This window comes from Kitasatospora sp. NPDC057692, from assembly GCF_042799475.1.
Lineage (GTDB): Bacteria > Actinomycetota > Actinomycetes > Streptomycetales > Streptomycetaceae > Kitasatospora.
This window is the reverse complement of record NZ_JBHVIV010000053.1, coordinates 1-56,378: the sequence shown is the minus strand read 5'-3', so window position 1 is coordinate 56,378 and position 56,378 is coordinate 1. Positions and strand designations below refer to the sequence as shown.

46 protein-coding genes and 2 pseudogenes (1 of these 48 running past the window's edge) are annotated in these 56,378 nt (G+C 75.0%); 25 read left to right on the top strand and 23 right to left on the bottom strand.

Going from position 1 to position 56,378, the window contains the following annotated elements; genetic code table 11:
• Positions 1 to 128, top strand: partial view of a hypothetical protein gene (locus tag ACFVFS_RS26650; RefSeq protein ID WP_380627235.1) — the end only. The gene continues 448 nt to the left of window position 1, outside the view; only the last 128 of its 576 coding nucleotides appear in the window; its start codon lies off the left edge, out of view; it ends in the stop codon at positions 126 to 128.
• Between the two features lie 90 nt (positions 129 to 218).
• Here the strand turns inward: ACFVFS_RS26650 and ACFVFS_RS26645 are convergent, their stop codons facing one another.
• From ACFVFS_RS26645 to ACFVFS_RS26630, 4 genes are all read right to left on the bottom strand, one after another.
• On the bottom strand, positions 219 to 794 hold the full coding sequence (locus tag ACFVFS_RS26645; protein WP_380627234.1) for a helix-turn-helix domain-containing protein: 576 nt from the start codon (positions 792 to 794) through the stop codon (positions 219 to 221).
• 106 nt (positions 795 to 900) lie between these two features.
• Positions 901 to 1,896: an ABC transporter ATP-binding protein gene (locus tag ACFVFS_RS26640; protein WP_380627233.1), complete on the bottom strand. Its 996-nt coding sequence runs from the start codon at positions 1,894 to 1,896 to the stop codon at positions 901 to 903.
• A 61-nt stretch (positions 1,897 to 1,957) separates the two neighbouring features.
• Positions 1,958 to 4,786, bottom strand: coding sequence for an FtsX-like permease family protein (locus tag ACFVFS_RS26635; RefSeq protein WP_380627232.1), 2,829 nt, complete (start codon positions 4,784 to 4,786; stop codon positions 1,958 to 1,960).
• Positions 4,783 to 8,187 (bottom strand): FtsX-like permease family protein, encoded by a 3,405-nt coding sequence (locus ACFVFS_RS26630; protein ID WP_380627231.1) that lies wholly within the window; start codon positions 8,185 to 8,187, stop codon positions 4,783 to 4,785. The genes ACFVFS_RS26635 and ACFVFS_RS26630 overlap by 4 nt, the downstream gene beginning before the upstream one ends.
• A gap of 335 nt (positions 8,188 to 8,522) precedes the next feature.
• Between ACFVFS_RS26630 and ACFVFS_RS26625 the strand changes: the two genes are divergently transcribed.
• From ACFVFS_RS26625 to ACFVFS_RS26615, 3 genes are all read left to right on the top strand, one after another.
• Positions 8,523 to 9,245 carry an ABC transporter ATP-binding protein gene (locus ACFVFS_RS26625; RefSeq protein ID WP_380627230.1) on the top strand — a complete coding sequence of 241 codons (723 nt, stop codon included), beginning with the start codon at positions 8,523 to 8,525 and terminating at the stop codon, positions 9,243 to 9,245.
• A 235-nt stretch (positions 9,246 to 9,480) separates the two neighbouring features.
• A complete protein-coding gene (locus tag ACFVFS_RS26620) occupies positions 9,481 to 10,248 on the top strand; it encodes a hypothetical protein (RefSeq protein WP_380627229.1) in 768 nt (255 codons plus the stop codon).
• 199 nt (positions 10,249 to 10,447) lie between these two features.
• Positions 10,448 to 10,735, top strand: coding sequence for a hypothetical protein (locus ACFVFS_RS26615; protein ID WP_380627228.1), 288 nt, complete (start codon positions 10,448 to 10,450; stop codon positions 10,733 to 10,735).
• 49 nt (positions 10,736 to 10,784) lie between these two features.
• On the opposite strand, the gene ACFVFS_RS26610 is transcribed toward ACFVFS_RS26615, so the two are convergent.
• The 3 genes and pseudogenes from ACFVFS_RS26610 to ACFVFS_RS26600 form a co-directional block, all read right to left on the bottom strand.
• Positions 10,785 to 11,729, bottom strand: a complete 945-nt coding sequence (locus ACFVFS_RS26610; RefSeq protein ID WP_380627227.1) for a DUF5996 family protein — start codon at positions 11,727 to 11,729, stop codon at positions 10,785 to 10,787.
• Positions 11,730 to 12,062: 333 nt separating this feature from the next.
• Positions 12,063 to 12,674, bottom strand: coding sequence for a hypothetical protein (locus ACFVFS_RS26605; protein ID WP_380627226.1), 612 nt, complete (start codon positions 12,672 to 12,674; stop codon positions 12,063 to 12,065).
• A gap of 135 nt (positions 12,675 to 12,809) precedes the next feature.
• A pseudogene (locus ACFVFS_RS26600) lies at positions 12,810 to 13,526 on the bottom strand (FAD-dependent monooxygenase); the annotation flags it as partial.
• A gap of 66 nt (positions 13,527 to 13,592) precedes the next feature.
• On the opposite strand from ACFVFS_RS26600, the gene ACFVFS_RS26595 reads away from it, so the two are divergent.
• Entirely contained in the window at positions 13,593 to 14,345 is a 753-nt protein-coding gene (locus ACFVFS_RS26595) for a hypothetical protein (protein ID WP_380627245.1), read from the top strand.
• A 268-nt stretch (positions 14,346 to 14,613) separates the two neighbouring features.
• On the opposite strand, the gene ACFVFS_RS26590 is transcribed toward ACFVFS_RS26595, so the two are convergent.
• A complete protein-coding gene (locus tag ACFVFS_RS26590) occupies positions 14,614 to 16,497 on the bottom strand; it encodes a pentapeptide repeat-containing protein (protein ID WP_380627225.1) in 1,884 nt (627 codons plus the stop codon).
• 176 nt (positions 16,498 to 16,673) lie between these two features.
• On the opposite strand from ACFVFS_RS26590, the gene ACFVFS_RS26585 reads away from it, so the two are divergent.
• Positions 16,674 to 16,910, top strand: coding sequence for a hypothetical protein (locus ACFVFS_RS26585; RefSeq protein ID WP_380627224.1), 237 nt, complete (start codon positions 16,674 to 16,676; stop codon positions 16,908 to 16,910).
• A 57-nt stretch (positions 16,911 to 16,967) separates the two neighbouring features.
• Here ACFVFS_RS26585 and ACFVFS_RS26580 read toward each other — a convergent pair whose 3' ends face one another.
• The 3 genes from ACFVFS_RS26580 to ACFVFS_RS26570 form a co-directional block, all read right to left on the bottom strand.
• On the bottom strand, positions 16,968 to 17,186 hold the full coding sequence (locus ACFVFS_RS26580; protein WP_380627223.1) for a hypothetical protein: 219 nt from the start codon (positions 17,184 to 17,186) through the stop codon (positions 16,968 to 16,970).
• Positions 17,187 to 17,552: 366 nt separating this feature from the next.
• Positions 17,553 to 18,383, bottom strand: a complete 831-nt coding sequence (locus ACFVFS_RS26575; RefSeq protein ID WP_380627222.1) for an NAD(P)H-binding protein — start codon at positions 18,381 to 18,383, stop codon at positions 17,553 to 17,555.
• A 316-nt stretch (positions 18,384 to 18,699) separates the two neighbouring features.
• Positions 18,700 to 20,355: an FAD-dependent oxidoreductase gene (locus ACFVFS_RS26570; RefSeq protein WP_380627221.1), complete on the bottom strand. Its 1,656-nt coding sequence runs from the start codon at positions 20,353 to 20,355 to the stop codon at positions 18,700 to 18,702.
• A gap of 410 nt (positions 20,356 to 20,765) precedes the next feature.
• Between ACFVFS_RS26570 and ACFVFS_RS26565 the strand changes: the two genes are divergently transcribed.
• The 5 genes from ACFVFS_RS26565 (at position 20,766) to ACFVFS_RS26545 (ending at position 28,701) form a co-directional block, all read left to right on the top strand.
• Complete coding sequence (locus ACFVFS_RS26565) at positions 20,766 to 21,287, top strand: MarR family winged helix-turn-helix transcriptional regulator (protein WP_380627220.1); 522 nt, start codon at positions 20,766 to 20,768, stop codon at positions 21,285 to 21,287.
• A 134-nt stretch (positions 21,288 to 21,421) separates the two neighbouring features.
• Positions 21,422 to 21,904 carry a hypothetical protein gene (locus tag ACFVFS_RS26560; RefSeq protein ID WP_380627219.1) on the top strand — a complete coding sequence of 161 codons (483 nt, stop codon included), beginning with the start codon at positions 21,422 to 21,424 and terminating at the stop codon, positions 21,902 to 21,904.
• Between the two features lie 88 nt (positions 21,905 to 21,992).
• Positions 21,993 to 22,871: an NmrA family NAD(P)-binding protein gene (locus ACFVFS_RS26555; RefSeq protein WP_380627218.1), complete on the top strand. Its 879-nt coding sequence runs from the start codon at positions 21,993 to 21,995 to the stop codon at positions 22,869 to 22,871.
• A gap of 369 nt (positions 22,872 to 23,240) precedes the next feature.
• On the top strand, positions 23,241 to 27,242 hold the full coding sequence (locus tag ACFVFS_RS26550) for a Pls/PosA family non-ribosomal peptide synthetase (protein WP_380627217.1): 4,002 nt from the start codon (positions 23,241 to 23,243) through the stop codon (positions 27,240 to 27,242).
• A gap of 115 nt (positions 27,243 to 27,357) precedes the next feature.
• Positions 27,358 to 28,701, top strand: coding sequence for a M1 family metallopeptidase (locus ACFVFS_RS26545; protein ID WP_380627216.1), 1,344 nt, complete (start codon positions 27,358 to 27,360; stop codon positions 28,699 to 28,701).
• Between the two features lie 91 nt (positions 28,702 to 28,792).
• On the opposite strand, the gene ACFVFS_RS26540 is transcribed toward ACFVFS_RS26545, so the two are convergent.
• Positions 28,793 to 30,106 (bottom strand): YhgE/Pip domain-containing protein, encoded by a 1,314-nt coding sequence (locus ACFVFS_RS26540; RefSeq protein WP_380627215.1) that lies wholly within the window; start codon positions 30,104 to 30,106, stop codon positions 28,793 to 28,795.
• Positions 30,107 to 30,255: 149 nt separating this feature from the next.
• On the bottom strand, positions 30,256 to 31,932 hold the full coding sequence (locus ACFVFS_RS26535; protein WP_380627214.1) for a carbohydrate binding domain-containing protein: 1,677 nt from the start codon (positions 31,930 to 31,932) through the stop codon (positions 30,256 to 30,258).
• A gap of 232 nt (positions 31,933 to 32,164) precedes the next feature.
• On the opposite strand from ACFVFS_RS26535, the gene ACFVFS_RS26530 reads away from it, so the two are divergent.
• Entirely contained in the window at positions 32,165 to 33,544 is a 1,380-nt protein-coding gene (locus ACFVFS_RS26530) for a serine hydrolase domain-containing protein (protein WP_380627212.1), read from the top strand.
• 92 nt (positions 33,545 to 33,636) lie between these two features.
• On the opposite strand, the gene ACFVFS_RS26525 is transcribed toward ACFVFS_RS26530, so the two are convergent.
• Positions 33,637 to 34,047 (bottom strand): hypothetical protein, encoded by a 411-nt coding sequence (locus ACFVFS_RS26525; RefSeq protein WP_380627211.1) that lies wholly within the window; start codon positions 34,045 to 34,047, stop codon positions 33,637 to 33,639.
• A gap of 282 nt (positions 34,048 to 34,329) precedes the next feature.
• Here ACFVFS_RS26525 and ACFVFS_RS26520 point away from each other — a divergent pair, with 282 nt between their 5' ends.
• From ACFVFS_RS26520 to ACFVFS_RS26505, 4 genes and pseudogenes are all read left to right on the top strand, one after another.
• Entirely contained in the window at positions 34,330 to 35,196 is an 867-nt protein-coding gene (locus ACFVFS_RS26520) for a GNAT family N-acetyltransferase (protein ID WP_380627210.1), read from the top strand.
• A complete protein-coding gene (locus ACFVFS_RS26515) occupies positions 35,193 to 36,008 on the top strand; it encodes a lysophospholipid acyltransferase family protein (RefSeq protein ID WP_380627209.1) in 816 nt (271 codons plus the stop codon). Before ACFVFS_RS26520 ends, ACFVFS_RS26515 begins: the two co-directional genes overlap by 4 nt.
• Before the next feature lie 118 nt (positions 36,009 to 36,126).
• On the top strand, positions 36,127 to 36,606 hold the full coding sequence (locus ACFVFS_RS26510; protein ID WP_380627208.1) for a hypothetical protein: 480 nt from the start codon (positions 36,127 to 36,129) through the stop codon (positions 36,604 to 36,606).
• 159 nt (positions 36,607 to 36,765) lie between these two features.
• A pseudogene (locus ACFVFS_RS26505) lies at positions 36,766 to 37,125 on the top strand (tetratricopeptide repeat protein); the annotation flags it as partial.
• Between the two features lie 14 nt (positions 37,126 to 37,139).
• On the opposite strand, the gene ACFVFS_RS26500 reads toward ACFVFS_RS26505, so the two are convergent.
• Positions 37,140 to 38,702, bottom strand: coding sequence for an MFS transporter (locus ACFVFS_RS26500; RefSeq protein ID WP_380627207.1), 1,563 nt, complete (start codon positions 38,700 to 38,702; stop codon positions 37,140 to 37,142).
• Positions 38,703 to 38,875: 173 nt separating this feature from the next.
• On the opposite strand from ACFVFS_RS26500, the gene ACFVFS_RS26495 reads away from it, so the two are divergent.
• The 3 genes from ACFVFS_RS26495 (at position 38,876) to ACFVFS_RS26485 (ending at position 42,358) form a co-directional block, all read left to right on the top strand.
• Entirely contained in the window at positions 38,876 to 39,559 is a 684-nt protein-coding gene (locus tag ACFVFS_RS26495; protein ID WP_380627206.1) for a TetR/AcrR family transcriptional regulator C-terminal domain-containing protein, read from the top strand.
• A 131-nt stretch (positions 39,560 to 39,690) separates the two neighbouring features.
• Entirely contained in the window at positions 39,691 to 40,653 is a 963-nt protein-coding gene (gene pip / locus ACFVFS_RS26490) for a prolyl aminopeptidase (protein WP_380627205.1), read from the top strand.
• A 154-nt stretch (positions 40,654 to 40,807) separates the two neighbouring features.
• A complete protein-coding gene (locus tag ACFVFS_RS26485; RefSeq protein ID WP_380627204.1) occupies positions 40,808 to 42,358 on the top strand; it encodes an esterase/lipase family protein in 1,551 nt (516 codons plus the stop codon).
• Positions 42,359 to 42,390: 32 nt separating this feature from the next.
• Here ACFVFS_RS26485 and ACFVFS_RS26480 read toward each other — a convergent pair whose 3' ends face one another.
• Positions 42,391 to 42,957: a MarR family winged helix-turn-helix transcriptional regulator gene (locus tag ACFVFS_RS26480; protein WP_380627203.1), complete on the bottom strand. Its 567-nt coding sequence runs from the start codon at positions 42,955 to 42,957 to the stop codon at positions 42,391 to 42,393.
• Between the two features lie 86 nt (positions 42,958 to 43,043).
• Between ACFVFS_RS26480 and ACFVFS_RS26475 the strand changes: the two genes are divergently transcribed.
• From ACFVFS_RS26475 to ACFVFS_RS26460, 4 genes are all read left to right on the top strand, one after another.
• Complete coding sequence (locus tag ACFVFS_RS26475) at positions 43,044 to 44,360, top strand: MFS transporter (protein WP_380627202.1); 1,317 nt, start codon at positions 43,044 to 43,046, stop codon at positions 44,358 to 44,360.
• A complete protein-coding gene (locus ACFVFS_RS26470) occupies positions 44,357 to 45,367 on the top strand; it encodes a YdcF family protein (RefSeq protein ID WP_380627201.1) in 1,011 nt (336 codons plus the stop codon). Before ACFVFS_RS26475 ends, ACFVFS_RS26470 begins: the two co-directional genes overlap by 4 nt.
• Before the next feature lie 214 nt (positions 45,368 to 45,581).
• Positions 45,582 to 46,265: a DUF6445 family protein gene (locus ACFVFS_RS26465; protein ID WP_380627200.1), complete on the top strand. Its 684-nt coding sequence runs from the start codon at positions 45,582 to 45,584 to the stop codon at positions 46,263 to 46,265.
• An 83-nt stretch (positions 46,266 to 46,348) separates the two neighbouring features.
• Positions 46,349 to 47,911, top strand: a complete 1,563-nt coding sequence (locus ACFVFS_RS26460) for a hypothetical protein (RefSeq protein WP_380627199.1) — start codon at positions 46,349 to 46,351, stop codon at positions 47,909 to 47,911.
• A gap of 324 nt (positions 47,912 to 48,235) precedes the next feature.
• Here ACFVFS_RS26460 and ACFVFS_RS26455 read toward each other — a convergent pair whose 3' ends face one another.
• Complete coding sequence (locus ACFVFS_RS26455; protein WP_380627198.1) at positions 48,236 to 48,886, bottom strand: endonuclease; 651 nt, start codon at positions 48,884 to 48,886, stop codon at positions 48,236 to 48,238.
• 74 nt (positions 48,887 to 48,960) lie between these two features.
• On the opposite strand from ACFVFS_RS26455, the gene murQ reads away from it, so the two are divergent.
• Positions 48,961 to 49,872: an N-acetylmuramic acid 6-phosphate etherase gene (gene murQ, locus ACFVFS_RS26450; RefSeq protein WP_380627196.1), complete on the top strand. Its 912-nt coding sequence runs from the start codon at positions 48,961 to 48,963 to the stop codon at positions 49,870 to 49,872.
• 8 nt (positions 49,873 to 49,880) lie between these two features.
• On the opposite strand, the gene ACFVFS_RS26445 is transcribed toward murQ, so the two are convergent.
• Both ACFVFS_RS26445 and ACFVFS_RS26440 read right to left on the bottom strand, forming a co-directional pair.
• Positions 49,881 to 50,393: an isochorismatase family protein gene (locus tag ACFVFS_RS26445; protein WP_380627195.1), complete on the bottom strand. Its 513-nt coding sequence runs from the start codon at positions 50,391 to 50,393 to the stop codon at positions 49,881 to 49,883.
• A 6-nt stretch (positions 50,394 to 50,399) separates the two neighbouring features.
• Positions 50,400 to 51,068, bottom strand: coding sequence for a TetR/AcrR family transcriptional regulator C-terminal domain-containing protein (locus ACFVFS_RS26440; protein ID WP_380627194.1), 669 nt, complete (start codon positions 51,066 to 51,068; stop codon positions 50,400 to 50,402).
• A gap of 151 nt (positions 51,069 to 51,219) precedes the next feature.
• Here ACFVFS_RS26440 and ACFVFS_RS26435 point away from each other — a divergent pair, with 151 nt between their 5' ends.
• Entirely contained in the window at positions 51,220 to 52,524 is a 1,305-nt protein-coding gene (locus ACFVFS_RS26435; RefSeq protein ID WP_380627193.1) for an MFS transporter, read from the top strand.
• Between the two features lie 49 nt (positions 52,525 to 52,573).
• Here ACFVFS_RS26435 and ACFVFS_RS26430 read toward each other — a convergent pair whose 3' ends face one another.
• The 4 genes from ACFVFS_RS26430 to ACFVFS_RS26415 all read right to left on the bottom strand — a co-directional run bounded on the left by ACFVFS_RS26430 (position 52,574) and on the right by ACFVFS_RS26415 (position 56,327).
• A complete protein-coding gene (locus ACFVFS_RS26430; protein ID WP_380627192.1) occupies positions 52,574 to 53,629 on the bottom strand; it encodes a hypothetical protein in 1,056 nt (351 codons plus the stop codon).
• Between the two features lie 150 nt (positions 53,630 to 53,779).
• Positions 53,780 to 54,016, bottom strand: a complete 237-nt coding sequence (locus ACFVFS_RS26425) for a hypothetical protein (protein WP_380627191.1) — start codon at positions 54,014 to 54,016, stop codon at positions 53,780 to 53,782.
• 269 nt (positions 54,017 to 54,285) lie between these two features.
• On the bottom strand, positions 54,286 to 55,551 hold the full coding sequence (locus tag ACFVFS_RS26420) for a sugar ABC transporter permease (protein WP_380627190.1): 1,266 nt from the start codon (positions 55,549 to 55,551) through the stop codon (positions 54,286 to 54,288).
• Entirely contained in the window at positions 55,548 to 56,327 is a 780-nt protein-coding gene (locus tag ACFVFS_RS26415) for an ATP-binding cassette domain-containing protein (RefSeq protein WP_380627189.1), read from the bottom strand. The genes ACFVFS_RS26420 and ACFVFS_RS26415 overlap by 4 nt, the downstream gene beginning before the upstream one ends.
• Positions 56,328 to 56,378 lie beyond the last annotated feature (51 nt).

The window sequence follows — 56,378 nt, the reverse complement described above, 5'->3', positions numbered from 1 at the left end:
CCGAGGAGCTGATGGGCCGGCTGTGCGAGCTGGTCGGCGCGCCCGCCGTGGTGATCGGCCAGTCCCTCGGCCTGCAGGCCGGTCCGGCCGGGCGCGACTTCGTCCGCTTCGAGGGCAAGGGACGCTGAGGCCACGGGGCGCCGAGATCAAGGGGCGCCGAGATCAAGGGGCGCTCAGGCCCCCGCCCATCGGACGCCGCACCGTCGGCCGCCGGGCCGTCAGGGCAGCGTCGGGACGCGGTCGCCGGGGCCGGCCGGGTCGTCGTGGATGACCACGAGGATCGCGGCCGGCGCCTCCCCGGTGGAGCGGCAGCGGTGCGGCACGGCCGCGTTGAAGTAGACGCTGTCGCCCGGGGCGAGCGCGACGGTCCGCTCCGGGAACTCCAGCTCGGCGGTGCCCGCGTGCACGAAGAGGAACTCCTCGCCCGCGTGGGACTTGAACGGCGCGTCACCGGGCTCCAGCGGCGGGTGCATCATGAACGGCACCATCTGCTTGCCGGCCAGCCCCGTGGCGATGCCCTCGTAGCGCGCGGTGCCCGCGGCGGCCCCCGCCGCCATCGGGGTCCGCTCGCCGGCCCGCACCACGGTCACCAGCTCGGGCTCGACCTCGTCCGAGAAGAGCCGCCCGACGTCCACGTTCAGCGCGTGCGCGAGCTTGAGCGCGGTGGAGATCGACGGGTCGCTGAGGCCGCGCTCCACCTTGGAGAGATAGCTCTTGGTGACGCCGACCTGCGCCGCCAACGCCTCCAGGCTGAGCCGGTTCTGCTTCCTCAGCACCCTCACCCGGCTGCTCATGGGCCGCCCCTCACCACCTGTCGCCACCGCGGAACCTTCCGGTCCAGTATCCCAGCACCGCGGCGCCGGCCGGTCGGCGGCCGTCCGGCACCGCCCGCCTGCCCGGTCAGTGCCCTTCGAGGTCGTCGGGGCGCACCGCGATGTGGTCGGGGGCGAGTTCGACGGCGACGCGGTGCTCCATGCCGAGCGCCTCCAGGAACTTGGCCGGGAGCTGGACGCGGCCGGTGCGGTCCAGCATCACGTACTCGGTCTCGTTCACCGACTCCTCACCGTGCTCGTCGGTGAGGGTGCGGCGCAGCACCTCGCTGCTGGTGCGGCCGTCGCGGATGGCGACGGTGCGGCGGACCTCGCCGGCCACCATCGGGTCGTGGGTGACGATGACGACGGTGGCGCCGAGGTCGCGGTTGACGGTGCGGAAGGCCTCGAAGATGCTCGCGCCGGTCTCCGAGTCCAGCTCGCCGGTGGGCTCGTCGGCGAGCAGCACCGGCGGGTTGTTGGCCATGGCGACGGCGATGGCGACCCGCTGCTGCTGGCCGCCGGACATCTCGCTCGGCCGCCGGCGGGCGAGTTCGCCGATCTCCAGGGCCTCCAGCAGCTCGGCGACCCGGGCGGCCTGCCGGCGCGCGCCGCCGTGGGTCTTGCGGCCGCCGCGCAGCTGCATCGGCAGGGCGATGTTCTCGGCGGCGGTGAGGAAGGGCAGCAGGTTGCGGGCGGTCTGCTGCCAGATGAAGCCGACCACCTCGCGGCGGTAGCGCAGCCGCTCGCGGGGGGACATCTCCAGCAGGTCTCGGCCGGCGACGGTGGCGGTGCCGGCGGTCGGCACGTCCAGTCCGGCGAGGATGGTCAGCAGGGTGGACTTTCCGCTGCCGGAGGCGCCGACCAGGGCGACCAGGTCGCCCTGCCGGATGGTCAGTTCGAGACCCTGCAGGGCCTGTACCTCGATGCCCTGGGCGCTGAAGATGCGCACCAGCCGGTCGCAGACGATGGCGGCGTCCGCGCCGTGGGCGGTCCTGGGGCCGGCCGCGGCGGCGCGCGCCCGCTCCTGGAGTTCCTGGAAGGTGGGGGCCTGGGCGGTCTGCTGGTCCTGGGCGCTGCCGTTCACCGCGGCTCTCCTCTCGTCGGCGCTGGGGTGGTGGTGTCGGGGTCGGTCGGGCGCGGGGGTGTCATCGCTGGTCCCCCGCCCGCAGTTCGGTGGCGATCTGGCGCCGGCCGGCGATGAGCGCCTCGGCGACGATGCCGGCCGCGACGAGCCCGGCGAGGCCGAGCGTCGGCAGCAGGACCGCCGGAACGTCGACCGGCAGGCCGGGCGGGATCTCCGCGCCGACCAGGATCGACAGGTCGAAGGACGGGCCGAGCAGGGCGACCGCGGCGAGTGCCACGAGTCCGCCGCCGACGGCCGCGACGAGGGTCTGCGGGAGCGTCTCGACCAGGATCAGGGTCAGGCCCTGCCGGGGCCGCAGGCCCATGGTGCGCAGCCGGGCGAGCAGCGCGGTGCGCTCGGGTGCGGCGCGGACCAGGGTGAGCAGGACGGCGACCAGGGCGAGCGAGCCCGCGCCGAGGACGGCGGTCCAGAACAGCCGGGCGGCGGAGTGCTGGAGCGGGTCGTCGCCGAGTTCGGCGGTGACGGAGGCGCTGGTGCGCACGGTGTAGCCGTCCGGCAGGGCGTCCGGCCCGGCCGCGCCGGTGACGGCCGCGGCGCGCTCGGTGCCGGTGGCGATCTTCTCGCGCACCAGGCGCCGCAGCTCGCCCTCGTCGACGGAGCCGGTGCCCAGCCAGAGGTTGGTGCGGTCGAGTTCGGGGGCGACGGCGACCGCCGGGCCGGCGGGCAGCACCACGAACAGCCGGTCGTCGCCCTGGAGGGCGGGCGTGCCGTCGACGGTGCCGGCGGTGGCGGTGAGCAGTTCGCCGCCGTTCGGGAGGCGCAGGCGGTGGGTGGCCTCCGGGCCGAGCTGCTTGGCGAGCGCGGTGGAGACCAGGGTGGGCACGGGTGCGTCCGGCGCGCCGGTGCCGCCCGACAGCGCGGCCGGGTCGAAGGCGCCGCGTCCGAGCGAGCGGGAGATCTCCGCGTAGGCGGTCGGATCGGCGACCACCGCGAAGACCCGGGTGCTGCCGTTCCCGCCGAGCACGAACACCTCGGTGTCGGCCCAGATCCGGGCCGAGGCCCGTACGCCGGGCAGGGCGCCCGCCGCGTCGGCGAAGCCGGCGGGCACGGTGACGCCGATCGGGACGAGCACGGAGGCGTCACCGCCGACGCTGAGCCGGGCGGCGGAGGTGCGCGCCGTGTCGACGGCGCCGAGCACGGTCGCGCCGAAGCCGGCGGTGGTGACGGCGAGCAGCAGCGCGAGCAGCGGCAGGACGGAGGGCCGCTGTCCGCCTCCGGAGCCGCGGGCGGCGCGGGCCAGGCCGAGGAAGCCGACGGCGCCGGGCCGCCGGGCGGTCGCCCGGGCGAGGGCGCCGAGCAGCGGTGGCTGGAGGCGGGCGAGCACCAGTCCCCCGGTGAGCGCGAGCAGCAGCGGGGCCGCGACCAGCAGCGGGTCCGCCCCCTCGCCGACGGGGGCGACGCCGCGGCGCCGGACCTCGGCCACGGCGGCGACCGTCAGGCCCAGGACGGCGAGTTCGCCGACCACGCGCCGCCGGGCGCTGTCGGTCCGGGGCTTGGACCAGAGCCGGGCGGCGCGCAGCGGGAGCGCGAGCAGGGAGAACAGGGCGACGGCCGCGGCCGCGAGCAGCGTGCCGCCCCAGCGCGGGGTGGGCAGCAGCAGGAACGCCAGGCCGGTGGCGAGGACGGCGGTGGGCAGGACGGTGACGGCGCCCTCGGCGAGCAGCCGCCGGACGACTCCGGTCCGGGAGCCGCCGCGGGCCTGGAGCAGCCGGAGTTCGGCGATCCGCCGGTCGCCGGCGAGTGCGGCGGCCAGGCAGAGCACGACCGCGCCGACGCCGGCCAGTCCGGCCGGGCCGATCGAGGCGAGCGGCGCGGTGGCCTCCTGCCGGGCAACGGCCTGGCGGAGCAGGGTGGGCATCGACGAGCTGATCCGCAGGCCGGGGCGCACGGTTTCGTTGGCCAGTGTGTTGGCGGTGTGCCCGGTGAGGTAGGAGGCGAGTTCCCGTTCGGTCGCGCCGAGCCGGTCGGCGCGCAGGGCGTCGAGGTCGACGGGCAGCCGCCAGAAGTCCTGGGCGCCGGTCTGCCAGGCCCGTATCCGGTCGAGGGCGGAGCCGTCGACGAGTCCGCCGGTGCGCCAGTAGGCGGCGGGCAGCTTGCCGCTGGTGTAGGCGAGGCAGGCCCGGTTGGGGCAGGGCAGGTCGCTCCAGTAGGGGTCGTCCTGGTCGTTGACGTCGACGATGCCGACCACCTTGGCCCGGGGCGGGGAGTCGTCGGGCGTGGTCGGGCCGGTCTCCAGGACGTCGCCGAGGCGGATGCCGACGGTCTCGGCGACGCCGCGGCTGATGGCGATCGGGACCGGCGCGTTCGGGGCGGGGGCGCCCGGCCAGTCGCCCTCGGCGAGCGTGACGTGGTCGCGCAGGCCCTGCACGTAGAGCAGGTCCATGGTCGGGTTGACCGCTTCGGGGCGGGCCAGGCCGTCGTTGGTGAGGGAGCGCGGTTTGCCGCTGCGGGCGCCGTAGACCGGTCCGCCGGGGGCCACGCCTAGCATGCCGGTACGCGCGGTGAGCCGGGCGGCGTCCTCGTCGAGGCGCTTGGCGTCGTCGGCCAGGCCTCCGGCGCCGGCGCCGCCCAGGTCGGCGGTGGCGAGGATGCTGGTCGCCGCCGGCCCGCGGTCGCGGAGGAAGTCGCGCAGGCCCTGGTCGGCGGTGCGGTCCAGCAGGCGTGGGAAGGCGGCCGCGAGGAAGACGGTGCCGAACGCGAGGACGGCGGTCAGCAGGGCGGCGAGCGGGGCCGCGCGCAGCCGGGTGCGCACCCAGGACGCGGGGCGGTGGGCGGCGTCCGGCCCGGCGTCCGCCGGCCGGGGGGCCGCGGTGTCGGCCGGGCTGGTCACATCTCCTCCAGGTGCCGCAGTCGCTGGGCCACGTCGCGCCGACGGCGGCCGCCGAGCAGGGTCGATAGCAGGGGGACGGCGGCGATCGCGGCGGCCAGCAGCAGGGCGGTGCCGAGCGGCAGGTCGACGACGGCCTCCGGGACGGGCCGGCGGGCCTCCGGGGTGAGCACCACGAGCGGCACGATCAGGTGGACGATCAGGGCGCCGAGGCCGAGGCCGACCAGGCTGCCGAGGCCGACCAGGACGGCCTGCTCGGCGGCGGCGGTGCGCACCAGGCGGCGCCGGGGGGTGCCGAGGGCCACCAGCAGCGCGGACTCGCGGGCGCGTTCGCCGGCCGCGGCGGCCGCGGCGGCCGCGAAGCCGATCGCGGCGAGCGCGGTGGTGACGACGGCGATCGCGGCGAGCGCGTTCTGCGGCGCAGCGCTGAGCGGGTCGCCGAGGAGGCCGGCGGCGACCTCGTCGCGCAGTTGGAGCCCCGGGGTGCCGGGCGCCGCCCGCAGGGCGGCGGCGGCCTGGGCGGGGACGGGGTCGTCCGGGCCGGTGGCGGGCAGCCACCACTCGGTGGGGACGGGGGTCTCGCGCCCGGCGGCGGCGAGCGCCCGGCCGACCGTGCCGAGGTCGACCAGCAGGGCGGTGTCGCCCGCGACGGGCAGCGATTCGACCTCTCCGGTGATCCGCACCTGGACGCTGGTGAGGCCGAACGGCACCCGCACGGTCGAGCCCACCGCGGAGCCGGTGGCGGCCAGGTAGCCGCGGGTGGCGACGCCGTCGACGGCGGCCGGCGGCTCGGCGCCGGCCGGGGTGACGACGGCGCGCTGGGTGCCGAGGCTGCCGGTGGTGGGCGTGTAGCGCACACTCAGCAGCCGGCGGTCGTCGGACGGTTCGCGCGGGACGATCACCTTGGCGTTGCGCGCGGTGCCGTCGCCGGTGTTGGCCCAGGCCAGGCCGGCCGGGAGGGCGGCCGGAGCGGCCGGGGCGGTGGCGTCGTCGGCGGCGGCGATCCGGCCGACGGTCAGCTCGCCGCCGTCGGTGGGGCCGAAGGAGAGGGTCAGGCCGATGACGCTGAGCGGCGCGGAGACCCGGCTGAGCCCGCCGTCGGTGAGCGCGGCGAGGTCGACGGTGGCCCGGCCCGCGCCGGAGGCGGGGATGCCCTTGAGCGGGGCGACGAACGAGACGCCGTGGCGGTCGCGCAGCAGCAGCCACGCGTCCGGGATCCTGGCCGGCACCGGCGGGGTACCGTCGGCGCTCGCCGGGCGGACGTCGGGCGTGAAGGTGACCTCGGCCTCGATGCGCTGCGGCCGGCCGGGCAGCGGCACTCCGGCCGCGGCGGGGGTGGGCGTGCTCCCGGCGAGCGGGGTGAACAGCCGCTTCGGGTCCTGTCCGTCGAGGAGGTCGGGGCGGACCGGGACTCGCTCGGCGAAGGCGGCCGCGTTCAGGGCGAGGATCTGGCCGTGGCCGTTGTCCGGCAGGGACTGCTCCTGGCGGCTGACGGGGACGAGCCGGTCGCCGCCGGGCAGCGCGGCGAACCGGCTGCCCTGGCCGAGCGGGGCGGTGTGGGCGCTGTGGATGCGCAGGCCGCCGGCGGTGGCGAAGGAGGCCTGGTCCTGCTGGGAGGTGTTCCAGGTGTCGTGCTGGCCGAGCGCCAGGACGCCGGTGGAGACGCCGAGCACCAGGAGCAGGACCGGTCCGCTGGCCTGGCCGGGGCGGCGGGCGAGCTGCCAGCCGACCAGGGCGGGCCCGAGGCCGCGGCCCCGGGCGGCGATCCGGGCGCCGAGGCGGGCGGCGAGCGGCAGCAGCCGCAGCGCCAGCAGGGTGCCGGCGCCCAGGGCCAGGGTGGGGGTGGCGATCAGGACCGGGTCGAGGCCGAGCCGGCCGTCGGCGTCCGGCGACAACCCTCCGCTGTAGCGGGAGAGTTGCTGGTAGGCGAGGACGGCCAGGGCGAGCAGGGCGAGGTCGGCGCCGGAGCGGGCGGCGCCCGCGGCCAGGGCCTGGCGGCTGCCGGCCCGGCGCAGCACGGCGGCGCCGGCGCCGCGCAGCAGGGCGGGAACGGCCGCGAGCAGGACGCAGCCGAGGGCGCAGGCGATCGCGACCGGCCAGAGCGTCCAGCGCAGCGAGGTGTCCAGCGGCACGTGGCGCAGCGGGCCGAAGCCGGCGAGCACCCGCAGCAGCGGCGGGGTGAGCAGCGGGGCGAGCAGGGCGGCGGGCAGTGCGAGCAGCAGGGACTCGGCGGCGGTGAAGCCGCCGAGGCGCAGCCCGGAGGCGCCGCGGGCGGCGAGCAGGGCGTTCTCGGCCTGCTGGCGGGTGGCGATGAGGTGGACGACGAGCAGCAGGGCGGCGGCGGCCAGCACGATCAGCTGGAGGGCGCCGATCAGCAGGGTGGAGCGCGCGACCATGGCGCTGGAGTCCAGTTCCCGCAGCAGGTCGGGCAGTTCGGTGCGGGCGACCAGTCCGGCGTTCTTGTCGAGCGCGTCGCGGGCCGGCGTGATCCGGTCGCGCAGGGCGCCGACGGCGGTGGCGCCGACGCCGGTGAAGTCGGCGTCGATCAGCCAGCTGCGGCCGTTCTGCGGGATGCCGGCGGCGGTGAAGGCGGTGTCGTCGACGAGCAGCGGGCCGTAGGTGGTGAAGCCGCCGACCAGGATCTCACGGCCCTCGACCGGGTCGAGCCGCCAGTAGAGCTCGGCGGGGTCGTTGGCGCGGTAGACGCCGGTGATCCGGACGGTGAGCGGGGCGCCGCCGTAGCGGTCGGTGAGCCGGACCTCGGCGGGGAGGGCGTCGGCGGCGAGGCCGAGCCGGGTGAGCGCGGCCTGCGGGACGGCCGCCTGGACGGGGCCGGGGGCGCCGGGCGCACCGGCGGCGGGCCAGTCACCGGCGAGCAGGCGGACGTACTGGCGGTCGAGGGCGGCGAGGAGGGTGAGGTCGTCCTCCTTCGCCGCACCGGGCTGCGGGGCGGAGGGCTGTAGAGCGGCCGATGACTGCGGGGCGGAGGGCTGTGGAGCGGCCGAGGACTGCGGGGCGGAGGGCTGTGCGGCGGCCGGAGTGCCCGCCTGCTTGCCCGTCTGGGCAGTCCCGGCGCCGCCCGACGGGCCGCCCGGCAGTCCGTAGGAGCGGCTGCGGGACAGTCCCCGGGTCTCGGTCGGCAGGTCGCCGAAGAGGGTGCGGGCGTAGTCGCCGACCGCCGCGTCGTCCTTGGCCCGCCGGTCCAGCCCGTGCTCCGAGTTGACCACCACGGTGGTCCTCGGGTGCCCCTGGCCCTGGAGGGCCTGGCGCTGTCCGACCTCGCCGACGGTGCGCTGGAAGGCGACCAGCGCCGTCAGCACCGCCGTCGTGATCAGTACGGTGAGCAGGGCGGCGGCGGCCAGAGGCAGTCGCCCGCGCAGACGGCGCACGACGAAGCCGAGCATCCTGTTCCTCCCCCGGTCCTCATGGTGTCCGCGCGGCGCCGCCCGTACCGGGCGCACGTCTCCCACTGCGCGGATGGGCGCCCCCCGGGGCGCCGTCACGGTGATCACCGGCGCTTGATCACCGGATAGCGGACGATGCTGTCAGATCCGGTCAAAGAAAGGAAGGGACTTGCGCGAAGGATATAAGTAATGAACAAATGCTCCGAACCGCCGCCGGACCACGCCTGACGATACGTCAGGGAACGCCGGCTCCGCGAAGCCATGAACACTTCAAACAAAGACCCGGCGCCGTCCCGTCGGCGGGGTGCGCCGGGCCCGCCCAGGGGGGACGCCGCATGACGCAGCAACCGGCCGGCACCGAGACCGCTCCCATGGTGGCCGTCACCGATGTCCACCGCAGCTTCGGCACCGGCGAACGGACCGTGCACGCCCTGCGCGGCGTCTCCTTCACCATCGGCCGGGGCGAACTCACCGCGCTCAAGGGCCGCTCGGGCTCCGGCAAGACCACCCTGCTCAACCTGGTCGGCGGTCTGGACAGCCCGACCGGCGGCACCATCACCCTCGACGGCTCCGACCTCGGCGGCCTGGACGAGGAGGGCCGGCTCGCCCTGCGCCGGGACCGGCTGGGCTTCGTCTTCCAGTCCTTCGGCCTGCTCCCGGTGCTGACCGCCGCCGAGAACGTCGGCGTCCCGATGCGGCTGCGCAAGGTCCCGGCCGCCCAGCGCGAGGAGCGCGCCCGCACGCTGCTGGCCCTCGTCGGGCTGGCCGACCACGCCAACCAGCGCCCGGGCGAGCTGTCCGGCGGCCAGCAGCAGCGCGTCGCCATCGCCCGCGCGCTGGCCAACGAGCCCGACCTCATCATCGCCGACGAGCCGACCGGCCAGCTGGACTCGGAGACCGGCCGCGCGATCATGGAGCTGCTGCGCGCGGTCGTGCGCAGCGAGGGCGTGACCGTGCTGGTCGCCACCCACGACCCCAACCTCATGGAACTCGCGGACCGGGTGGTCGAGCTCCGCGACGGCCGGATCGTCGAGGAGGCCGAGGTCCCGGCCGGCTGAGGTCCCGGCGCCGCGCTCCGGTCGACGCCGCCCCCGGTCACCCCACCGGTCGACCCCGCCCGGTCGACCCCGCCCGGCCTCCCGTCGGCCGACGGCCCGGAGTCCGGACCTCGGACTCCGGGCACGGGCGCGACAGCGGCCGTACGCCTCGGGACAAGTCCCGCCGCGCCCCCGCTCCTAACCTTCCGGAACGCGTCCGTCCCAGGACCGCGTTCGACCGAGAGTTGGGAGCGAGATGATGGTGGCAGCGGCGATGGAGGAGACCCGGGTGCGCGAGCCCGGACCGACGGCGGCCGGAGTGGAGCCGTCCGCGGTCCCGGAGGCGTCGGCCGGCGGCCACCCGGAGCCGAACCTGCACGCCATGACGCGGATCAGCCTGCGGCCGATCGCCTCGCCGATGCCGCTGGGCTTCTTCACGGTGGCCATCTCCTCCGCCGTGACCAGCAGCATGCAACTCGGCCTGATCGACAGCGCGCACCGGCAGGCCGTGGCGCTCACGGTGTTCTCCGCCTTCGTACTCCAACTGCTGGTCGCCATCCTCGCGTTCGGCGCCCGGGACGTCATCGCCGCGACCCTGATGGGCGCGTTCGCCGGCGCCTGGCTGGCCAACGGGCTGGTCACCTCGACGGATGTCCAGGGCGGGGCGCAGGTGCTGGGCGTGATGAACCTGGCGTTCACCGTCTTCGCCGCCCTGATGGCCTCGGTGGCGCGGCCGAAGAGGGTGCTGTGGCTGCTGCTGATGGTCGCCGTGCCGCGCTACTTCACGGCCGGCCTCTTCGGCGTCTCCGGCGTGGAGTGGCTGGGCCAGGTCGCCGGCGCGCTCGGCATGGTCCTCGCAGCCGTCGCGATGTACGCGGCCCACGCCCTGATGCTGGAGGAGCTCCAGGGGCGGGAGGTCCTGTGGATCGGGCGTGGCGGCCATGTGCGGGACGCCATGCACGCCGGACTGGGCGACCAGTTGAAGCGTCTGGAGACCCAGGCGGGCGTGCGCCGGACCCTGTAGGCGCACGGCGCCGAGGCCGCGCTCCCGCCCCGTGCCCGGGCGGGAGCGCGGCCGGCACGCCGGGCCGCCGCTCGCGGCGGCGGTACCGACGCGCCGAGCGGGCGGCCGAGCGGCTGACACCGTCACCGCGCCGACCTGGCGTTAGCATCCATGCAGGCGCCGCACCCGGCCCCAGCCCCCTGGAAAGGCGGAGTTCGCCATGGCAGTCGAGATTCAGGTCGAGCCCCTCGGCGACCACGAGCACCTCGTCCGGGTCCGCGAGGGCGCCGCCGAGGCCGAGACCCGGATCCGGGTCACCGACGGCGTCCTGGACCTGCCGCAGCTCACCGGCGCCGACGAGACCAGGATCGTCCACGAGACGATGGCCTTCCTCGTCGAGCGCCAGCCGGTCATCGACATCCCCCCGATGATCGACCTCGACGATCTCGCGGACGCCTACGGCACCCCCTACCTGGACGACCTCAGCCGCCGCCTCACCGCACCGTAGGACCCGGGCGCCGCGAGCCGTGCCGTGAGCCGCGCCGCGGGCCGTGCCGTCAGCCGCCGCCCCGGACGGCCACCGGGTCGGTGACGCCGCCGGGCGAGGCCTCGCCGCCGGTGTTCCAGTCGGCGAGGCGGGCCGCGGACGCGTAGACCGACTCGTAGAAGTCGAGCACCGCGGCCCGCGGGTCCTCGCCGCCGCGCACGTCGTCGTACTCCAGGACGGCCAGGTGGCTTCCGCCGCGCTCCACCCAGCGGGCGGCGCCGGGGCGCAGCGGGCAGTCGGCCAGGCCCGCGGGTTCGGGTGCCGCGTAGGAGTAGAAGGCCGGCCCGGGGAAGGTGTCGTCGCCGAACCAGAAGCCGGAGCTGATCACCTCGCGGGAGTACGCCTCGCGGGTCACCGGGTCGACGGTCGGGGGCTGGTCGATCGCACGGCCGGAGAACCGGGTGACGGCGATGTCGAAGGTGTGCCAGAAGTGGTGCACCGGACTGATCTTCCCGCAGAACCGGGCGGCGAACTCCTCCAGCACCAGGCCGACCTGGCCGAGCACCTGCCAGTAGCGGTTCACCCAGAACGGGTCGTAGGCCGCGTGCTCGGTGTCCTCCGCGAACGGCCGGCCCGCGTCGGGCAGGTCGAACGGGGAGGGGTGCGGGAGCGAGACCGGCACCCCGACCACGGCGAGGGAGTCGAGGGTCTGGCGGTAGAACGACGCCACGGACTGCCCGGTGAGCGGGAAGGAGACCCTGCGGCCGTCCGAGGCGCAGACCACCAGCCGGTGGTCCACGAAGTCGAAGTCGACGCAGAAGCTCCCGCCCCCGTCGGCCGTCGCCATCGGACGGGTGGTGATGCCGCGCCCGGTGAGGTAGTAGGGGACGTTCCACCAGTGGTTGCGCCGCACGCTCTGCGCCAGGCGGATCTTGCCGACGACCTGGGCGAACCGGTGCACCGTCGCCTTGGAGTCCTGCCAGCGCGCCAGCGGGATCGGAGGGAACAGCTCCATGGGGCCACGCTAGGCCCGCGGCCGCCGTCCCGCATCCGCGGACGGCCGAAGACCGCCCGCGGACGGCCCGCGATCCCTACGCCGTCCCCCATCGGCGGCGATGCGCGGACCGTACGGGTTCCGGCTGCCGCCGCGGGTGGGTCCGGGGGCGACGTGATCAGTGTGAGGGTTCCCGAGCGGCTGTCCGAGCGCGGTCCGGTGCTCGCGGCCGAGTCACCGGCGCGGGGGGCGGCACCGCCCCGACGGCGGCGGCACCCCATCGCGATGACCCGCCGCAGCCGACCGCACCGCCGAGGGCCGGCCGCCGTGGGTGAAAGCCCGCGCGGGGCCCGGTCAGTGGAAGACGATCGCGTGGCCACCGGCGAGGCTGGCCAGGCAGGCACGGTGCAGCTGGTGCCAGGCGTACTGCTCGGGTTCGAACGGTCCGGCGGGGGTGGGCGCGGCGCCCTGCTCGGCCGGGCTGATGCCCAGGGCCGGTGCGACGGTGGCGAGTTCGCGCAGCAGCCGCTGGGTGGAGCCGACCATGCCGGCGCCCGCGACGTCGGCGTCGGCGGGCAGGAACAGCGGGTCGGCGAAGTCCACCGGCACGTAGTAGCCGGCGTTGTCGGCATGGCAGATCAGATGCGAGGCGAACATCGACGCCTCGTCCTGGATCAGCTCGCAGTCGCGCTCCCAGCCGGGCCCGTCCTCCTCGGCCGGCGTGACCGGCTCACCGCGGCCGATGAGCGCCAGCACGCGGCGCAGCCGGGTCAGGTGGCGGTAGGGGAACCCGCCGGAGAAGGCGGGGTCCTGCGCAGGCCCGTCGAGCGGCGGCTCCTGCCAGTCGATCCCCTCCGCCCCGAGCGCCGCGCCGAGCCGGTCGAAGGCGCGCCGGTGGTAGACGAGCCCCTCCGGGTCGTTGCGCGCCTGGTCGTGGAGCATCCCCACCGCTATCGAAAGTCCCATGACCGCACAGCGTAGGCGACCGCTCCGACAACGCTTCCCGGCCGGCGGCGCACCCGGCCGCCGGGACGACCGCGGACCGCGCAGGTCGGCGTCGACCGGGGCCCGGTGTCGCGCCGCCCGGCGTCGCCGCCCGCCTCACGCCCCCGGTCGCCGGTCGCGCGGGCGGCCGAGCCAGCGGGCGGCGGCCCGCCGGAACGCCTCGGTGTCGGCGTGCTCGTCCGCCCATGCCACGATGCCGTCCGGCCGGACGAGCAGGGCGGTGAATCCGAGGTCGTCGCGCACCGGACCGGCCGCGTAGTGGATCCGGTCCGCCCAGCCCTCGGCCGTGGTCCGCAGCGCGCGGTCGCGGCCGAAGTCCAGGAGCACGCCGCGGCCCCCGCGCAGCAGTTCGCCGAGGCGGGTGCCGTCCCGGAAGCGGAAGTCGGGGGCGCTGCGGCCGACGAGCGGCTGCTCGCTGCCCAGGTCGTGGCGGTGGAACAGGCCCGAGGTCCGCCGGTACACATGGGTGACCCCGTCGGGGGTGCTCATCAGGTCGAGGACCAGCCTGCGCAGGGCGGACGCCTTGGGGCCCGGCGCCATGGTGGCGACCTGGGCGCGGGACCAGTCGAGGACGGCGGCGGCGATCGGGTGGCGCTCGTCGGTGAAGGTGTCGAGCAGGCCCTCGGGCGCGGTGCCGTGGACGGTGGCGGCGAGCTTCCAGCCGAGGTTGACGGCGTCGCCGATGCCGAGGTTGAGGCCCTGGCCGCCGAGCGGTGAGTGGATGTGCGCGGCGTCACCGGCGAGCAGGACGCGGCCCCTCCGGTAGCCGGTGGCCTGCATGGCGCGGTCGGTGAAGCTGGAGGCCGGCTCGACGTTGCCGACCGGGCCGACGCCGCTCCGGTGCGGCTCCTGTCCGACCTCCGTGCGAGACTCCCCGTCATGCGGGCCGATCCAGAACTTCTCCGGGACCTGATCGCCACGACACCGGGGGTCGTCACCCGGCCGGGTCGTGGCCGTCCGGAAGCCGCGATCCGCGCGGCGGAGGCCGTCACCGGCCCGCTCCCCCGCTCGTACCGGTGGTGGCTGGCCGCGTACGGCGAGGGCTCGCTGCGCGGCCGCCCGATCGCCACCGTGGAACCCGTGCCCGACCTGGGCGAACCCGGGCTCACCGAGGGCTGGTCCGGCGGGGACCGGCTCTGGTTCCACGAGGACGACGACCACGAGCGGTACGGATTCGCCCTCGACCTGGCCGCCGACGGGGAGTGGCCCGTCGTCGTGCACAGCCCCTTCACCGGGGAGGAGCAGCCGTTCGCCGACTCCTTCGCCGGGTTCCTCACGGTCTGGACGGCAGTTGCCGCCGGGCTGAAGGAGGGGCCGAACCCGGCCGTCGCCCGACTGTGGCGCGCCACCCCCGGAATCCGGCTCCCGGACGGCGGCACGCTGTTCGGGCCGCACACCTTCCGCGCCCGCAACGACGCCTGGGAGGTGCCGGCGTACGCGCCCCACTGGGCCCTGGTCGGCGAGGACGGCGGAGGCGCGGGCCTGTTCATGCGCCGGCACGGCCGGGACCGCTCGTCCCTCCACCGGCTCCCGCCCGGCCGCCTCCGGGGCGATGTCGCGCACGACGGGGAGCTGCTGGGCGCCGACCTCTTCGACTGGCTCGACCGGCCCACCGAACCCGCGGGCGACTGACACCGGACGGATCGGCGCCTCGGTCGGCGGGCCGCCGCCGCACCGCCGCCTCCGCGTCCGCCGTCGGTGCCGTGCGCCCGGACGCACCCGATCCCCGGCGGCCGGGCGGGCCCGGGTCCGGTGGCGCCATCTCTCGCGCCATCCTGGTCGTCGAGGACGACCCCCGTGGTCGCCCCGCCGGGGCGGGCTCCGGCGATTCCCAAGGCGTTGCGGGGGTGCGCAACAACCCAGGGCGCTATGGCTGAGCGGCCGGCGATCAAGGCTTGTGCTACGGCCTGGACTCGTTCAGGAACCTTTCGAGCCCACGACTCACCTGACGCTCCAGCAAGGACCGGATCCTGACGGGATTGACCTCGACGTCCAGGGCAAAGTCCATCACAAGGTCGCGAAGCCTCAGGCTCTGGGCGTCGTCGGACTCGATCTTCGCCACCAGCTCCTCGGTCACGCCCAGGCGGGCGGCCACGTCGGACAGGGTGCGGCCCTGCCAACTGCGGCCCTGCTGGAGCAGTTGGCCGACGCTCGTGGCCGGATGGGAGGCCGCACGCCTTTCATCAGTGGCGCTGCGCTCGGATTCGGCGAGGACCCATCGTCCCCATGGTTTGCGGATGAGGACGAAGCCCTCCGGCGGGATGGTGTTCTTGTCGATCTTGGCTGCCGCCAGGGCATCGACCCGCAGACCTGCGGCCTCCTCCATGTTGGTGCCGTGCAGAGTCGCACCGGTGAAGTTGGCTATGCGCAGGTCGGCGCGCCGGAGATCCGCGTTCGCCAGGTTGGTACCCCGGAAGTTCACCCGCCTGAGCCGGCAACCGGTGAGCCTGGCATAGCGCAGGTCGCGCCCCTGGAACGTCATGAAGGACAGATCGGTCCTGGTCAGATCCACGGACGTCCGTGCCGCATGGGGCCATCCCAGGAGATCCACGATCAGCTGCACCGCCGCGCTTCCCCGACCGCCCCGCCCGGGCTCGACCCGGTCGACGCTGCGGACGCGCCGAACGTACGCGCACAGCGGCTCGAGCGCCGTGTCCGCCATCCGCGGAAGGACACGAAGGAGCGGTACGAGCTGCGAGACGATCGCTCGCTCGTGACCGGCGATCGCTCGCTCGTCACCGGTGGTCGGCAGTTCGCCCAGCCTCGCGAGAACGGCCACCACGTCCTCGGCCCGCGGCCCCCTCGGGGCCGGCTCGATGGCCACGTTGGGCATCGGCGCGGTCAGCTCCTGGTACACCGACCGCAGCTGGGTCTCGGCGGTCAGCCTCTTCGCCTTCTCGTCCTGGGCGTCGCGCTGCAACTGTTCCAGGAGCGCGGCCTGGATCGTGACCGCCGCCTCGTGCTGCTCGACCAGGACCTGTCGTTCCACCGCGGCCGCCTCCACGACGACCCGCATCTCGTTCTTCAGCGCCTCGTACTCGCGCCGGACGTGGTCGCGGTCCTGTTGGGCACGAGCGAGATCGTCCTTCAGCTCACCGATCCTCGCGGTGAGGACGGCACGAAGATCCTCGTTCGCGCGCAGTGCCTCACGGTCCAGATCCGCCTGCTCCCGAAGGAGCTTGTTGCGCCCGTCAAGTGCGTCACGTTCGACGCGGGCCTGCTCCAACTCGTCCCGCAGATCATCGACCAGCTGCCGAAGGCCCTCGTACCGGTCGCCGAGGTCCGCGTGCTCCGTCTGGAGCTCAAGCAGCCGTGCCCGCACGGGCTGCGTGACCCGGATGGCCTCGACGTACAGCCGCAGCGTGTCCGCCCGCACGTCCTCGGTCAGCCGGAACCCGCGGGCCCACTCGCCCCGGCCGTCGTCCTGCTCCTCCTCCAGCGCCTGGAAGAGCTCGTGGAGGAACTCCTCGGTCACTCGGCGCGGCCGCCCCCGCGCCCCGCTCCTCCCACCACCTCGCATGTAGTAGGACAGCGTTCCGACGTCAGGCTTGAGGTCAGGCCTTTCGTCCAGCGTCGTACCGAGCCTTCCCGCCCTCACCCGTCCGATCGCCTCGCTGAACTCCCGGAGGCTGACCCAGCTGCTCCCTTCGTACAGCTCGCGAAGGCGTTCCATGAGAAGTCGGTCAGGGCCGTCGACATCCCCGTCGATCGGCTTGAGCTCGGCCTTCTTCCGCTTGCTCGGGAGGCCATCGGTCACGTCCACCCCCAGGTCGGCATTGCGCACATACGCAATGTTGACAGACCGTTACCGGCTGAAAAAACTCGCGCCGTTGCGCGTTCCGGCAAAGCAGGCTCCTGGGGAAGCCTGAGACCCACGATCAGCAAGCGTTGGTCATAGGACGGCCCGCCACGCTCCCGTCGAAAAGGCCGTGGCGGACCGGAGGCCCCCGAGAGGACCACATGGGTAAGAAGACCACAACGAGGCCGCGAGGTACACCGGTTCCTGCCCCGAAGACACCCGCAGCGGGACAGCAGCCGCCGAGGAAGGTCACCGCGGTCTCCACCAGTTCCACGGAGCAGCCGGCCGGGTGGAAGCCGAGCACCTTCGCCGGTGCACTGCTCGTCCAGGTCACCGCGGGGATCATCCTGCTGGCCATCACCTACCTGGTGGCGCACATCGCGTCGGTCTGGCGCTGACCCGCCCGGCCCGGTCCGGCACCTCGAACGGCGCCGTACCGGGCACGGTGGTCCAGGTCAACACGGTTCCCCGCTCAGGCTGGAGTCGTCCTGGCCTCCTTGGTCCTCCGGCTGCAGGTACCAGGAGCGGAGGCGTTCCCGGGCGGCGGCGAGGTCGGCGGGGCCGGTTTCGGCGGCGGCGCGTTCGGCGGCGTAGCAGCGCAGCAGATCGTGCAGGCGGTAGCGGTCGGGGCCGGCGGGGTTGAGCAGATGGGCGGCGGCGAGGTGTTCGAGCACAGGCCCGGTCGCGGCGGGGGCCGAGCCGGAGAGCGCGGCGGCCGCGGCCGTGCTGATGCCGTGGCCGGGGGCCAGACCGAGGAGTCGGAAGAGCCGCCGGGCGGGAGCTTCGCCGCCGCCAGATCGTCGATCTCTCCCACCGTGCGGCGTTCCCTGTCACGGAATGAGGTCATCTCCGCACCCCAGAGCCGGGGTTGGCCATACGGACACGCGAAGATCCGCGTCCTGGAGGACGACATGTCGGAGACAGACTGGGAGCAGCTCGAAACCCAGGCCCGCGCCACCGTGATCCGCTCCGGCTGGTGGATCGACCAGCGCTCCTCCGAACCCGGCGACCTGGCAGAGCTGCTGAAGGCCGCCGCACGGTCAGCGGAAGTCCGCCAGATGATCCGCGACCCACTGAGCGAACGGGCGTGCCGGGTGGCCGGCCAGCTTCTCGACGGTGTCGTTCACAGCCAGTGCCGGATCGCCGGCCGTTCCCGCCATCAGCTCCAGCAGAGCACCGACGAAGCCGGCGTCCATGAACTGGCTGAGCTGCTGCTGCAGGATCCGCTCGGCCACCTCCTCGAAGCCCAACTCGCGGACCAGGACATGGCCGAGTACCACGACCCGCTCGGCCTCGGTCAGCCCATGCGGCCCGGTCGGCTGGTAGATTCGGCCGAAGTGCTCCGCTTCGCCGAGCACGGCGGCGGCCGCCTCGGCGACGTCGCGCTCGTGCACCGCCGCGGCGTGCGGGCCGCGGACGAGGTCACCGCCCTGCGACCGCATCGCCCGTGATGACGAGTCGATCGCCGGGAAGTACAACCGCAGGAACGTCCAGGCGACGCCCGTCGCCAGGATCTCCCGCTCCACCCGCTCGTGGTGGGCGGCGGTCACAGCAGGCTGCGGGTCCGCGCCTTCGACGACGGCCCCGGAGGAGAGGAACACGATCTGCCGCACCCCGGACTGCCGCACCTGCTCCAACAGCGGCCGCGCGTCCAGCCCGTGGGGCAGGACCAGGAACACCTCGGTCACGCCGTCCAGCGCGGGCCCGAGCGTCTCGGGCCGGGCCAGATCACCGCGCACCATCTCCACGCCCTCGGGCAGACCGGCCCGCTCAGGGGTGCGCGACAGGGCCCGGACCCGCCGGCCGGCACTCGCCAGCACCTCCACCGTCGGCCGCCCGAAGTGCGCGGTCGCGCCGATCACCAGAATCATGACGGATCCCTCCGAATCACCGTTTCGATCAGTGCCTTCCGGCCGGACGGTAGGGGCCATCTAGGACAGTTTCTGTCCTAGACGGCCCAGTTCTCGGCGGGTAGCAACTCACGGGCTTCGGGTCGGCGGCCGGGCGGCCGCTGCGCCGTGGCTCGCGATCGACGGCGTCGCGTGGCCGACTTCGTCCGCAGGCCTGACGCCGTCGTCGGACCCGTTTCACGCCGACTCGGCCTGAGCCGCCCGATCCTCGCCACTCACGCCTTTCACGCCGATATCATCCGGTTACCGGATGGTCGACATGCCGCTGCATGATCGGTCAGGACGGCAAGGTGATCGACTGGGCGTGGTGGAACACGTTCTGGTCGTCCCAGGTCTTCTTGGCGTGCTGCAGGCGGGTGTAGTTCTGCTTGTAGTACAGGCGCTGGTAGGCGGGGTTCCGGTCGGCGGTGGTGCCCAGGTCGACGTCGGGGTAGTTGACGTAGGCGCCGTCGGTGTCGGTGCCGATCTCCGGGATGCCGCCGGTGGTGCGGTAGGTGTCCTCGTAGAGGCCCCGGAGGTAGGCCAGGTGGCCGGCGTCCTGGGCCGGGTCGGTCCAGTAGGTCTGGTACTGGAGCTTCAGCACCGAGTCGCGCTGCGGGGCGGCGGTCTCGGCGGGGCCGCGGTCGTTGACCCGGCAGCCGTAGGAGTCGATCTGGACCAGGGTCTGGGTGAGGTCGACGCCCTCGACGTCCTTGGTGAGCCAGGTCCACCAGGTGTCGATCTGGGCGGGGGTGAAGGCCGTGCGGTGGTAGGCGGACTTGTACTTGCCCCGCTGGTTGGCGCCGGAGCCGTTGACCGTCATGGTCGCCTGGAGCCACGGAAGTTGGCGCCGCCGGTCGGGGTAGGGCAGGAAGAGCAGGCCGGCCTGGTCGGTCTGGACGGTGGCCTTGGTCCGCATTCCGGCCTCGACCTCGGCGAGGAACGCGTCCAGCGGCGCCGGGTCCGGCTCGTCCCACTGGCTGAACAGGACGACGTTCCCGTTCGAGTGGTGGGTGAGGTGGAGGATCGAGAACAGCCCCTGGTACACCGTCTCCGACGGCCCGCTGTGGGCGGCGAAGAAGGCGCCGAAGTTGGCGAGCAGGATGCGGAAGTCCTCGGGGTTCCTGAGCAGTTCGCTCCACTTCCAGGCGACGCTGCTGAGCCAGACCCGGGGCGGCGGCTTCGGCAGGGCGTGGGCGAGGTGGTAGCGCAGCACGACGCCGAAGCTGCCGCCGCCTCCCCCGGTGTGGGCCCAGAACAGCTCGCGCTCGGGCGAGCCCTCGGGGTCGGCGCGGTTCGCCCTGGTGACCTCGACGGTGCCGCCGCGGACGGTGGCCACGTCGACCTGGACCAGGTGGTCGACGGTCAGCCCGTGCCGCCGGGAGAGCAGTCCGTACCCGCCGCCGCAGATGTGGCCGCCGGCGCCGACCGAGTAGCAGGAGCCGGCCGGGAGCGTCACCCCGTAGCGGCGGAACAGGCCGGTGTACATGTCCCAGATGGTGGCGCCGCCCTCGACCGCGTAGGTGGCGGCGCCGAACTTGTCGGTCGCGGCGCGGACCCCGCGCAGAGTGCTGAGGTCGAGGATGACCCCCTGGTCGTTGTCGACGAAGCCCTCGTAGCAGTGGCCGCCGCCGCGGACCGTCGGGCGCAGCCCGCGGTCCAGCGCCGAGCGCAGCGCGGTGACCGCGTCGGCCTCGCCGCCCACCAGCCGGATGTACGCCGGCCGGCTGCGCCAGCGCTGGTTGAAGCCCTGGCTGAGCGTCTCGTAGCGGGGGTCCGAGGGGAGGACGGTCACCCCCTCGGAGCGTTCGACCGGTTCGGCCGGTGCGACCGGTTCGGCTGCGGCCTGCCCGGCGGCCGGAATACCGCCGACGGAAATACCGGCCGCGGTCATTCCGGCGGCGGCCATTCCGGTGCCGCCGAGGAATCCCCGGCGGGAGAATTCACGATTCATCGATCGACCCACTTCCTCGACGGTGAGCAGCCGGTGGCCGCACGCTAGCACGGAGGTCCGGGGCCATCGATCATGGGCGAATTAGTCTGACATTATGCTGTCGCATTCCCGTTCCGGGTCAGCGCTCCGGCATTTCCCCGGGAGAATCGCCGGGCGCGACGGTGTCGCGACCAGCCCGCGGATCTCGTCCTGGCCGACGTCCACTCAGGCCGGCGACGCCGGGGTCCGCTCGGCGCGGCGAGGAGGCGTCGGACGCCGGCGCAGCCCTCCGCGCGGCGATCCGGCCCGCCCCGCCCGGCACCGTGGTGCGCGCCGCGCTCGGCCCACGCCCGAGCGGGGCGGGGCAGGCCAGGGCTGGGCGGAACCGGCCCGACTTGACCCGGCATCTGGTTAGCCGCCATATTACTTCCATGGCACAGCAGCACGAGGCCGGCAACGGCGCACCCACGCTCGACCAGGCCCGCCGGCAGCTCTCCCGGTACGGCCTGTCGGCCGACCCCCAGGCGGTCCTGGTCGCGGCGCGACTGATGGCCGCCGGCTCCCGGCTCGGCCAGGCCGGCGAGGCGCACTTCGCCCGCTTCGGGCTGTCCACGGGCCGCTACCGACTGCTGGCCGAACTGGAGGACCACGGCGGCGAGAAGCCGCCCTCGCAGCTGGCGTCGGCGCTCGGGGTGTCCCGCGCGACCGTGACCGGCCTGGTCGACGGACTGGAGCGGGACGGCCTGGTCGCCCGGCGCCCGTCCGCCGAGGACGGGCGGGGCAATGTCGTGGTGCTGACCTCGCGCGGCGCCCGGCGACTGCGCGAGATGGCGCCGGAGCACTTCGAGCGGATGCAGGCGATGGTCGGCGGCCTCTCGGTCGAGGAGCGCGCGGTCTTCCTCGACCTGCTGGCCCGGCTGGTCGCGGGCATGTCCGCCCTGACCGACGACTGACCCGACCCGCGATCCACGACAGAACCGCCCGCGCCGACCCCACGCCCCGACGGGCCCGCCACGGGCTCTCCACGCCCATATAGTTAGCCGCCTCACCACTTATAGTTAGCGACCTAAGCACTTTGGAGTCACCCATGCCCGGCGCCTCACCCACCACCGAGCGGCGGCCCGCCGCTCCCGCCACCGCCACCCCGCCCCGCTTCGTGCTCTGGCGCGAGGTGCTGGTCGCCTACGCCGCGCCCGCCGTCATGGCCGGGGCCGGCGGCTTCGCGACCGGCCAGTCGGAACTCAAGATCGCCGCCGTCACCACCATCGCCGGGACCTCCGCGCTGGTCGCCGCCCTGATCGGCCTCCGGCACCGGCGCCGCCGGGCCGGGTCCTGGGCCACCCGCGGACCGGCCCCGCTGCTCGCGATCGCCTTCGGCCTCGGCGCCGCGGCCCTCGCCCTCGCGGTCGGCTGGGCGGGCGCGCAGTGGCTGCCCCGGATCCCGGCGCTCGCCGACAGCCCGTGGCCGGGCCGGCTCCGCATCGACCTCCCGCTGTCCTCCTTCATCGCGGCGACCATGACCACCTGGCGCTGGCGCGCCTCCCTCCCCCGCCCGCACCGGGCGCACTGACCCACCCGATCCACCAGACCCACCCGATCTATCGGACCCACCAGATCCACAGACCCACCGATCCACAGATCCGAGGAGAGAACCCCGCATGATCACCATCATGGGCGCGTCCGGCGCCACCGGCGGCGCCACCCTGCGCAGCCTCACCGCGCTCGGCATCCCCGTCCGCGCCCTCAGCCGGGACCCCGAGCGCCTGCTCGCCGGCCTCGACGCGACCGCCCGCCCGCTGGTCCAGGCGGTGGCCGCCGACGCCGCCGACCCGGACGCGATGCGCGCCGCCCTCCGCCACACCCGCCAGCTCTTCCTCACCATGGAGAACGGCCCCCGCCAGGTCGAGTACGAGCTGCGCACCGTCGACCTCGCCGTGATCGAGGGCGTGGAGCACATCGTCAAGGTCTCCGCGCCGGCCGCCGAGCCGGACTCCCCGGTGGCGGTCTCCCGGGGCCACCACGTCATCGAGGAGCGGCTGCGCGCCTCCGGCATCCCCACCACCGTGCTGCGCCCGTACGCGTTCATGCAGAAGCTGCTGCTGCTCGCGCCCGGCATCGCGGCGGCCGGGCAGATCCACGGCGCGATGGGCACGGCCCCGTGCAACTACGTCGACTGCCGGGACATCGGCGACGTCGCGGCCGCGGCGCTGATCCGCCCGGGGGACGCGGGCGGCAGCATCGCCCTGACGGGCGGCCGGGCCTACAGCCACCCCGAGCTGGCCGGGCTGCTGAGCACGCTGCTCGGACGGCCGGTGCAGTACGTCGACCTGCCGCCCCAGGAGCTGCACGCCCACCTGGTCACGCGGGGCGGGATGCCGGACTGGCTGGCCGCCCACGTGGTCGAGATCCAGCAGCTCGCCGTCGAGCGCCCGGAGGCCCCGGACGACGCCGCCACCCGGCTGACCGGACGGCCCCCGCGCACCCTGGAGGCCTTCCTCCAGGAGCACGTCGAGCAGTTCCGCCACCCGTTCCACTGATCCCCGCCCCACCCGGACGGGCCCGCCGCACCCCCGTGCGGCGGGCCCTTCACCCCGACGGAGCAGCATCCGGTGTGGCATGGGTCACGGTCGGAAAATCGACCTGACGGTCCGTCAAAATGACTGAGGGGTCGTCACATCTGCGCCACAGGGCCTCAGTTATGAGCTGATGTTCCGTCAGATTTGGCCAATCCAAGGCAAGTTGGGCCGAGCACCTGCCATGTCGCCGTTCACCACCCCGGGCTACCATCGGTTGGGTTGTCCGCTCCGGCCCCGGAGTGGGGTCACCCGGACAGGCGAGTGCTCCCACCGCCCCCAAGGGTCGGACATCGATCGGGACGGGGCGAGGACAAGGAGCACACGGCAGTCATGACAGCCGCACCCAGCCTGGAACCGGGCCCGGACGCCGCCACCGCGCAGGCACCCGGCACCGAGCCGACCGAACCGCAGGCCCCGCACGCCGAGCCGACCGCACAGGTCGACCAGGCCGCCCAGGCCACCCAGGCCGAGCCGGCCGAGAAGCAGGCCCGCTACCCGGGCCGCCCGGCCGCCGCCCCGCGCACCCTGGTCGACCTCCTCGACGCGACCGCCCGGCAGCACCCCGCCGAGCCCGCCCTCGACGACGGCACCACCGTGCTCAGCTACCGGGCGCTGGCCGGCGAGGTCGAGCAGCTGCGCCGCCGCCTCGCCGCCGCCGGCATCGGCCGCGGCGACCGGGTCGGCGTCCGCGTGCCCTCCGGCACCAACGACCTCTACGTCTCCGTGCTCGCGGTGCTCGCCGCCGGCGCCGCCTACGTCCCCGTGGACTTCGAGGACCCGGACGAGCGCGCCCAGCTGGTCTTCGAGGAGGCCGCCGTCGCCGCCGTCCTCGGCGCCGAGCGCGCGCTCACGCCCGTCGGACCGGCTCGTGAACCGCTCGCCGACCAGACGCCCGCCGCCCGGCGCCCCACCCCGGCGGACGACGCCTGGATCATCTTCACCTCCGGCTCGACCGGCCGCCCCAAGGGTGTCGCCGTCACCCACCGCAACGCCGCCGCCTTCGTCGACGCCGAGGCCGCGCTCTTCCTCCAGGACGAGCCGATCGGCCCCGGCGACCGGGTGATGGCCGGCCTGTCCGTCGCCTTCGACGCCTCCTGCGAGGAGATGTGGCTGGCCTGGCGCCACGGCGCCTGCCTGGTGCCCGTCCCCCGCTCCCAGGTGCGCTCCGGCGCCGACCTCGGCCCCTGGCTGGCCGAGCAGGAGATCACCGTGGTCTCCACCGTGCCGACGCTGGCCGCGCTCTGGCCGGCCGAGGCGCTCAACGAGGTCCGACTGCTGATCTTCGGCGGCGAGGCCTGCCCGCCCGAGCTGGTCCAGCGGGTGGTCACCGAGGGCCGCGAGGTGTGGAACACCTACGGCCCCACCGAGGCCACCGTGGTCGCCTGCGGGGCGCTGCTGACCGGCGAGGGCCCGGTGCGGATCGGCCTGCCGCTGGACGGCTGGGACCTCGTCGTCGTCGACGAGGCCGGCGAGCCGGTCGCGCCCGGCGGCACCGGCCAGCTGGTGATCGGCGGCGTCGGCCTGGCCCGCTACCTGGACCCGGAGAAGGACGCCGAGAAGTACGCGCCGCTGCCCTCGATGGGCTGGGAGCGCGCCTACCGCAGCGGCGACCTCGTCCAGGCCGACCCGGAGGGCCTGCTCTTCCTGGGCCGCGCCGACGAGCAGATCAAGCTCGGCGGCCGGCGGATCGAGCTCGGCGAGGTGGACGCGGCGCTGCAGGCGCTGCCCGGCGTGGCCGGCGCGGCCGCGGCCGTGCGCACCGCGCGCGGCGGCAACCAGCTGCTGGTCGGCTACCTGGTGACCGGAGAGGGCTTCGACCGCGAGCAGGCGGTGGCGCGGCTGCGCGCCGAGCTGCCGGCCGCGCTCGTGCCGCTGCTCGCCCCGGTGGACACCCTGCCCACCCGCACCTCCGGCAAGGTGGACCGCAACGCGCTGCCCTGGCCGCTCCCGGACCTGGAGACCGCCGGCCCGACCGAGCAGCTGTACGGCACCGAGGCCTGGCTGGCCGAGCAGTGGACGGAGATCCTCGGGGTGCCGGTGAGCGGCCCCCGGGAGGACTTCTTCGCGATCGGCGGCGGCAGCCTGGCCGCCGCCCGGCTGACCACCCTGCTGCGCACCCGCTACCCGAACGCGGCGGTGCTGGACATCTACCAGCAGCCGACGCTGCGCAAGCTCGCCCGCCACCTGGAGCGCACGGCCGCCGGCACCAGCGAGGCCCGGACGATCGCGCCGGTGCCGACCCGCGCCAAGCTGCTGCAGCTGCTCCTGCTGATCCCGCTGTTCACCGTGGTCGGCCTGCGCTGGACGGTGGCCGTGCTGGCGCTCGGCAACCTGCTCTCCCACCTGGACGGCTTCGCCTGGGCGCCCACCGCCTCCTGGTGGGCGGTCGGCGCGGGCGCGGCGGCGCTGTTCACCCCGGCGGGCCGCCTCGCGATCGCGGCCGGCGGCGCCCGGCTGCTGCTGCGCGGCCTGCGGCCGGGCAGCTACCCGCGCGGCGGCGGCGTCCACCTGCGGCTGTGGACCGCCGAGCGGCTGGCCGAGGTGAGCGGCGCGACCTCGCTGTCCGGCTCCTGGCTGGTGCGCTACGCGCGGGCGCTGGGCGCCAAGGTCGGCGAGGAGGTGGACCTGCACTCGCTGCCGCCGGTGACCGGCATGCTCAAGCTGGGCCGGGGCTGCGCGGTGGAGGCCGAGGTGGACCTCAACGGCTACTGGCTGGACGGCGACCGGCTGGAGGTCGGACAGCTCAAGGTCGGCTCGGGCGCCGTGGTCGGCACCCGCTCGACCCTGCTGCCGGGCGCCCGGGTCGGCAAGCGGGCCCAGGTGGTGGCCGGCTCCAGCGTCACCGGGCACGTCCCGACCGGCCAGCGCTGGGGCGGCGCGCCCGCCGTCAAGCTGGGCCGCGCCGAGCGGAGCTGGCCCAAGGAGCGCCCGGTGCGCCGGGCCCGCTGGTCCGCGCTCTACGGGCTGAGCGGTACCGCGCTGAGCCTGCTGCCGCTGCTGCCGGCGGTGGCCGGCCTCGCGGTGCTCGCCCCGTTCGTCGACCCGGCGGACGGTCTGGGCGGCGCGCTCGGCGGCGCCCTGCTCGGCCTGCTGCCGGCCACCCTGGCGTTCGGGGTGGTGTACGCGGCGCAGTTGGTCGCGGCGGTGCGGCTGCTGTCGATCGGGCTGGAGCCGGGGGTGCACCCGCTGCACGGCCGGGTCGGCTGGCAGGCCTGGACGGTCATGCAGCTGATGGACCAGGCCCGGGAGATCCTCTTCCCGCTGTACGCGGGTCTGGTGACCCCGCTGTGGCTGCGGGCGCTGGGCATGCGGGTCGGCAAGCACGCCGAGGTGTCCACGGTGCTGGCGCTGCCGAGCCTGACCACGGTCGGTGACGGCGCGTTCCTGGCCGACGACACCCTGATGGCGCCGTACGAGCTGGGCGGCGGCTGGGTGCGCCTGGGCGAGGCGAAGGTCGGCGAGCGGGCGTTCCTCGGCAATTCGGGGATGACCGCGCCGGGCCGTTCGGTGCCCAAGCGCGGCCTGGTCGGCGTGCTGTCCGCGACGCCGGAGAAGGCGAAGAAGGGCGGCTCCTACCTGGGCATGCCGCCGGTGCGGCTGCCGCGCTCGGCCGACCAGGCGGACCAGAGCCTGACCTACGAGCCGCCGGCGCGGCTGCTGTGGGCGCGCGGGCTGGTCGAGGTGGCCCGGCTGCTGCCGGTGCTGGCCTCGGGGGCGCTGGGCGCGCTGACCCTGGCGGCGCTGTCCTGGCTGTCGACCGCGTGGTCCCCGCTCGCGGCGGCGCTGCTGTCCGGCGCGGTGCTGCTGGTGGCGGGCACGGCGGCGTGCGCGGTGGCGGTGGCCGCGAAGTGGCTGCTGGTCGGCCGCTTCCGGGCGGTGGAGCACCCGCTGTGGAGCGGCTTCGTGTGGCGCAACGAGCTGGCGGACACCTTCGTGGAGGTGCTGGCGGTGCCGTGGCTGGTGGGCGCGGTGCCGGGTACGCCGGTGCTGAACGTGTGGCTGCGGGCGCTCGGCGCGAAGGTCGGGCACGGTGTGTGGTGCGAGAGCTACTGGCTGCCGGAGGCGGACCTGGTGACGCTCGGGGACGGGGTGTCGGTCAACCGCGGCTGCGTCGTGCAGACCCACCTCTTCCACGACCGGATCATGCGGATGGATACTGTCGTCCTCCGCGAGGGCGCCACCCTGGGGCCCGGCGGCATCGTGCTGCCCGGCAGTACGGTGGGCGCGCGCAGCACGCTGGGCCCGGCCTCGCTGGTGATGCGCGCCGAATCCGTGCCCGCCGACAGCCGGTGGCTCGGCAACCCGATCGAGGTGTGGCAGACCACCTCCTGACCGCCGTCCCCCGGGGGCCGGCCGGGGTTCGCCCCGTCCGGCCCCCGGGCGTCCCCCGTCCCAGCCCCGTCCCCGTCCCCTGCCCAGTCCCGTGTTTCCAGGAGCGTACGACCCGGTGAACCCCCGCCCGGCGCAGTCCCCGCAGCCCCCGCAGCCCGTCTCCCCGCCGGACCCCTACTTCCCGGCCAGCGGTGATCCGCGCTACCGGGTCCACCGGTACGAGCTGGCGCTGGACTACCGGCCCGGCCCGAACCGGCTCGGCGGCACGGCCCGGCTGAGCGCGGTCGCCGCGACCGCGCTGACCGAGTTCGCGCTGGACCTCGCCGAGTTCCGGATCGGCCGGGTGCTGGTGGACGGCAAGGCGGCCCGCTACACCCACCGGGCGGGCAAGCTGCGGATCCGCCCGCCGAAGGCGCTGGCGGCGGGCGCGGTGTTCACCGTCGACGTGCACTACACCGGGAACCCCCGACCGGTGCGCAGCCCGTGGGGCGGCCTGGGCTGGGAGGAGCTGACCGACGGCGCGCTGGTGGCCAGCCAGCCGGTCGGGGCGCCGTCCTGGTTCCCGTGCAACGACCGGCCGGCGGACAAGGCGACGTACCAGATCGCGATCACCACGCCGTCCCCGTACACGGTGGTGGTGGGCGGCCGGCTGCTCACCCGGACCACCGGCTCGTCCAGCACCACCTGGGTGTACGAGCAGTCCGCGCCGACCTCGACCTACCTGGTGACGGTCTCGATCGGCCAGTACCGGCCGGTGGTGCTGGCCGAGCACCCGCAGGTGCCGCAGACCGGGTACGTGCCGGAGCGGCTGGCCGGCGCGTTCGCCGCGGACTTCGGGCGGCAGCCGAAGATGATGGCCTACTTCGGGGAGGTGTTCGGCCCGTACCCGTTCGGCGAGTACACGGTGGTGGTCGCCGACGAGGAGCTGGACGTCCCGGTGGAGGCGCAGGGGGTGGCGACCTTCGGCACCAACCACGTGGGCGGCGGCTGGGAGCGGGAGCGGCTGGTGGCCCACGAGCTGGCGCACCAGTGGTTCGGCAACAGCGTGTCGATCGGCGACTGGAGCCACATCTGGCTGAACGAGGGGCTGGCGAAGTACGCGGAGTGGCTCTGGTCGGAGCGCTCCGGCGGGCCGACGGCGGGCGCCCGGGCCGCGTACGCGCACCGGCTGCTGGCCGGGCTTCCGCAGGACCTGCGGCTGGCCGACCCGGGCCGCAAGCTGATGTTCGACGACCGGCTGTACCAGCGCGGCGGTCTGGTGGTGCACGCGCTGCGGCTGGCGCTCGGGGACACCGCGTTCTTCCGGATGCTCAAGGACTGGGCCTCGTTCCACCGGCACGGGGTGGTGACCACGGCGGACTTCCGCGCGCACGCCGCCCGGTACGCCCGGACGCCGCTGGACGAGCTGTTCGAGGCCTGGCTGTGGCGGCCGGAGCTGCCGCCGCTGCCGGCGGGCTGAGCCTCCGTCCGCGCTTCCGCCTTCCGGCTTCCGGCTTCCGGCTTCCGGCTTCCGGCTTCCGGCTTCCGGCTTCCGGCTTCCGTGCCCGGGCTCAGACGAGCTCGGGCACGGTGCGGTGCAGGCCCTTGCGGTCGTAGTAGCGGGCCATCGCGAAGCCGAAGAGCAGGGCCGCGACGGTGCCGATGGCGATCCAGGTCCAGGCCCGGGCGAGGCCGGCGTCGGCCTGCGCGTCGAAGAACAGGATGGCGCGCACCCCGTCGGTGAGCTGGCGCATCGGTTCGAACAGCGCGAGGAACCGGTAGAACGACGGCAGGGCGTCCAGCGGCACGGTCGCGCCGGAGGACGGCAGGCCGAGCACGATGAACACGAACATGCTGACCAGCAGGCCGAGGCCGCCGAAGGCCGCGTTGATCGCCTGGACGCCGAGGCCGACCGCGCTGCTGGCGCAGACCGAGAAGATCCACAGCAGCGGCAGGTGCGCGGCGTCCATGTCCAGGATCACCACCCCGGCCAGCATGATCAGCGAGGAGGTGAGCAGCGACAGGCCCACCGACATCACGCACTTGACGGCGAGGGTGCTGGTGCGGCTGATCGGCACCACCGGGTGGCGGGCGCGCCAGGGGCCGATCTCGTTGTCGGCGTAGCCGAGCGCGACGTCGACGCCGTTGCCGATGATGTTGGCGCCGAAGAAGCCGGCCAGGACGAGCAGCAGGGTGTAGTAGAAGGCGGAGAGCCCGAGGCCGCTGCGGTTGCCGATCGGGTGGCCGACGGTGGTGCTGACGGCGATCGGGTCGGCGATCAGCAACCGGGCCGCGTCGTCCAGGCCCTGGGCCTGCGGCAGGGCGGAGAGCCGGCCGCCGAGGGACAGGGAGGCCTGGTGGACGGCCTGCTGGCCGATCTGGGCGGCCAGCGAGGAGCCGAGGCTGCCGACGCCCGGGTTGGTGTACTGGATCACGGTGGGGCGCGCGGGCTTGGCGCTCGCGCCGCCGAGGGCGGCCACCGCGGCGGTGAAGTCGGGCGGCACCTGGAGCGCCCCGTAGAGCTTGCCGGAGGCCAGTTGCTCCCGCGCGGCGGCCTCGTCGAGCCGCCGCCAGGAGACGGCGTCCCCCTGGCCGGGGGCGGTTTCGATGCCGGTGACGAGCTGCTCGCCGAGGTTCTGCGGCTGTCCGCCGACCTCGGCGCCGAGGTCGGTGTTCACCAGGGCGATCGGCAGGTGGTGCAGGTCGGCGCGGGGGTCGAGGATGCCGCCGAGGTAGAGCAGCGACATCAGCAGGCTGAGCAGGCCGACCAGCACGGCCGGGACCGCCCAGACCTTGGGGTTGCGGAGCACCCGGCGGGCCTTGACGCCGGCGGGCGGCTCGGGCCGGCGCGGCTCGGGAAGGGTCGGGCCGGAGGACGAGGGCATGACGCTCCGTAGGGTCGAGGTCAGACGGACCCTAGGAGCGGCGCGGGGCGCCGGCGCGGTGCCACGCCGCCGGGTCACCCGCCCGCACCGCACCGACGGCGCGGCCCGGCCCCTCCGCCGAGGGGCCGGGCCGCGGTCGTACCGGGGTGTCAGCCGGTGAAGCCGGCCGTGACGGAGGTGAACTGCCAGTCGTTCTGGGCGGTGCCGGAGCAGGTCTCCTGCTGGCCGCCGCCCGGGCAGCCGCGGTCGCGGTTGACCGACCAGAAGGCGAGCCGGGCCAGGTGGTGGCTGTTGGCCCAGTCGCGGATCGCCGTCCAGGTCTGGACGGAGGTGACCTCGTTGTTGTCGCTGAGGCCGTTCATGCCGGAGATGCCGATGTGCGCGTAGGCGGTGGCGTCGTCCCAGCCGAAGACGGACTTCAGCTTGGTCTTCAGGCCCTCGGTGGCGCTGACCGTGGCGGCGTACATGTCCGTGGAGGCGTTGCCGAAGTCGAACGGCATGATGGTGAAGACGTCGATGTCCGCGCCGAGCGCCTTGGCCTGCTCGATCAGCCGGTTGCCGTAGTAGGTCGGGCCGGAGACGGCGGTGCCGAAGGTCAGGATGGTGCGCAGACCGGGGTTGTTCTGCTTGACGATCTTGAGCGCGCCGAGGATCCGGTCCTGGACGGCGGTGTTCTCGAACTCGTCGGTGTTCTCGATGTCGACGTCGATCGCCTTGAGGCCGTAGGCGTCGATCACCTTCTGGTAGGCGGCGGCGAGGTCGGCGGTGGTGGCGCAGTTGGGGCCGAGCTTGTTGCCGCTCCAGCCGCCGATCGACGGGACGACGTCGCCGCCGGCGGCGCGCACCGCCTTGATGGTGGCCTGGTCGACGCCGTTCAGCAGCGGCCGCTGGCTGTCCCAGGTCGGGTTGCAGCCGTTCTGCGCCAGGATGAACGCCAGGGTGAACCACTTGATGCCGGTGGCGTTCATGACGGTGGTGGGGGACGGCGGGTTGCCCCAGCCGTTGTACAGGTAGGGCGCGGCCTGCTTGAAGCCGGTCGGGGTGGGGCCGCCGCCGGTGTCGGTCGTCACGGACACCGCGGTGGAGGCGGCGGAGGTGTTCCCGGCCGCGTCGCGGGCCCGGACGGTGAAGCTGTAGGCGGTGGAGGCGCTCAGGCCGGTGACCGTGGTGCCGGTGCCGGTGGCGGTCGCGACCTTGGCGGCGCCCTGGTAGACGTCGTAGCCGGTGACGCCGACGTTGTCGGTGGCGGCGTCCCAGGCCAGCGTGACGCTGTTCGCCGACTTGCCGGTGGCGCGCAGGTTGCCGGGCACGGTGGGGGCCTGGGTGTCGGCGGGCGGGGTGCCGCCGCCGGGGCCGTCGAAGACGATGTCGTCGGCGTAGTAGGTGCCCTGGCCGTACCAGCCGTTGACGTAGACCTCGGCGCTGGTCTGGGTGGCGCCGGTGGTGAACGAGACGCTCAGCCTGCTGTAGTCGGCGGCGGAGGTCCAGGCGGAGCCGCCGCCGGTGACGCCGAGGTAGACGTAGCTGCCGCGGACCCAGCCGGAGAGCGTGTAGGTGGTGCTGGGCTTGACCGCGACGGTCTGCGCGCACTTGGCGGTGTCGCTCGCGGTGGCCGCGCCGGCCAGCGCCTTGGCGCCGCCGTGCACGGGGGTGGTGACGACCGAGCCGAGACCGCCGGAGCAGGTCCAGCCGGACAGGGTGCCGGTCTCGAAGCCGCCGTTGGTGAGCTGGTCGGCCGCGTGGGCGGCGGTGGGCGCGGTGAACGCCGCGGCGGCCGCGAGCAGCGCGGCGGCGCCGACGGCGGGCAGTCGGGTGCGCTTGAGCACCGTTGACCTCCAGTGGGGGATGTGGGGGGTGGAGGTGCGGGGAGGGCCCCAAAATGGACTGGACCAATTGCTCATGTCAAGTCGCGTCCGTCGAACGGACGGTGATGGAGTGTCGGAAGGGGCGCGGGATCGGGAGAAAATGGGTGGAAAGGCCTGACGTGACGAATTAGGTTGGTGCGGCCGTACCCCGGCACCACGCACCTCCCCCTCCCGCACCACGTCAGAGGATCAGATGACCGACCTGTCCGACGAACTGCTCCCCACGACCCGACGCGCGCTGCTGCACCGCCTGGCCGTCGCCCAGTCCGAGGGCCGCACCCCCTCGATGGTCGCCGCCGTGGTCCGGGACGGGCAGCTGGTCTGGAGCGGCGCCCGCAGCATGGTCGACGACCACGCACCCTCCACCGACGTGCAGTACCGGATCGGCTCGATCACCAAGACCTTCGCCGCAGTCCTCGTCCTGCGGCTGCGCGACGAGGGGCTGCTCGACCTCGCCGACCCGATCGAACGCCACCTGCCCGGCACCCCCGCCGACGGCGCCACCGTCGCCCAGCTGCTCTCGCACTCGGCCGGCCTCGCCTCGGAGACCCCGGGCCCGTGGTGGGAGCGGACCGACGGCGCGCTGCGCCCGACCCTCGCCGACCTCCTGGAGGAGGAGCGGCCCCGCCGCCACCCCGTCGGCCGGGTGCACCACTACTCCAACCCCACCTACGCGCTGCTCGGCGCGCTGGTCGAGCGGCTGCGCGGCGAGCCCTGGGGCGAGGTGCTGCGCCGCGAGGTCCTCGCACCCCTCGGCATGGACCGCACCACCCTGCTGCCCGAGCACCCGCACGCCGGCGGCTTCGCCGTCCACCCCTGGGCCGACGTCATGCTGCCCGAGCCGCTCACCGACGGCGGCCTGATGGCCCCCGCCGGCCAGCTCTGGTCCACCACCGCCGACCTCGCCCGGTGGGCCGCCTTCCTGGCCGACGGCCACGAGAAGGTGCTGTCCGCCGACACCCTGGCCGAGATGCGCCGCCCCGCCGTCGCCCCGGACACCGACGACTGGACCGAGACCTACGGCCTGGGCCTCCAGCTGATCCGGCACGAGGGCCGCACCCTGTTCGGGCACAGCGGATCGATGCCCGGCTTCACCGCCGGCCTCTGGGTCAGCGAGGCGGACGGCCTGGCCGCGATCGCCTTCGCCAACGCCACCCACGGCGCCCGCACCGCGCGGGTCGCCGTCGAACTGATCGCGATCACCGCGCAGCACGAGCCCCGGATCCCCGAGCCGTGGCGCCCGCTGTCCGAGGTCGACGAGCAGCTCCTCGCCCTCACCGGCCCCTGGTACTGGGGCGCCGCCCCTCACACCCTGCGGCTGGCGGCCGGGCGGGGCCTGGAGCTCTCGGCGCTCGGCAGCTCCGGCCGCGCCTCGCGGTTCCGCGCCGAGGACGACGGCACCTGGACCGGACTGGACGACTACTACGCGGGCGAGACCCTGCGGGTGGTGCGGGCCGCCGACGGCTCGGTGAGCCACCTGGACATCGGCTCCTTCGTGTTCACCCGCGAACCCTACGGCCCGGCCGAGGCCGTCCCGGGCGGGATCGACGGGCCGGGCTGGCGGGCGTACTGACCCGAAGGCCCCCCGGCCCACGGGCCCGCCGTCCACCCGCCGCGCCACCTGCCGCGCCGCGCCACCTGCCCGCTGCCCGCTGCCCGCCCGTTCTACCCGCCCGCGCCCCGGGCCGGGGCCGGGCCGGTGGCGGCGCGCGGCGGGTGGGCGCCGCGGCGCAGCGCGTGGACGCCGCGCACCACGTACCCGGCGAGCAGCAGCCCGCCCGCCATCGCGCCCGAGGCGTAGGTGTCCGCCGCCTGCGCCTCGGACCAGCCGGCCGCCGCGCCGATCACCAGGTACGGCGCCGCCGCGACCAGCAGCGCCACGGCGAGCGCCACCAGCGCCGTCCGCGGGCGCCGGTCGTCCTCCCAGCAGCGCTCGCCGACCAGGTGCAGGGCGAGCGTCATCGCCACCACCAGGCACCACCACGGCGAGGGCGCCAGTCCGACCGCCCTCGCCAGCAGGTACACCAGCGCGAGCCCGGCCGTCGCCGCCGCCTGGCACACCATGACCTCTGCCATGTCCCTGGCGAACGTGCGCCAGAGTCCCGCCCCCGGAATCCACCCCATGCAGCGGAGGATAGGGCGGCACCCCGGTGCCCAACAGGTGTCCCGCACACGTCGGGTGGCCGCATTCAGCAGGTGCACATCTGCGCTACGCCGAACGGCAACGTGGATGCCAGCCGGTTTGGAGAGACATACGGGTGCCGGTTCGCAGACCCGTCGACCGTACGGGCCTGGCCGGGCCGGTGCCACGGCAATCCCCGTGGCCGCCGTCGTCCGTGCTGCCCTGGAGGGTCCGCCATGACCACCGTCCCCACGTACACTCCGCCCGCAGTCGCCCCCGGCCGGGACACCACCGCGGTGCCCGCCGCCCGCCAGGACAGCGCGTCCGGCTCCGCCTCGGCCGTCTACACCGTCGCGCTGGCCCGCGACGAGGCCGACGTCCGCGCCGCCCAGCGGCTGCGCCACCAGGTCTTCGCCGACGAACTCGGCGCCACTCTGCACAGCACCGTCCCCGGCCTGGACGCGGACCCCTTCGACGAGTTCTGCGACCACCTGCTCGTCCGCGAGGGCGAGGACGGCGCGGTCGTCGGCACCTACCGCCTGCTGCGCCCCGAGGCCGCCCGCCGGGCCGGCCGGCTCTACTCCGACGGCGAGTTCGACCTCGCCGGCCTCGCCCCGCTGCGCGACGGCCTGGTCGAGCTCGGCCGCTCCTGCATCGCCGCCGAGCACCGGGGCAACGGCGCCGTCATCAACCTCATGTGGGGCGGCATAGCCCGCTACCTCGCCGACACCGGCAACACCTGGGTGGGCGGCTGCTGCTCGATCCCGCTGGCCGACGGCGGCGCCACCGCCGCCCGGGTCTGGGACACCGTCGCAGCCAAGCACCTCGCCCCCGAGCAGTACCGGGTCGCCCCGCACCGCCCGTGGGACGCCACCGGGGTGGAGCGGGCCGCGAAGGCGCCGCTGCCCGCCTTGCTCCGCGGCTACCTGCGGCTCGGCGCCTGGGTCTGCGGCGAGCCCGCGCACGACCCGGACTTCGACTGCGCCGACCTGTACGTCCTGCTGTCGCTGGAGCGCACCGACCCGCGCTACCTGCGGCACTTCCTCTCCGGCGTGGGCGGCGTCGGCACGGCTGCGGCCCCGGCCCCGGAACAGGTCTCATGAGCGTCTGGCTGCCGACGGGCTCCTGCACGCCGGAGGCCTGCCTGACCGATCCGGCGCCGGCCGTCGCGCTCCCCCGGCGGGTCGTGCGGCTGGCCGCCTTCCTGGTGGTGCTCACGGTCGGGCTCGCGCTGCTCGTACCGGCCCGGGCCCTGCCGCGCGGGCCGCGCGACCGGCTCGCCCGGTTCTGGGCGCGCGGCCTGCTCGGCTCGCTGGGGGTCGCGGTGCGGATCGAGCCCGGCCCGGGCGGGGTCCCGGGCGGGGCGCTGGTGGTGGCCAACCACGTCTCCTGGCTGGACATCCCGCTGATCGCCGCCACCAGCCCCGGCCGCTCACTGGCCAAGACCGAGGTGCGCCACTGGCCGGTGCTCGGCCCGGTGATCGCCTGGGGCGGCACCGTCTTCGTCGACCGCGACCGGCTGCGCACCCTGCCGGCCGCCGTCGCCGAGGTGGCCGAGGGCCTGCGGTCCGGCCAACCGGTGATCGTCTTCCCGGAGGGTTCCACCTGGTGCGGCCGGGAGAGCGGCCGCTTCCGTCCGGCCTTCTTCGAGGCGGCCGTCCGGTCCGGGGCCGTCGTCCAACCGCTCGCGATCCGCTACCGGCTGGACGACGGCCGCCCCACCAGCGCCCCCGCGTTCATCGGCGAGGACGGCCTGCTCACCTCACTGGCCCGGGTCGTCGCCGTCCGGGGCCTGGTCGCCGAGCTGACCTACCGTGCCCCGATCACCGCCCCGCCGGCCGATCCGGCCCACCCCTGGGAGGCCCGCAAGGCCCTGGCCCGCACCGCCCAGAGCGCGGTGGAGGGCATCCGCTGAGCGGGCGCTCCGGGCTCCGCGCCCACCGCCGGTTTCCGGTTCCGCCGAACAGCGGTGGGCGCGGCCGGAAACCGGTACCTTCGGAGCGTCAACTCCAGCACGTCCCAGGGGGTTCGCCGTGGTTCCCGGTGCCGAGATCGCGGTCGGATACGTGTTCGCGTGGCTCGTCCGGAAGGCCCGGCTGCTGGCCGGACGGGCGGACACGGAGGTGGACCAGGCGCTGGGCGCGGGCATGGACCGGCTGCACGAGCTGGTCGCCGGAGCGCTCGGACAGGACCCCGCGCTGGAGCGGGCCGCCGAGGAGGCCGAGCAGGGCGAGCTGTCGGCGCGCACCCGGCGACGGCTGACCGACTCGCTGGAGGACGCGGCCGAGCGGAACCCCGATTTCAGCGGGCGGCTCGCCGAACTGGTCGAGGCGCTGCGCGGGCTGGACGGCGGCCGGGCGGCCGCGGCGTCCGTGACCAACACCATCAGCGGCAGCCACATCTACGGCCCGGTCATCCAGGGCCGGGACGTCTCGCACAACACCATCACCACCGGCCCTCCCCCGGCTCCGCGCCGGGCCGAGGACGGCGGGACCGCGTCGGCTCCCCGGTGACCGGATGAGCGACGGCGCGCCGGTGGCCAACGACATCGTCGGAGGCGTGTTCCTCCAGGCCGTCGTCCAGGGCCGGGACATCAGGATCCAGCTGCCCGCCGAGGTCGTCCCCGCCCTGTCGGGGCTGCCCGCCCCGACGGCGGCCTCAACCTCGGTGTCACCCTTCGGGGGCTCGGCCGTCTCGACGAGGCCGTCGCGGCGTTCACGCGGGGCCTGGCCATCTGCCGCGAAATCGGCGACCGGCGCCTCGAAAGCGCGACGCTCAGCAGCCTCGGAATCGCCCTCGCGTCGACCGGTCGCCACGACGAGGCCGCCGATGCCCATGCCCTGGCGGCCGTGATCAACGACGAGATCGCCGAAGTCGGCCTTCGGACCGTCGTCTTCGACCACCTCGAAACCACCGGGCACGGACCACGGCCCCGCGGCCTCGGCCGCCGCCTCCGGGCCCTCGCCGCCCGGCTGAGGCGGGCCGGGCCTGCGGATCCGCCCGCGGACGGCCGGCCCTCCGCCTCCCCGTAGGACGGCGGCGGCCGCTACGCCCGGGCTCCGACGGGACGATCCGCCGCGGCGGCCGGGGCCACCGGGCGGCCGGAGCCGCGCAGGAGGAGGGCGACCAGGACCGCCGCCACCGCCAGGGCGGCGGACCCGGTGCGCAGGGCGAGGTGGATGCCGTCGGTGAAGGCGTGCTCCACGGCGTGCTGGACCGGGGCCGGGAGCGGGTCGACCGGGGCCGTGGTGGCGGTGGCCAGGGTGTCGGTGGTGCGGCCGAGGGCGTCGGCCGGCAGGCCGAGGCCGGTCAGGGCGGCGGTCAGGGCCGTCGTCAGGCGGTGGGTCAGCACCGCGCCGAGGACGGCGATGCCGAGGACGCCGCCGAGCTCGCGCAGGGTGTTGACGGTGGCGGAGGCGGTGCCCATCCGCTCGGGGGCGACCCGCTGGAGGACGGCGATGGACACCGGGGTGAAGGTCATCCCCATGCCCAGGCCGAGCACGAACAGCGTCCAGAGGTACTCGCCGTAGCGGGCGTTCTCGCCGTACAGGGACAGGCCCGCCAGGCCCAGCGCGCACAGGGCGATGCCCAGCACCAGCGGCAACCGGGGCCCGTGGCGCCCGGTCAGCCGGGCCGAGACCGGGCCCGCGACGACGATCATCGCCGTCATCGGCAGACCGGCGAGGCCGGCGGCCGTCGGCGACCAGTCCAGCACGCCCTGCATCAGCAGCGGCAGGAAGAACAGCGCGCCGAACATCCCGAAGCTCACCGCGAACCCGCCGAGCAGCGCGCCGCCGAGCACGCCGTCGCGGAACAGGCGCAGGTCCAGCATCGGCTCGGCGATCCGCCGTTCGAGCAGCAGGAAGGCCGTGAGCAGCAGCACCGCCAGCACCGCCGTGGCGAGCACCCGGGTGTCCGTCCAGCCTCGCTCGGGGCCCTCGACGAGGGTGTGGACGGCGGCACCGAGGCCGGTCGCGGAGAGGACGAGGCCGCCGAGGTCGACGCGCCGGGCGCGGCCCGGGATCGCGGGCAGCACCCGGCCGGAGAGGACGAGCGCGGCGACGCCGATCGGGACGTTGATCCAGAAGACGCTCGCCCACCCGAAGGCCTCGACCATGGGGCCGCCGACCACCGGACCGACCGAGAGGCCGAGCGCGGAGACCCCGGACCAGGTCCCGATCGCCCTGGTGCGCTCGCGCTCGTCGGTGAACACGTGCCGCAGGATCGCCAGGCTTCCCGGGGTGAGCAGGGCGGCGCCGATGCCCTGGAGCATCCGCGCGGCGACCAGCGTGCCGACGCTTCCGGCGAGCGCGGCGGCGGCCGAGCCGGCCGTGAACAGGGCGAGCCCGATCCGGAAGACGGCGGTGCGGCCGTAGCGGTCGCCGAGCGCTCCGCCGGTGAGCAGCAGGGCGGCGAAGACCAGGCTGTAGCCCTCGGCCACCCACTGGAGGCCGGTGATGCCCGCGTCGAGGTCCCGGCCGATGCGGGGCAGGGCGTTGTTGACGATGACGTTGTCCAGCATGGACATGAACATGGTGATGCAGAGCGTCGCGAGCGCGAGCCGGCGGCGCCGGGCGCCCGGCGCCGCGGTCCCCTCGGTCTCCCCCATCGGATCACCCCTCCTGGTTCGTTCACTGGAAGCCCCTAACGGTGTTAGGGGGCGGTTCGACGGGGGACAGCGTGCACCTAACGGTGTTAGATTGCAAGCGCGAATTCCGCCCGCCCGACGAACAGCCCCGATGGACAGCCCCAGCGAACGGCTCCGACGAACAGCGAGGACCCATGCCGGCCGACGAGGACTCCGCCGCCCAGCCCGGCCTCACCCGCGAGGCGCTCGCGCAGGCCGCGCTGCGGGTGCTGGAGCGCGACGGGCTGGCCGGCCTGTCGATGCGCAAGGTGGCCGCCGAGGTCGGGGTCAAGGCCGCCTCGCTGTACTGGCACGTCCGCAACAAGGAGGAGCTGCTGGACCTCCTCAACGACGCACTGATGGCCGACGTCGAGGCCCCGCCGCGCACCGGCGGCTGGCGCGACCAGCTGCGCGGCTACTGCGAGCGCTACCGCGCCCACCTGCTCGGCCGGCGGGACGCGGCCAAGGTGGTGGCGGGCCGCCTCGCACCCGGACCGAACCTGCTCCACCTGATGGAGGACCAGCTCGACCGGCTGCGCGAGGCCGGCTTCTCCGCCGCCGACGCCGCGATGGTCTCCTACCTGCTCGGCGCTTACGTGCAGGGCTTCGTGCTCCAGGAGCAGTCGCCGATGGCGGCGGCCGAGACCACCGGCACCGGCCGGCGCGAGCTCGCCGACAGCGCCGCCGAGCGGTTCCGCGCGCTACCGGCCGCCGAGTTCCCCAACCTGGTCGCGATGGCCGGCGACCTCACCGGGCCGGACCTCGACGCCCGGTTCGCGTTCGGCCTGGAACGTATCCTCGACGGACTCGCGGTGCTGCTCCCGCCCGAGCACCGCTGACCGCCCGAGCACCGCCCGCGCTCCGGACAGCCGCCCACCCCGGGCACCCGCCGAAACCGTTCGACCACCGTCCGTCAGGCGGCTGGTGTCACGGGCGCCCGCACGATCCGCCCCACCGAGGAGGCCCCCGCATGACCGCGTTCCACCCCGTCGGCGAGCCGTACGCGGAGGGCCTGCTGGACGTCGGCGACGGCCAGCGGATCCACTGGGAGGCCTCCGGAAACCCGGACGGCAAACCCGCCGTCGTGGTGCACGGCGGCCCGGGCTCCGGGCTGAACACCCGCAACCGGAAGTACTTCGACCCCGCGCGCTACCGGCTGGTGCTCTTCTCCCAGCGCAACTGCGGCCGCAGCGAACCGCACGCCGCCGACCCGGCGACCAGCCTGGCGCACAACACCACCGCGCACCTGGTCGCCGACCTGGAACGGCTGCGCGAGCACCTGGGCATCGAGCGGTGGCTGATGTTCGGCGGCTCCTGGGGCTCCACGCTGATCCTCGCCTACGCCCAGGCGCACCCCGAGCGGGTGTCTGAGATCGTGCTCAACTCCGTCACCACGACCAGGCCGGAGGAGATCGACTGGCTCTACCGGGGCGTCGGGCGGCTGCTGCCCGGCCCCTGGGAGGCCTTCCGCGACGCGCTGCCGCCCGAGGACCGGGACGGCGACCTGCTCGCCGCGTACGACCGGTTGCTCAACGACCCGGACGCCTCCGTGCGCCGCGCGGCCACCGCCGCCTGGGCGACCTGGGAGGACGCGGTGATCGCCCACGAGACCATGGGCTCCCCCCACGCCTACACCGACCGCCCCTCCGAGGCGCTGACGGCCTTCGTCCGGATCACCGCGCACTACTTCTCCCGCCGGGCCTTCCTGGAGCCCGGCCAGCTGCTGCGCGACGCGCACCGGCTCTCCGGCATCCCCGGCGTGCTGATCCACGGCGCCCTCGACCTCGACAGCCCCCTGGACACCGCCTGGAAGCTGGCCGCGGCCTGGCCGGACGCCGAGCTGACGGTGATCCAGAACGCCGGGCACACCGGCTCCCCCGCCACCGGAGAGGCCGTCCTGGCGGCGATGGAGCGCTTCGCGGGCCGCCGGTGACCGTCGGCACGCCACGGGCAGTGACGTGTCATCAACGGTCCGGAGCCGGGGGGTGACAGGCCGGCGCCGGCCACCGACACTGGGGGGAGAAGCTCCCTTGTCAACGGGTCGGCCGGTGCCGGCCGGTACCGGCCGCGGAGAGGGCAGGCCGGACATGAGCACGCCGTCCGCCGGGCTCCCGATCATCTACGTCCGGGGATACGCCGGAGGCACCCCGGGGATCGAGAAGGCCGTCACGGATCCGTTCTACGGATTCAACCAGGGCTCGACGCACATCCGCGTCGGCCGCCAGGACAACCCCGTTCTCTACCAGTTCGAAAGTCCGTTACTGCGTCTGCACCTCGACGAGGGCTACCACATCGTCGTCGAGGGCGGACCGCGGTCGGCGAAGGAGGAGGACCCACCCCCCGAGAGCATCTGGATCCACCGCTTCTACGACGTGTGCTCCGGAACCTGGGGCGGCAAGCCGCAGCAGTTCGACCTGGAGACCGCCGCCCGCGACCTGCTGGCGCTGATCGACCACGTGCGGGAGCGGACCGGGGCCCGCCGGGTCAACCTGGTCGCCCACTCGATGGGCGGACTGATCTGCCGCTGTCTGCTGCAGAAGATCATCCCGAACGAGCGCGGCGAGCGCGCCACCGACTACGTGGCGAAGCTGTTCACCTACGGAACGCCGCACGGCGGCATCACCTTCGCCGTCGGCTTCGGCGTCCCGGAGGCGCTGCGCGACCTCTTCAACATCAACGGCTCCGACATCTTCGGCCCCGACCGGATGTACCGGTACCTGACGCCGGACCCCGACCCGAACGGGCCGCCGGACGGCTGGCGGGCGGTGGACATCGCCGACGACGACGGCAGCGGGGGCCCGGCGGACGCCGCCGGCCGCTTCCCGCTCGACCGGGTGTTCTGCATGGTCGGCACCAACTCCCGGGACTACGACGTCGGCCACGGCGTCTCGGCCGAGGCCGTCGGCCCGCGCAGCGACGGCCTGGTGCAGATCGAGAACGCGCAGGTCACCGGCGCCAACCGGGCGTTCGCGTACCGCAGCCACAGCGGCAGTTACGGGCTGGTCAACTCCGAGGAGGGCTACCAGAACCTGCGCCGCTTCCTGTTCGGCGACCTGCGGGCCGCCACCGACCTGGTCGACGTCCGGCTGCCCGCGGACGAGGAGGTCACCTGGCAGGCGGAGGTGCGGCTCACGGTGCGCGGGCTGCCGGTGCTGATGCACGAGCGGGTCGCCCCGCACTGGTGCCCGATCCAGCTCTCCGACCCGACCGAGGCGAGCGTGCGCGCGCGGGCCGCCACCGCCGGGGACGGCGCCGTCCCGCTGGCGACCGTCTTCCTCTCCAGCCGGCTCGGCCCGGACGAGGCGGGACCGCTGCGGTTCGTCCTCGACCTGAACCTGCTCTCGCTGCGCGAGACGCACGGGCTCTTCGGCTTCGGCGACCACCTGGAGCAGACCGCCGACTTCGCCGACACCCTGATCGTCGACGTGGACCCCGGCGGGCCGCGCCCGGCCGCCTGGGCGCACTGGAACTCGGAGGTGCCCGGGGCGATCCGCGACCTCCGCCCGACCGGCGACCCGCTGCCCGACGAGGACCCGCTGGCGGGCTCCTGGCTCGCCCACGTCCCGCTGCCGGCCACCACCCGGCCGATCCTCGGCCCGGACGCCCGGATCCGCCTCACGGTCGGACCCTGGAACTGACGTTCCGGCGCGGCCGCCGCGGCCGCGCCGGGTCAGGCGTGCCAGCCGGCCTCCGGGCCCTCCGCCCGTGCCGGGGGCGCCGGCTGCTCGGCGGCCAGCAGCACGCGGCGCAGCAGGTCGGAGAGCTGCCGCCGCTCGACCGGGGTGAGGACGCCGAGCAGGCGCTGCTCCTCCCGGCCGACGACGTCCAGTGCCTGCCGCCAGGCCAGCCGGCCCGCCTCGGTGAGTTCGACGTCGACCCGGCGGCGGTCGTCGCTGGAGGGGGTGCGGACGACGAATCCGCGCCGTTCCAGCGCCTCCAGACGGCCGGTCACCGAGGCGGGCGCCAGGTTGAGGTCGGCGCGCAGCTCGGACGGGGTGGCCCGGCCGCCGCGGCCGGCCAGCCCGTGCAGGGTGTCGAACTCGTGCTTCTGCAGGCCGTAGTCGGCCACGCCCTGCTCGCGGACCCGGCCGAGGTGCCGGGTGAGCTTGCTCATCCGGGTGACGGCGCCCTCGACGTCCGGGTCGAGCTGCGGCAGCACCGGCCGCCAGCGCTCGACGTGGCCGTCGGTCCAGTCGCGGGGCTTTCCGGCCGCCGTCCGGTGGGTCGCGGGTGTCATGCCCCGAGTGTAGGGGTCCTGAGCTGCGGGTTCGGGCTCCCGATATTTCGTTGCCGAAATTTCGGCACCGAAATACAGTGCTGTCCGTGACCCGGAACCAGCACCCGCTGCGCCTGCCCGACTTCCGCCTGCTCTTCCTCGGCCGGACGATCTCCACCCTCGGCGACGCCGTCGTCCCCGCCGCCCTCGCCATCGCCGTGACCCGGGCGACCGGCTCCTCCGGCGCCCTCGCGCTCGTCCTGGGCTGTGCGATGGTCCCGCGACTGCTGCTGCTCCCGCTGGGCGGCGTGGTCGGGGACCGCGTCAATCCCCGGCTGGTCGCGCTCGTCACCGATCTCGTGCGGGCCGCCGCCCAGGCGGCCGTCGGCCTCGAACTCCTCGCCGACCACCCCCGACTGGCACCGATCGCGGTCGCCTCGGCGGTCGGCGGGACCGCCTCCGCGTTCGCCATGCCGACGGCGACGCCGCTGGTCGCCGCCACCGTGGCCGGGCCGCAGCGGATGCGCGCCAACGCGCTGCTGGCCTCGGCCGTCAACGCCGCCCGGCTCGGCGGCCCGGCCCTCGCCGGGGTGCTGGTCTGGACGGCCGGCCCCGGTTGGGCGTTCCTGCTGGACGGCGCCTCCTTCGTGGTCAGCGCGGCGCTGCTGACCCGGCTTCGGGTCCGGCACACCCCCGGCGAGCGCCGCTCGCTGCGCACCGACCTGCTGCACGGCTGGGGCGAGGTCCGCTCGCGCGACTGGTATTGGACGAGCCTGGTCGGGCACGGCGTCTGGAACGGCGCCGCCGCCGTCCTGCTCACCCTCGGCCCGCTGATCGCCACCCGGCAGCTGGGCGGGGACGGCGTGTGGATCGCCATGACCCAGGCCGGCGCGTGCGGCGTGCTGGCCGGCTCGCTGCTCGCCGGGCGGTACCGGCCGCGGCGACCGGTACTGGTCGCCAACCTGGGCCTGGCCCTGTACGCCCTGCCGCTGGCCGCGCTGGCGGTGACGGCGCCCGCGCCGGTCACGGTGACCGCCTACGCGCTGGCGATGACGGGGCTCGGCTTCCTCAGCCCGGTGTGGCAGACGGTGGTGCAGCAGGAGTTCCCGCCGCAGGTGCTGGCCCGGGTGACGTCCTACGACTGGCTGCTGTCGCTCGCCGCCGCCCCGCTCGGGTACGCGCTGGCACCGCTGGCCGCCGACGCCTGGGGCAGCACCGGGCCGCTGCTGGTCGCCGCCGTGCTGGTCGCGCTCGCCTGCGCGGGAACCGCGGCCGTCCCGGGCGTCCGCCGGGTCGGACGGACGGCGGAGGCGGAGCCGGAGGGCGCGGGCAAGGCGGCCGAAACGGATACTACCGGCGGGTATCCCGGGAAGGGGGAGGCCCCCGCCGACGCCACCCGGCCGGACCCTACGATACGGGCATGATCGCCTATGCCCCAGCGGCATTCTTCTTCCTCCTCTGCGGGATCGGAGTCCTCCGCGACCGACGCCGGTTCAGCAACGCCGTCCTGCTCGGCATCGCGGTCTCGCTGCTCGCGCTCGCACTGCTCGCCGAACTGCGCCGGGCGCCCACCCTGGTCGTCGAGCTGGCGGTGGCCCTGATCGCCCTGCTCCCGCTCGTCGGCACCGTCGCCCTGGTCTGGTTCCTGCTCTCCAACGGGCTGACGATGATCCGCAAGGAGGGGCGGCGGCCGGCGAACCTGCTGTCCCTGCTCACCGGGCTCGGCATCCTCGGACTGATCGGGCTGTTCGCCGCCGCGGTGATCACCGACTCCGAGCGCATCGGCATCCTCACCGCCACCGCGCTGCTGGTGGTCGGCTACGTCTCCTTCCTCTTCACGTGCTTCGTCGGCTACGCCTTCCTCTACCAGCGCCACCGGCCGCGCGCCGACGTCGACTTCGTCGTGGTGCTGGGCTCCGGCCTGATCGGCGGCGAGCGGGTGCCGCCGCTGCTCGCCAGCCGGCTCGAACGCGGCCGCGAGCTCTACGAGAAGCAGGCCGCGCGCGGCAACCCGCCGGTGCTGATCACCTCCGGCGGCCAGGGTCCGGACGAGAAGCTGCCGGAGTCCCACGCGATGGCGGACTACCTGGTCGAACGCGGCTTCCCGGCCGAGCACCTGGAGCGCGAGGACCGCTCGCGGACCACCGAGGAGAACCTGCGGTTCAGCAAGGTGATCATGGAGCAGGCCAAGCCCGGCTACCGCTCCGTCATCGTCACCAACAACTTCCACGCCTTCCGGGCGGCCCTGATGGCCCGCAAGACCGGCGTCAGCGGCCAGGTCTGCGGCTCGCCGACCGCCCGCTACTACTGGCCGAGCGCGACGATCCGCGAGTTCGCGGCCGTCTTCCTCTCGCACAAGGTGATCAACCTCGGGATCTGCGGACTGCTCGCCTTCTGCGGACTGGCCGCCGCGACGTTCGGAGCGAAGTGACGCGCTGAGGGCCGCCCTTCGGCCGGGCGGCGCCGTAGGGCCCGGTGGCCGGCCCCTGCCCGGGCCCTACGTCCTCGCCAAGCGTTCTTGCCAAGCGTTCTTGCCAACGGGCGGCGCCGATCCCGGGTCCGCGCCCGCCGCCGGTCATGACCTTGACGAAAGGTTGACCTGCTCACGGCAGAACGTTGGGTGCGGTGAATCCTATGGTCGGCCCATGCCTCCACTGCCCGCCGGACGGACCGCCACCCTTCCCGTCCTGCCCTACCGCAAGCCCACGCCCGGCCGCGACTACTGGGTGTTTGACGAGGTCCTGCCCGACCCGGACGCCGTCCGGCGCCGCTGCCTCGACCGCGACGACTGGACCGAGGGCCACCCCTACCGGCCGGAGACCTGGCCCGGGCTGCGGACCATGCCCGGACTCGAACCCGCGGAGCTGGCCCGTGTCGAGGCACTCGTCCGCCGGGCCACCGGGGCGCCGCGGCTCTGGGTGCAGAGCGCCCCGGGCGGCGGCACCCTGAACCACAACTGCGTCCAGCTCGTCGGCGCCGCCGAGTCGGAGCCGCGCCCGCACACCGACTCCCGCGCCCTCTGCCGCTACGCGGCCGTCCTCTACCTCAGCCCCGGAGCCCCCAAGGCCGCCGGGACCGGCTTCTACCGCCAGCAGTTCCCCGGCGGCCGCCTGGGCGGCAACCTGGTCACCGCCCCGCACCACAACCTCGTCGAGGCCCTCGGCACCCGCCGTGTCCCCGCCGACGCCTTCACCGAGGACGTCCGCGTCCCCAACCGCTACAACCGCCTGCTCGTCTACCACGCCAACCTCATCCACAGCGCCACCTCCTACCACGGCCTGGCCCTGGAGGACCGGCGCATGACGGCGGTCTTCTTCTGGATGGCCTGACGCGCCGTCGCCCGGCCCGACGCACCTGCCCTCCCGGGGAAAACCGGGCGCCGCACCAGCGAGGGGCAGGGCAGGATGTCGGGGTGATCCACGTGCTCCACCCCGACCGCGTCCTGTGCGGTCTCGCCGCCAACCCCGCCCTGCCGGCCGACCTGGTCGACCGGCTGATCGCCCTCGTCGCGACCACCGACGACCCGTCACTCGCCGACGACCTCGCCGCCGAGCTCGCCGACCGGGACGACCTCGGCCCCGCGCAGACCCGCGCGCTCGCCTGCGGCGTCGACAACGCCGCCCTCCACCTCGCCCACGACGGCCGGCTCACCGCCGAGGACGTCGACCCCGCGACCCGGCCCGAGGCCGCGCTCGCCCTGCTGGAGCGGGGCGAGGGCCGACCCGCGTGGGTGCGGCGGTTCGCGGCCGACCCCGACCCGTGGCGGCGCGGACGCCTCGCCGGCTGCCCGGACCTGCCGGAGGACGTCCTGCGGCGCCTCGCCGAGGACCCGGACCCCGAGGTCGTCGCCGACCTCGCCGTCACGGCGCCGCCCGCGCTCGCCACGGCACTCGCCCGCCACCCGCACACCGCCGTCCGCCGCGCGGTGGCCGCCAACGACCGGACGCCGCCCGCCGTCCTGGCCGCCCTGCTCACCGGCGACACACTGCCCCCGGCCGACACCTGCCCGGTCTGCGAGCGGCACACCGTCCCCTTCGAGCACGCCCCCGACTGCGGACTCCCCGACTGCCCGCTGCCGCCCGGCGCCGCCTGTTCCGGCGGCCACGAGTCCGCGCAGCACGAGATCGCCGCCGCCGTCCTCGCCCATCCCGCCACCCCCGCGTCCGCCGCCGCCGGATTCGCCGACCATCCCTCGGCACTGCTGCGCGCCGAGCTGGCCGCCCGCACCGACCTGCCTGCGGACGTCCACCACCGGCTCGCCACCGCCGCGGACCCGCGGGTCCGCGAGGCGCTCGCCGAGAACCCCGCGATCGACGAGGAGGTGATCCGCGCCCTGGCCGAGGACGACGACGCCGACGTCGGACGAGCGCTGGCCCACCACCCGCGACTGCCGCTCGACGTCCTCACCCGGCTCTCCGTCCGGACGCGCACCGGCTCGACCCTGCTGCCCCGGATCGCGACGGCCTCCGCCGCCGAGGTCGCGCGGCTCGCCGCCTCACCGGAACCGGCCGTCCGCATGCTGGTCGCCGAACGCCGCGACCTGCCGCCGGCCATCCGCGACGTCCTCGCCGCCGACCCGGACGCCAAGGTGTTGAAGGCGATCGCCCCGCACCCGGGCCTGTCCGAGCCGCTGCTGCGCGCCATGGTCGCCCGGCACGGCGTCCGGGTCGCCGCCCGGGTGGCCACCAACCCTGACGCCTCACCGGCCCTGCTCGCCGACTTGGCCCTCCACCGACCGCCCGTCCAGAAGGCCCTCCGCGCGATCGCCGCCCACCCCCGGGCCACCACCCCCGCCCTCACCGCCTGCCTGGCGGACCGCCAGGCCCGCCCCGTCGCCGCCGCCCACCCGTCCCTCCCGCCCGACCTCCTCGTCGAACTCCTCGGCGACCCCCTCCCGGGCATCGCCGAGATCGCGGCGGCCAACCCCGCCCTCCCACCGGCGGTCGCCCGCACCCTGCTCACCCGGTACGCGTGACCGCGGCAGGAACGTGGCCCGGGTCGGAAGGATGGATCCCAGCCACCCCGGACCACCGGAGCTTCCGGACCAGACCGGCCCGACGACGCCCTCCAGGGCACCGGCTCCGGGAGCGCCCACGCCCGTCTCGCCCCGCTGCCACACGGTGGGCATCACACCAGGCTCAAGGAAGACGGGCTACAGCCTCGACCGGACAGCCTGGGCCTCGCCGCCGACCACGCCCACCCCAAAGTCGCGCGCCGCTCAGGCTCGCGCGAGTCGGGGCGGCGATACGACGGGCGAGCGCCTCACCCCCGACCACACCCGCGCCAACCCCGAAGCCACTCACCACCCACCGCCCGCCGCCAGCAGATCGCGCGGCCGACCACCACTCAGGCTCGCGCGGGTGAGGGCCGCGGCGAGGCGGGCGAGGTCGTGCGGCACGGCCAGGTCCGCGAGGGCGGCGGGGGTGTGGGGCAGGCCGAGCTCGGCGGCGGCGTGCAGGGCGCGGTCGTCGAAGAAGGGGCGCAGGGTCGGCCAGACGGCCTGGGCCTCGCGGCAGAAGATGCCCGCGCCGACCGGGCCGATCCGGGGGAACTCGCGGAGCAGGTCGGCGATCCGGGCCGGGTCGCCGACGGCCTCGTCGCAGAGTCGGCGCAGGTCGCCGTGCCAGCGGTCGATGAGCAGCTCGGCACCGCGGCCGAGGGCGGTGGCGGTGCTCTCGTCGTACCGGACGTAGTGGGCGCGGCCGAGGGCGTCCACCCTCGCCTGCCAGTGGGAGTCGGCCATCGCCGTCGGGGTGCGCAGGCCGGCCGCGGAGAGCTCCCGCGCGGCCGCGACGGCGAGGCCGGCACCGATCCGCACCGAACTGAGGGTGGTGAGGACCAGCAGCCGGTAGAGCGGGGCGGGCGTGTCGCGGAGCGTGATGCCCGCCTCCTCGGCGTAGGTGCGGCCGAAGCGTTCCAGCAGCGCGGCGACCGTCTCCTCGTGGCCCATGGCGGGCCTCCCTTCCTCGCCCGTCCGGCACCTGCCCGGGTTGGCGGCGGTCATGCGCGGGGACAGGGGACGGTATGGAGAACGCCGACCGCCCGGCCACCGAGGAGGTCCGGCCGGAGTGGGCCGGCCTCGACCGGCTGGGGACGCTGGAGCTGCTGCGGGTGCTGAACGCCGAGGACCGCACGGTCGCCGGGGCGGTGGCCGGGCAGCTGCCGCGGATCGCCGTCGTGGTGGACGCGGTCGCGGAGCGGATGGCCCGGGGCGGGCGGCTGGTCTACGCGGGTGCCGGGACGGCGGGGCGGCTCGGGGTGCTGGACGCGAGCGAGTGCCCGCCGACGTTCGGCACCGCTCCCGGCCGGGTGGTGGGTGTGATCGCGGGCGGGCCGCAGGCGCTGGTGCGCGCCGTGGAGGGGGCGGAGGACCGCCCGGAGCTGGCCGTCGCCGACCTCGCCGCGCTGGCGCTGACGGCGGAGGACACCGTGGTGGGCGTCTCCGCCTCCGGCCGCACCCCGTACACGGTGGCGGCGGTGCGCCGCGCCCGCGCGGCCGGTGCGCTGGGCGTGGGGCTGGCGGGGACCGGCGGGTCGCCGCTGATCGCGGCCGCCGAGCTGGGCATCGAGGTGGTGACCGGGCCGGAGGTGGTGGCCGGGTCGACCCGGCTGAAGGCCGGGACCGCGCAGAAGCTGGTGCTGAACCTGCTGTCCACGGCGGTCATGGTCCGGCTCGGCAAGACGTACGGGAACCTGATGGTGGACGTCCGGGCGGGCAACGCCAAGCTGCGCGAGCGGGCGCGGCGGATCGTCACCGACATCACCGGCGCGGACGAGGAGACGGCCCGGCGGGCACTGGCGGCCACCGGCGGCGAGGTCAAGGACGCCGTCCTGGTCGTCCTCACCGGGGTGGACGCCCCGGCCGCCGCCCGGCTGCTCACCGCGGCGGGCGGCCGGCTGCGCGAGGCGCTGGAGCTGGCCGCCGGGCGGCGCTAGCGCTAGCGCTAGCCGAAGGTGAGGGCGGTCCGGTCGACGACCTCGCCGAAGCGGGGCAGCGAGAGCGCGACCGAAGCCCGGTGCTCCTCCTCGGTCAGGGCCGTCATCGCCTCCTCGACGAAGACCAGCCCGTAGCCGTGGTCGGCGGCCGCGCGGGCGGTGGACTCGACGCCGAGGTTGGTGGCGATACCGCCGAACACCAGGGTGTCGACGCCGCGCTCCCGGAGCAGTTCGTGCAGGCCGGTGCCGTGGAAGCCGCCGATGGTCCGCTTGACGACGGTCTCGTCGGCCAGCGCGGCGACCTCGGGGAGCAGCTCGCTGCCCGGCGGCTGCTCGGCCACGCCGGGGCGCTCGACCCGGATCGCGACCACCGGCGCACCGGCCGCGCGGAACGCCGTGGCGAGGTCGAGTGCCGCGGCGACCGCCTCACCGCCGGGGCGCGGGGCGAGCGGCAGGGCGGCGATCCGCTCCATGAGGTCGACGAGGACGAGGGCGGTGCGGGCGGGGTCGAGAGTGCGCATGACCGGTCACCGTAGTGGATCGGCCGGGGGCCCGGACTCCCCGGCGCTCGCGGCCTCGCGGGCGATCTCGGCCCGGAAGCCCTCGATCAGCACCCGCAGGCCGTACTCGAAGTCGGCGTCGTGGTCGGTCATCCGCAGGACCTCGGCCGCCTCGCTCAGCAGCGGCAGGTCGCGCAGCGCCTCGTCCGGGAAGGGCGCGCCGTCCCGCTGTTCGGCGTCCTGCCGCCAGGCCTGCTCCTCGGTGACCCAGCCCATGAGGTAGCGGTCGACGGTGAGCAGCAGCCGCAGCGCGGTGCGCGGGCGCAGTCCGGCCTCGCGGAGGGCGCTCAGCTGCGCCTCGACGGCGGGCAGTTCGTCGGCCGTGGGCAGGGTTCCGGCGTGCACCCGGGCGCCGTCGCGGTGGGCGAGCAGCGCGCCGCGCTTGGCCCGGGCGTCGGCGGCGAGCCAGTCGGGCCAGTGCGCGGGGTCGGGTTCGCGGTCCGGCGGCAGGGCCTCGGCCAGCATGGCCTCCGCCATCAGGTCGAGCAGTTCCCGCTTGCTCTTGACGTGCCAGTAGAGGGCCGGGGACTGCACGCCGAGTTCCCGGGCCAGCCGGCGGGTGGTGAGCCCGTCCATGCCGACCTCGTCGAGCAGCCGCAGGGCGGTGCGCACGACCTCGTCCCGTGTCAGCGCCATGGTGTTCCGCCCTTCCGGCGCCCGTTCCGGCCGCCCGGCTATTCGCTTGGCACCCCACTTTATCGCTGCTAAGTTCCGGCTCGGACTTTATCAGCGATAAGGACGGCGGACCGGCCGCCGACCGCCGACCCGGGAGGGACTCCACACCCCCATGACGACCACCGGAACGGGCACCCGCCGCCCGTGGTCCCGCCTGCTGCCGAACACCGCGCCCTGGCGGTCCTCCGCGGACTTCCGCCTGGTCTGGACGTCCGGCGCCGTCTCCATGCTCGGCTCGGTGTTCACCCTCACCGCGATCCCGCTGCAGATCGCCGACGCCACCGGCTCGCCGCTCGCGGTGGGCGCGGTGGGCCTGGTGGAGCTGGTGCCGACGGTGCTGCTCGGCCTGTACGGCGGGGTGCTCGCCGACCGCCTCGACCGCCGGACGGTGGCGCTGACCACCGAGATCGCGCTCGCCGCGCTCAGCGCGCTGCTGCTGCTGAACGCGCTGGCCGGCGCGCCGGTGCTCTGGCCGCTCTACGCGGCGGCGGGCTGCGCCGCCGCACTCCAGGGGATCCAGCAGCCCTCACTGGAGGCGATGGTCCCCCGGCTGGTGCCGCACGACCAGCTGCTCGCGGCCGGGGCGCTGCTCTCGCTGCGCTGGACCGCGGTCGGGCTGGCCGCGCCCGCCGCCGCGGGGGTGGTGATCGCGACCGCCGGGGTGCGCGCCGCCTACCTCCTCGACCTCGCCACCTTCCTGGTCTCGATCGCGCTGCTCGCCCGGCTCCGTCCGCTGCGCCCGGCCCGGGAGGAGGAGGCGCCGGCGCTGCGGGAGTTCGCCGAGGGGGCCCGGTACGTGGCGCGGCGGCCGGACCTGGTCGGCATCTGTCTGGCCGACCTCGTCGCGACCGCCTTCGCCCTGCCGACCGCGCTCTTCCCGTTCCTCGCCGACGAGCTGGACGCGCGCTGGGCGCTCGGCCTGCTCTACTCGGCCTCGGCGGCGGGCGGCCTGCTGGCCGCCGCGACCAGCGGCTGGACCGGGCGGGTGCACCGGCACGGGCGGTTCGTCCTGCTGTCCTGCGCGGCGGTCGGCGCGGCCACGGCGGCGGCCGCGCTCGGCTCCGGCGTGTGGGGGGTCCTGCTCTGCCTGGCCGTCGCCGGCGCCGCGCACTGGGTGGGCGACACCTTCCGGGGCGCGATCTGGAACCGCTCCGTCCCGGACGCGCTGCGCGGCCGCGCGGCCGGGCTGGAGCTGTTGGTCGGCGCCGCCGGACCGGCCCTCGGCGACCTGCGCGCGGGCGGACTTGCCGCCCGCTACGGTCTGCGCACCGCCCTGCGCACCGGCGGCCTGGCCTGCCTGGTCGGCGGCGGGGTCCTGGCCGCCGCGCTGCCCGCGCTGTGGCGCTACGACGACCGCACCGACCCGCACGTCGCACAGGTCCGGGCGTCCCGGGCCGGGGCCGCCGACCCGGCCTAGCGATCACGCGCGGACCCGGCCCGGCGATCGTTCGCGACCGGACCGGCGATCACGGCCGGGCGAGACGCCCGTACAGGGCGCCGATACCGCCCGCGTCGACGATCAGCGGCAGCGTGTCGAAGAACAGCTCCCAGGCACCCCCGGGACCGACCCGCTCGACGATGCCGAAGGGCACCTCGGTGCCCTTCCCGGTCACCGGGTCCTTGCTCCACTCGGGAACGGCCGTGCCGTACCACTCCACGTAGGCCATGGTCCGGCCGAAGGCGGCCTGGCCCGCCTCGAAGCGCAGGTCGGCCTGTGCGAAGAGGCGCCGGAGGTAGTCGCCCTTGCCCTCGGCGGTGGCCAGCGGCGCCGCCAGGCCCGGAGCGGCGAGGCGGGCGCCGCCCGTCCGGCCGACCAGGGCTGCGACGTCCCCGCCGTTCCAGGCGGCCAGCCGGGCGGTGATCTCGCCGGCCCGGAACGGCTCCGGGGCGCGACCGGCGGAAGGCCCGGTGGCGGAGGACCGGGTGGCGGAGGACTGAGCGGCGGAGGGCCGAACGGCGCCGGCCGGGTCGGCGATGCCCGCGAACAGGGGGCGCAGCTCGGGGGCCACCGGCTTGAACAGCTCGTGGCGGTCGTAGTAGCGACGGGCCTGCATCGTCCTGCCGTCGTCGGACAGCACGTTCCGGGCGATCTGCGGAAAGGCGATCGGGTGGCCCTTGACGGTGGCCTCGTTCCACTGGCCGAACATCACCACCGCGCCGTCGGCGACCACCTCGGTGCCGCGGTAGCGGAAGTCCGGGGCGAGGCCGAGCGTGCGGGTGATCGAGGTGCCGATCGCGGGCAGCCCGCGCTGCGGGGCGCCGCCGGCCTCCCAGAGGGTGGCCTCGGCGTCGAAGATCGCCTGGTACGCGCGGACCCGGGGGTGGGTGAGGTCGCCGGGCACCGGCGGGGTTCCGGTCGGGGTCTCGCCGAAGGCGATCTGGCGCCGCAGGAAGGCGCAGGCGTTGGGGGTGAGCCGGCCCTCCAGCCGCTCCAGCCTCCCCCGCACGTCGGCGCACTCGGCGAGCACGCCGCCCGTGTCGCCGCGCCCAGGTCGGCGGGTGGGCTTGCGGACCACCGTCATGTCGATCCCCTTCCGTGGACTCACCACCGGGTCGGAGGGGTTCTCCGGCCCGGTGGTGATCACCCTGCCGGACAGGGTTCGGGGGGGTCGATTACCTCGGAGGTCATCCGCGGAGCACCGGGCGGCGCCGCCCGCGACCGGCGCCGGCGGTCAGGCCTCCTGGGTCTCCAGCCAGTGCAGCAGGACGGTGCGCTCGGTCTCGGTGCCCGCCGGGCTCGCCGGGTCGAGCGCCCAGTGGCGGATCCGGCGCAGGGTCTCCGCGTCGAGGTCGAGGTAGAGCCGCCAGTGGGCGTGCGGGTGGCAGTTGGCCTCGCGGGGTTCGCCGCACTCCTGGCAGTGGGTGAAGAAGGCGTCGACCAGACGGTGCACGAGCGTCTCGGCGGGCATGGGCGGCGTACATCCTCACTCGTTCGGCGACCGGGTTCGCTGGTGGGCCCGCCGGTCTCGGTGGACCGGCGGACCCGCCTTCCAGGGTGCGGGCCGGGGCCGGCGGGCGGCAGGGACCAACGTCACGTCCCGGGAAAACCCGGGGCCCGGTCCCCGTGGGGGTGGGGACCGGGCGGTTTGTGGGGACCCGGCGGTTCGGGTGGTTCGGGCGGTTCGGGCGGTTCGGGCGGTTCGGGTGGCACCGCGCCGGGGCGGCGCGCCGTCGGGGGTCAGCCCCGGCCGGCGGACCTCTGGGTGCGCCGGGAGACCGAGTCCAGCACCACGGCGGCCAGCAGCACCGCACCGGTGATCATGTACTGGATGGCCTGGGCGGCGTGCACCATGTCCAGCCCGGTGGTGATCGACTGGATCACCAGCATCCCGAGCAGCGCCGACCAGGTGCTGCCGCGACCGCCGAACAGGCTGGTCCCGCCGATGACGGCGGCGGCGATGGCGCTCATCAGCACGTTGCCGCCGCCGAGCAGCTTGTCCGCCGAGCCCTGCTGCGAGGCGATGAACAGGCCGCCGAGGCCCGCCAGCGCGGCGGAGACCGTGAACACCGCGATCCGCACCCGGGCCACGTTCACCCCGGCCCGGCGGGCGGCCTCGACGCCGCCGCCGACCGCGAACACCTGACGGCCCCAGGACGTGCGGCGGAGTACGAAGTCGGTGAGCACGACCACGCCGAGCAGCACCACCAGCGGCAGCGGCAGGCCGCTGTCCTGGTTGAGCGTCCAGGCCCCGGCCAGGGCGACCGCCGCCAGGGCGCCGGTGCGCAGCGCGATCTCCCCCGCCGCCCTGGCGGGCAGGCCCGCCGCGGTGCGCCGGCGGGCGGTGAGCAGCTGGGCGGCGAGGAAGCCGCCGACGGCGAGGACGGCGAGCAGCCAGGCGAAGGCGATGTCGCCGTCGCCGAGGAAGTGGTTGTCCAGGTGGGCGACCACGCCGTCCTTGATGTTGTTCACGGTGCCGAGCCTGCCGAGCACGTAGTCCTGCAGCCCGCTCCAGGCGAGCATGCCGGCCAGGGTGACGACGAACGCGGGCACGCCGATCCGGGCGAAGAAGAAGCCGTGCAGGGCGCCCATCGCGGCGGCGGTGAGCAGGCCGAGCAGGACGGCGAGCCACTCGGCCACGCCCTGCCGCACGGCGAGCACGGAGGTGACGGCGGCGCAGGCGCCGGCCACCGAGCCGAGCGAGAGGTCGATCTCGCCGAGCAGCAGGACGAAGACGACGCCGACCGAGATGAGGCCGTAGCCGGCGATCCACTTGGTGATGTTGGTCAGGTTGTCGGCCTGGAGGAAGTGGCCGGTGACGCTCTGGAAGACGATCGCGATCAGGATCAGGCCGAGGACCACGGGCAGCGCGCCGAGATCGCCGCTGCGGATCCGGCGCCGGAACTCCTCGGCGTAGCCGGCGGCGCCGCCGCCGCGGACCAGCAGGCGCGGATCGGCGGCCGGGGCCGGGGCGCCGGCGGCGGGGTCGGTCCGACCGGTGCTCACTGCGCCTCCTCCGCGATGCGTGCCCGACGCCGGGTGACGGCGTTTTCGGTGGCGCCGGTGATGGCGGAGATGATCTCCTCGGACGAGGTGCCGGCGACCGGGAACACCCCGTTGTTGCGGCCGAGCCGCAGGACGGCGACGGTGTCGGCGACCGCGCGGACGTCCGCCAGGTTGTGGCTGATCAGGATGACGCCGAGGCCGCGCTCGCGCAGCCGCTCGACGAGGTCCAGGACCTGTGCGGTCTGCTCGACGCCGAGCGCGGCGGTCGGCTCGTCGAGGACGACGATCCGCGGCTCGCCGACCAGCGCGCGGGCGATGGCGACGACCTGGCGCTGCCCTCCGGAGAGCGCGGCGACCGGGGTCCGCACACTGGGGATGCGGATCGACAGGGTGTCCAGGAGTTCCTTGGCGCGCCGCTCCATGGCGACCTCGTCCAGGACGGCGCGGCGGCGCAGCTCGCGGCCGAGGAAGAGGTTGGCGACGACGTCGAGGTTGTCGCAGAGCGCGAGGTCCTGGTAGACGGTGGCGATGCCGAGCGCCTGGGCGTCCTGGGGGCGGCCGATCCGCACCGGGCGGCCGTCCCAGGTGACCTCGCCCTCGTCCACGGGGTGGACCCCGGCGATCGTCTTGACCAGCGTGGACTTGCCGGCGCCGTTGTCGCCGACCAGGGCGAGCACCTCGCCGGCGCGGACGTCGAGGTCGACGGCGGTGAGGGCCTGGACGGCGCCGAAGCGTTTGGAGACCGCGCGCAGCGCGAGAACGGGTGCGCCTGTCATGGGAACCACCTCCTGCGGGGATGTGCGGGGCGGGAACGGGCACGGGCGGCC

Excerpts from the sequence above, each read along its gene's own strand:
- ACFVFS_RS26520 (WP_380627210.1), top strand. The coding sequence starts at position 34,330 with ATGACCACCGTCCCCACGTACACTCCGCCCGCAGTCGCCCCCGGCCGG.
- ACFVFS_RS26470 (WP_380627201.1), top strand. The coding sequence starts at position 44,357 with ATGATCGCCTATGCCCCAGCGGCATTCTTCTTCCTCCTCTGCGGGATC.
- ACFVFS_RS26500 (WP_380627207.1), bottom strand. The coding sequence starts at position 38,702 with ATGGGGGAGACCGAGGGGACCGCGGCGCCGGGCGCCCGGCGCCGCCGG.
- ACFVFS_RS26465 (WP_380627200.1), top strand. The coding sequence starts at position 45,582 with ATGCCTCCACTGCCCGCCGGACGGACCGCCACCCTTCCCGTCCTGCCC.
- ACFVFS_RS26630 (WP_380627231.1), bottom strand. The coding sequence starts at position 8,187 with ATGCTCGGCTTCGTCGTGCGCCGTCTGCGCGGGCGACTGCCTCTGGCC.
- pip (WP_380627205.1), top strand. The coding sequence starts at position 39,691 with ATGACCGCGTTCCACCCCGTCGGCGAGCCGTACGCGGAGGGCCTGCTG.
- ACFVFS_RS26430 (WP_380627192.1), bottom strand. The coding sequence starts at position 53,629 with ATGACGGTGGTCCGCAAGCCCACCCGCCGACCTGGGCGCGGCGACACG.
- ACFVFS_RS26555 (WP_380627218.1), top strand. The coding sequence starts at position 21,993 with ATGATCACCATCATGGGCGCGTCCGGCGCCACCGGCGGCGCCACCCTG.
- ACFVFS_RS26525 (WP_380627211.1), bottom strand. The coding sequence starts at position 34,047 with ATGGCAGAGGTCATGGTGTGCCAGGCGGCGGCGACGGCCGGGCTCGCG.
- ACFVFS_RS26565 (WP_380627220.1), top strand. The coding sequence starts at position 20,766 with ATGGCACAGCAGCACGAGGCCGGCAACGGCGCACCCACGCTCGACCAG.
- ACFVFS_RS26445 (WP_380627195.1), bottom strand. The coding sequence starts at position 50,393 with ATGCGCACTCTCGACCCCGCCCGCACCGCCCTCGTCCTCGTCGACCTC.
- ACFVFS_RS26605 (WP_380627226.1), bottom strand. The coding sequence starts at position 12,674 with ATGGGACTTTCGATAGCGGTGGGGATGCTCCACGACCAGGCGCGCAAC.
- ACFVFS_RS26610 (WP_380627227.1), bottom strand. The coding sequence starts at position 11,729 with ATGGAGCTGTTCCCTCCGATCCCGCTGGCGCGCTGGCAGGACTCCAAG.
- ACFVFS_RS26415 (WP_380627189.1), bottom strand. The coding sequence starts at position 56,327 with ATGACAGGCGCACCCGTTCTCGCGCTGCGCGCGGTCTCCAAACGCTTC.
- ACFVFS_RS26585 (WP_380627224.1), top strand. The coding sequence starts at position 16,674 with ATGGGTAAGAAGACCACAACGAGGCCGCGAGGTACACCGGTTCCTGCC.
- murQ (WP_380627196.1), top strand. The coding sequence starts at position 48,961 with ATGGAGAACGCCGACCGCCCGGCCACCGAGGAGGTCCGGCCGGAGTGG.
- ACFVFS_RS26495 (WP_380627206.1), top strand. The coding sequence starts at position 38,876 with ATGCCGGCCGACGAGGACTCCGCCGCCCAGCCCGGCCTCACCCGCGAG.
- ACFVFS_RS26455 (WP_380627198.1), bottom strand. The coding sequence starts at position 48,886 with ATGGGCCACGAGGAGACGGTCGCCGCGCTGCTGGAACGCTTCGGCCGC.
- ACFVFS_RS26560 (WP_380627219.1), top strand. The coding sequence starts at position 21,422 with ATGCCCGGCGCCTCACCCACCACCGAGCGGCGGCCCGCCGCTCCCGCC.
- ACFVFS_RS26440 (WP_380627194.1), bottom strand. The coding sequence starts at position 51,068 with ATGGCGCTGACACGGGACGAGGTCGTGCGCACCGCCCTGCGGCTGCTC.
- ACFVFS_RS26625 (WP_380627230.1), top strand. The coding sequence starts at position 8,523 with ATGACGCAGCAACCGGCCGGCACCGAGACCGCTCCCATGGTGGCCGTC.
- ACFVFS_RS26550 (WP_380627217.1), top strand. The coding sequence starts at position 23,241 with ATGACAGCCGCACCCAGCCTGGAACCGGGCCCGGACGCCGCCACCGCG.
- ACFVFS_RS26425 (WP_380627191.1), bottom strand. The coding sequence starts at position 54,016 with ATGCCCGCCGAGACGCTCGTGCACCGTCTGGTCGACGCCTTCTTCACC.
- ACFVFS_RS26575 (WP_380627222.1), bottom strand. The coding sequence starts at position 18,383 with ATGATTCTGGTGATCGGCGCGACCGCGCACTTCGGGCGGCCGACGGTG.
- ACFVFS_RS26540 (WP_380627215.1), bottom strand. The coding sequence starts at position 30,106 with ATGCCCTCGTCCTCCGGCCCGACCCTTCCCGAGCCGCGCCGGCCCGAG.
- ACFVFS_RS26595 (WP_380627245.1), top strand. The coding sequence starts at position 13,593 with ATGCGGGCCGATCCAGAACTTCTCCGGGACCTGATCGCCACGACACCG.
- ACFVFS_RS26615 (WP_380627228.1), top strand. The coding sequence starts at position 10,448 with ATGGCAGTCGAGATTCAGGTCGAGCCCCTCGGCGACCACGAGCACCTC.
- ACFVFS_RS26645 (WP_380627234.1), bottom strand. The coding sequence starts at position 794 with ATGAGCAGCCGGGTGAGGGTGCTGAGGAAGCAGAACCGGCTCAGCCTG.
- ACFVFS_RS26530 (WP_380627212.1), top strand. The coding sequence starts at position 32,165 with ATGACCGACCTGTCCGACGAACTGCTCCCCACGACCCGACGCGCGCTG.
- ACFVFS_RS26515 (WP_380627209.1), top strand. The coding sequence starts at position 35,193 with ATGAGCGTCTGGCTGCCGACGGGCTCCTGCACGCCGGAGGCCTGCCTG.
- ACFVFS_RS26485 (WP_380627204.1), top strand. The coding sequence starts at position 40,808 with ATGAGCACGCCGTCCGCCGGGCTCCCGATCATCTACGTCCGGGGATAC.
- ACFVFS_RS26570 (WP_380627221.1), bottom strand. The coding sequence starts at position 20,355 with ATGAATCGTGAATTCTCCCGCCGGGGATTCCTCGGCGGCACCGGAATG.
- ACFVFS_RS26620 (WP_380627229.1), top strand. The coding sequence starts at position 9,481 with ATGATGGTGGCAGCGGCGATGGAGGAGACCCGGGTGCGCGAGCCCGGA.
- ACFVFS_RS26435 (WP_380627193.1), top strand. The coding sequence starts at position 51,220 with ATGACGACCACCGGAACGGGCACCCGCCGCCCGTGGTCCCGCCTGCTG.
- ACFVFS_RS26480 (WP_380627203.1), bottom strand. The coding sequence starts at position 42,957 with ATGACACCCGCGACCCACCGGACGGCGGCCGGAAAGCCCCGCGACTGG.